Origin of the sequence: Streptomyces sp. GB4-14 (genome assembly GCF_022696125.1) — a bacterium.
Taxonomy (GTDB): domain Bacteria; phylum Actinomycetota; class Actinomycetes; order Streptomycetales; family Streptomycetaceae; genus Streptomyces; species Streptomyces werraensis.
Genome location: NZ_RZHO01000002.1, coordinates 4,661,371 through 4,718,302, shown reverse-complemented (window position 1 = coordinate 4,718,302; position 56,932 = coordinate 4,661,371). Strand labels below are relative to the sequence as shown.

The 56,932-nt window shown below is 74.3% G+C and carries 47 protein-coding genes, 1 other RNA gene, 1 pseudogene and 1 riboswitch (1 of these 50 cut by a window edge); of the genes and pseudogenes, 26 read left to right on the top strand and 23 right to left on the bottom strand.

Annotated elements, in window-relative coordinates:
• Positions 1-38 precede the first annotated feature (38 nt).
• The 8 genes from ELQ39_RS22810 to ELQ39_RS22775 form a co-directional block, all read right to left on the bottom strand.
• Positions 39-1,301 (bottom strand): FAD-dependent oxidoreductase, encoded by a 1,263-nt coding sequence (locus tag ELQ39_RS22810; protein WP_242593692.1) that lies wholly within the window; start codon positions 1,299-1,301, stop codon positions 39-41.
• Complete coding sequence (locus tag ELQ39_RS22805) at positions 1,298-2,746, bottom strand: FAD-dependent oxidoreductase (RefSeq protein WP_242593690.1); 1,449 nt, start codon at positions 2,744-2,746, stop codon at positions 1,298-1,300. The genes ELQ39_RS22810 and ELQ39_RS22805 overlap by 4 nt, the downstream gene beginning before the upstream one ends.
• A gap of 8 nt (positions 2,747-2,754) precedes the next feature.
• Complete coding sequence (locus tag ELQ39_RS22800) at positions 2,755-4,848, bottom strand: molybdopterin oxidoreductase family protein (RefSeq protein ID WP_242593688.1); 2,094 nt, start codon at positions 4,846-4,848, stop codon at positions 2,755-2,757.
• Positions 4,841-6,244 (bottom strand): nitrate/nitrite transporter, encoded by a 1,404-nt coding sequence (locus ELQ39_RS22795; protein WP_242593686.1) that lies wholly within the window; start codon positions 6,242-6,244, stop codon positions 4,841-4,843. Before ELQ39_RS22795 ends, ELQ39_RS22800 begins: the two co-directional genes overlap by 8 nt.
• A 138-nt stretch (positions 6,245-6,382) precedes the next feature.
• Complete coding sequence (locus tag ELQ39_RS22790; protein WP_190000375.1) at positions 6,383-7,951, bottom strand: class I adenylate-forming enzyme family protein; 1,569 nt, start codon at positions 7,949-7,951, stop codon at positions 6,383-6,385.
• An 89-nt stretch (positions 7,952-8,040) separates the two neighbouring features.
• Positions 8,041-8,583, bottom strand: coding sequence for an SRPBCC family protein (locus ELQ39_RS22785; protein ID WP_190000376.1), 543 nt, complete (start codon positions 8,581-8,583; stop codon positions 8,041-8,043).
• Between the two features lie 104 nt (positions 8,584-8,687).
• Complete coding sequence (locus ELQ39_RS22780) at positions 8,688-9,671, bottom strand: zinc-binding dehydrogenase (protein WP_190000938.1); 984 nt, start codon at positions 9,669-9,671, stop codon at positions 8,688-8,690.
• A 104-nt stretch (positions 9,672-9,775) separates the two neighbouring features.
• Complete coding sequence (locus ELQ39_RS22775) at positions 9,776-12,409, bottom strand: ATP-binding protein (RefSeq protein ID WP_225626758.1); 2,634 nt, start codon at positions 12,407-12,409, stop codon at positions 9,776-9,778.
• 133 nt (positions 12,410-12,542) lie between these two features.
• Here ELQ39_RS22775 and ELQ39_RS22770 point away from each other — a divergent pair, with 133 nt between their 5' ends.
• The 3 genes from ELQ39_RS22770 (at position 12,543) to ELQ39_RS22760 (ending at position 17,341) form a co-directional block, all read left to right on the top strand.
• A complete protein-coding gene (locus ELQ39_RS22770) occupies positions 12,543-13,628 on the top strand; it encodes an alkene reductase (protein ID WP_190000378.1) in 1,086 nt (361 codons plus the stop codon).
• Positions 13,629-13,803: 175 nt separating this feature from the next.
• Positions 13,804-15,057 carry an MFS transporter gene (locus ELQ39_RS22765; RefSeq protein WP_242593684.1) on the top strand — a complete coding sequence of 418 codons (1,254 nt, stop codon included), beginning with the start codon at positions 13,804-13,806 and terminating at the stop codon, positions 15,055-15,057.
• A 274-nt stretch (positions 15,058-15,331) separates the two neighbouring features.
• Positions 15,332-17,341 carry a helix-turn-helix domain-containing protein gene (locus tag ELQ39_RS22760; protein WP_242593682.1) on the top strand — a complete coding sequence of 670 codons (2,010 nt, stop codon included), beginning with the start codon at positions 15,332-15,334 and terminating at the stop codon, positions 17,339-17,341.
• On the opposite strand, the gene ELQ39_RS22755 is transcribed toward ELQ39_RS22760, so the two are convergent.
• A complete protein-coding gene (locus ELQ39_RS22755; protein ID WP_277994722.1) occupies positions 17,329-18,534 on the bottom strand; it encodes an IS701 family transposase in 1,206 nt (401 codons plus the stop codon). The genes ELQ39_RS22760 and ELQ39_RS22755 overlap by 13 nt on opposite strands.
• 356 nt (positions 18,535-18,890) lie before the next feature.
• Between ELQ39_RS22755 and ELQ39_RS22750 the strand changes: the two genes are divergently transcribed.
• Positions 18,891-19,598 (top strand): DsbA family oxidoreductase, encoded by a 708-nt coding sequence (locus ELQ39_RS22750; protein ID WP_242593678.1) that lies wholly within the window; start codon positions 18,891-18,893, stop codon positions 19,596-19,598.
• Positions 19,599-19,873: 275 nt separating this feature from the next.
• Here the strand turns inward: ELQ39_RS22750 and rnpB are convergent.
• The 3 genes and pseudogenes from rnpB to ELQ39_RS22730 all read right to left on the bottom strand — a co-directional run bounded on the left by rnpB (position 19,874) and on the right by ELQ39_RS22730 (position 22,024).
• An RNA gene (gene rnpB, locus ELQ39_RS22745) (RNase P RNA component class A) lies at positions 19,874-20,276 on the bottom strand.
• Positions 20,277-20,388: 112 nt separating this feature from the next.
• Positions 20,389-21,138 (bottom strand): annotated as a pseudogene (locus ELQ39_RS32725) (DMT family transporter); the annotation flags it as partial.
• A gap of 52 nt (positions 21,139-21,190) precedes the next feature.
• Positions 21,191-22,024: an AraC family transcriptional regulator gene (locus ELQ39_RS22730; RefSeq protein WP_242593674.1), complete on the bottom strand. Its 834-nt coding sequence runs from the start codon at positions 22,022-22,024 to the stop codon at positions 21,191-21,193.
• 236 nt (positions 22,025-22,260) lie between these two features.
• Here ELQ39_RS22730 and ELQ39_RS22720 point away from each other — a divergent pair, with 236 nt between their 5' ends.
• The 4 genes from ELQ39_RS22720 to eda all read left to right on the top strand — a co-directional run bounded on the left by ELQ39_RS22720 (position 22,261) and on the right by eda (position 25,190).
• Complete coding sequence (locus ELQ39_RS22720) at positions 22,261-23,016, top strand: MerR family transcriptional regulator (protein ID WP_242593673.1); 756 nt, start codon at positions 22,261-22,263, stop codon at positions 23,014-23,016.
• Positions 23,013-23,642, top strand: coding sequence for a hypothetical protein (locus ELQ39_RS22715; protein WP_242593672.1), 630 nt, complete (start codon positions 23,013-23,015; stop codon positions 23,640-23,642). The genes ELQ39_RS22720 and ELQ39_RS22715 overlap by 4 nt, the downstream gene beginning before the upstream one ends.
• A gap of 27 nt (positions 23,643-23,669) precedes the next feature.
• Entirely contained in the window at positions 23,670-24,452 is a 783-nt protein-coding gene (yaaA, locus tag ELQ39_RS22710) for a peroxide stress protein YaaA (protein ID WP_242593671.1), read from the top strand.
• An 84-nt stretch (positions 24,453-24,536) separates the two neighbouring features.
• Positions 24,537-25,190 (top strand): bifunctional 4-hydroxy-2-oxoglutarate aldolase/2-dehydro-3-deoxy-phosphogluconate aldolase, encoded by a 654-nt coding sequence (gene eda, locus ELQ39_RS22705; protein ID WP_242593670.1) that lies wholly within the window; start codon positions 24,537-24,539, stop codon positions 25,188-25,190.
• Positions 25,191-25,215: 25 nt separating this feature from the next.
• On the opposite strand, the gene ELQ39_RS22700 is transcribed toward eda, so the two are convergent.
• Genes ELQ39_RS22700 through ELQ39_RS22690 form a run of 3 tightly spaced genes read right to left on the bottom strand, consistent with a single transcriptional unit; the run spans position 25,216 to position 28,490 of the window.
• Positions 25,216-26,811 carry a bifunctional RNase H/acid phosphatase gene (locus ELQ39_RS22700; protein WP_242593669.1) on the bottom strand — a complete coding sequence of 532 codons (1,596 nt, stop codon included), beginning with the start codon at positions 26,809-26,811 and terminating at the stop codon, positions 25,216-25,218.
• 27 nt (positions 26,812-26,838) lie between these two features.
• Positions 26,839-27,582 (bottom strand): zinc ribbon domain-containing protein, encoded by a 744-nt coding sequence (locus ELQ39_RS22695; protein WP_033273145.1) that lies wholly within the window; start codon positions 27,580-27,582, stop codon positions 26,839-26,841.
• Positions 27,579-28,490: a Nif3-like dinuclear metal center hexameric protein gene (locus ELQ39_RS22690; protein ID WP_190000387.1), complete on the bottom strand. Its 912-nt coding sequence runs from the start codon at positions 28,488-28,490 to the stop codon at positions 27,579-27,581. Before ELQ39_RS22690 ends, ELQ39_RS22695 begins: the two co-directional genes overlap by 4 nt.
• 212 nt (positions 28,491-28,702) lie before the next feature.
• On the opposite strand from ELQ39_RS22690, the gene ELQ39_RS22685 reads away from it, so the two are divergent.
• On the top strand, positions 28,703-29,935 hold the full coding sequence (locus ELQ39_RS22685) for a serine protease (RefSeq protein WP_242593668.1): 1,233 nt from the start codon (positions 28,703-28,705) through the stop codon (positions 29,933-29,935).
• 96 nt (positions 29,936-30,031) lie between these two features.
• On the top strand, positions 30,032-30,199 hold the full coding sequence (locus ELQ39_RS22680; protein WP_190000389.1) for a hypothetical protein: 168 nt from the start codon (positions 30,032-30,034) through the stop codon (positions 30,197-30,199).
• Positions 30,200-30,284: 85 nt separating this feature from the next.
• On the opposite strand, the gene ELQ39_RS22675 is transcribed toward ELQ39_RS22680, so the two are convergent.
• Together ELQ39_RS22675 and ELQ39_RS22670 are read right to left on the bottom strand one after the other, a co-directional pair.
• Positions 30,285-31,148: a MaoC/PaaZ C-terminal domain-containing protein gene (locus ELQ39_RS22675; RefSeq protein ID WP_242593665.1), complete on the bottom strand. Its 864-nt coding sequence runs from the start codon at positions 31,146-31,148 to the stop codon at positions 30,285-30,287.
• A gap of 316 nt (positions 31,149-31,464) precedes the next feature.
• Positions 31,465-32,898: an MFS transporter gene (locus ELQ39_RS22670; RefSeq protein ID WP_225627552.1), complete on the bottom strand. Its 1,434-nt coding sequence runs from the start codon at positions 32,896-32,898 to the stop codon at positions 31,465-31,467.
• A 221-nt stretch (positions 32,899-33,119) separates the two neighbouring features.
• On the opposite strand from ELQ39_RS22670, the gene ELQ39_RS22665 reads away from it, so the two are divergent.
• The 5 genes from ELQ39_RS22665 to ELQ39_RS22645 all read left to right on the top strand — a co-directional run bounded on the left by ELQ39_RS22665 (position 33,120) and on the right by ELQ39_RS22645 (position 38,014).
• Positions 33,120-34,859 (top strand): MFS transporter, encoded by a 1,740-nt coding sequence (locus tag ELQ39_RS22665; protein ID WP_242593664.1) that lies wholly within the window; start codon positions 33,120-33,122, stop codon positions 34,857-34,859.
• A gap of 191 nt (positions 34,860-35,050) precedes the next feature.
• Complete coding sequence (locus ELQ39_RS22660; RefSeq protein WP_228755588.1) at positions 35,051-35,653, top strand: class I SAM-dependent methyltransferase; 603 nt, start codon at positions 35,051-35,053, stop codon at positions 35,651-35,653.
• A gap of 9 nt (positions 35,654-35,662) precedes the next feature.
• Positions 35,663-36,634 carry an N-acetylmuramoyl-L-alanine amidase gene (locus tag ELQ39_RS22655; protein WP_242593662.1) on the top strand — a complete coding sequence of 324 codons (972 nt, stop codon included), beginning with the start codon at positions 35,663-35,665 and terminating at the stop codon, positions 36,632-36,634.
• A 159-nt stretch (positions 36,635-36,793) separates the two neighbouring features.
• On the top strand, positions 36,794-37,609 hold the full coding sequence (locus ELQ39_RS22650; protein WP_190000394.1) for a DUF5336 domain-containing protein: 816 nt from the start codon (positions 36,794-36,796) through the stop codon (positions 37,607-37,609).
• A 111-nt stretch (positions 37,610-37,720) separates the two neighbouring features.
• Positions 37,721-38,014, top strand: coding sequence for a hypothetical protein (locus ELQ39_RS22645; RefSeq protein WP_242593660.1), 294 nt, complete (start codon positions 37,721-37,723; stop codon positions 38,012-38,014).
• Between the two features lie 25 nt (positions 38,015-38,039).
• Here the strand turns inward: ELQ39_RS22645 and ELQ39_RS22640 are convergent, their stop codons facing one another.
• The 3 genes from ELQ39_RS22640 to ELQ39_RS22630 are packed head-to-tail and all read right to left on the bottom strand — an operon-like array spanning position 38,040 to position 41,331.
• Positions 38,040-39,143, bottom strand: coding sequence for a prenyltransferase (locus ELQ39_RS22640; protein ID WP_242593658.1), 1,104 nt, complete (start codon positions 39,141-39,143; stop codon positions 38,040-38,042).
• Complete coding sequence (locus ELQ39_RS22635; RefSeq protein WP_190000397.1) at positions 39,140-39,880, bottom strand: class I SAM-dependent methyltransferase; 741 nt, start codon at positions 39,878-39,880, stop codon at positions 39,140-39,142. The genes ELQ39_RS22640 and ELQ39_RS22635 overlap by 4 nt, the downstream gene beginning before the upstream one ends.
• A complete protein-coding gene (locus ELQ39_RS22630; protein WP_190000398.1) occupies positions 39,874-41,331 on the bottom strand; it encodes a glycosyltransferase family 4 protein in 1,458 nt (485 codons plus the stop codon). The genes ELQ39_RS22635 and ELQ39_RS22630 overlap by 7 nt, the downstream gene beginning before the upstream one ends.
• 207 nt (positions 41,332-41,538) lie before the next feature.
• On the opposite strand from ELQ39_RS22630, the gene ELQ39_RS22625 reads away from it, so the two are divergent.
• The 7 genes from ELQ39_RS22625 to ELQ39_RS22595 all read left to right on the top strand — a co-directional run bounded on the left by ELQ39_RS22625 (position 41,539) and on the right by ELQ39_RS22595 (position 48,789).
• Positions 41,539-42,183, top strand: coding sequence for a TetR family transcriptional regulator (locus ELQ39_RS22625; RefSeq protein ID WP_190000399.1), 645 nt, complete (start codon positions 41,539-41,541; stop codon positions 42,181-42,183).
• Positions 42,184-42,287: 104 nt separating this feature from the next.
• Positions 42,288-42,359: riboswitch (cobalamin riboswitch) on the top strand.
• A gap of 130 nt (positions 42,360-42,489) precedes the next feature.
• Positions 42,490-43,707, top strand: a complete 1,218-nt coding sequence (locus ELQ39_RS22620) for a prenyltransferase/squalene oxidase repeat-containing protein (protein WP_242593656.1) — start codon at positions 42,490-42,492, stop codon at positions 43,705-43,707.
• Positions 43,704-44,375, top strand: coding sequence for an SCO2322 family protein (locus ELQ39_RS22615; RefSeq protein WP_242593654.1), 672 nt, complete (start codon positions 43,704-43,706; stop codon positions 44,373-44,375). Before ELQ39_RS22620 ends, ELQ39_RS22615 begins: the two co-directional genes overlap by 4 nt.
• Entirely contained in the window at positions 44,368-45,549 is a 1,182-nt protein-coding gene (locus ELQ39_RS22610) for an energy-coupling factor transporter transmembrane component T (RefSeq protein WP_391664844.1), read from the top strand. Before ELQ39_RS22615 ends, ELQ39_RS22610 begins: the two co-directional genes overlap by 8 nt.
• The gene (locus ELQ39_RS22605; RefSeq protein WP_242593652.1) at positions 45,546-47,210 is read left to right on the top strand and encodes an ABC transporter ATP-binding protein; all 1,665 of its coding nucleotides are present in this window, start codon (positions 45,546-45,548) and stop codon (positions 47,208-47,210) included. The genes ELQ39_RS22610 and ELQ39_RS22605 overlap by 4 nt, the downstream gene beginning before the upstream one ends.
• Positions 47,207-48,055, top strand: a complete 849-nt coding sequence (locus ELQ39_RS22600) for an ECF transporter S component (RefSeq protein WP_225627559.1) — start codon at positions 47,207-47,209, stop codon at positions 48,053-48,055. Before ELQ39_RS22605 ends, ELQ39_RS22600 begins: the two co-directional genes overlap by 4 nt.
• 308 nt (positions 48,056-48,363) lie before the next feature.
• The gene (locus ELQ39_RS22595; RefSeq protein WP_190000405.1) at positions 48,364-48,789 is read left to right on the top strand and encodes a transglycosylase SLT domain-containing protein; all 426 of its coding nucleotides are present in this window, start codon (positions 48,364-48,366) and stop codon (positions 48,787-48,789) included.
• A 69-nt stretch (positions 48,790-48,858) separates the two neighbouring features.
• On the opposite strand, the gene ELQ39_RS22590 is transcribed toward ELQ39_RS22595, so the two are convergent.
• Positions 48,859-49,530: a maleylpyruvate isomerase N-terminal domain-containing protein gene (locus ELQ39_RS22590; protein ID WP_242593650.1), complete on the bottom strand. Its 672-nt coding sequence runs from the start codon at positions 49,528-49,530 to the stop codon at positions 48,859-48,861.
• A 210-nt stretch (positions 49,531-49,740) separates the two neighbouring features.
• Between ELQ39_RS22590 and ELQ39_RS22585 the strand changes: the two genes are divergently transcribed.
• Complete coding sequence (locus tag ELQ39_RS22585; protein ID WP_242593648.1) at positions 49,741-51,390, top strand: hypothetical protein; 1,650 nt, start codon at positions 49,741-49,743, stop codon at positions 51,388-51,390.
• On the opposite strand, the gene ELQ39_RS22580 is transcribed toward ELQ39_RS22585, so the two are convergent.
• Positions 51,344-53,413: a bifunctional glycosyltransferase 87/phosphatase PAP2 family protein gene (locus tag ELQ39_RS22580; RefSeq protein WP_242593646.1), complete on the bottom strand. Its 2,070-nt coding sequence runs from the start codon at positions 53,411-53,413 to the stop codon at positions 51,344-51,346. The two genes, ELQ39_RS22585 and ELQ39_RS22580, sit on opposite strands and share 47 nt — an antisense overlap.
• A 390-nt stretch (positions 53,414-53,803) precedes the next feature.
• Here ELQ39_RS22580 and ELQ39_RS22575 point away from each other — a divergent pair, with 390 nt between their 5' ends.
• Together ELQ39_RS22575 and ELQ39_RS22570 are read left to right on the top strand one after the other, a co-directional pair.
• A complete protein-coding gene (locus ELQ39_RS22575; RefSeq protein WP_337663022.1) occupies positions 53,804-55,231 on the top strand; it encodes an MFS transporter in 1,428 nt (475 codons plus the stop codon).
• A 79-nt stretch (positions 55,232-55,310) separates the two neighbouring features.
• A complete protein-coding gene (locus ELQ39_RS22570) occupies positions 55,311-55,988 on the top strand; it encodes an O-methyltransferase (protein WP_190000410.1) in 678 nt (225 codons plus the stop codon).
• A 40-nt stretch (positions 55,989-56,028) separates the two neighbouring features.
• Here ELQ39_RS22570 and ELQ39_RS22565 read toward each other — a convergent pair whose 3' ends face one another.
• Positions 56,029-56,421 (bottom strand): FHA domain-containing protein, encoded by a 393-nt coding sequence (locus ELQ39_RS22565; RefSeq protein ID WP_225627564.1) that lies wholly within the window; start codon positions 56,419-56,421, stop codon positions 56,029-56,031.
• Between the two features lie 102 nt (positions 56,422-56,523).
• On the opposite strand from ELQ39_RS22565, the gene ELQ39_RS22560 reads away from it, so the two are divergent.
• Positions 56,524-56,932 carry the 5' portion of a J-domain-containing protein gene (locus ELQ39_RS22560; RefSeq protein ID WP_242593645.1) on the top strand. Its footprint extends 41 nt past the window's final position, so 409 of the gene's 450 nt are visible here — the first part of the coding sequence; the start codon lies at positions 56,524-56,526; the stop codon falls past the right edge of the window.

Sequence of the window (56,932 nt, the reverse complement as noted above, 5' to 3'; positions counted from 1 at the left end):
CGGGCCGGCCGCCAACCGCCGGTCACTACTCCGTCAAGTCAGGCCGCGTCCGCCGCGCGGCGCGGGGGCGGCGGGCCGCCGGGGCCCGGTGATGACAGCAACAGGTCGGGCGGGGCGGTCAGTTCGCGGCCGGTCAGGGCGCGCAGGGTGCGGTAGGCGCCGGCGTCGCCGGCGAGCACGCCGCCGCGCAGGACGCGCCCCTCGGGGTCGAGGACGAGCTTGGCGTAGGTGCCCGCCGTGTCGTCGCGCAGGACGTACTCCACGGCGCCCTCGGTCTCGGCGTGGGCGTCGCCGAAGCTGGCCACGCCGATGCCGAGGAGTTTGAGCTTGGCGGCCGTGTCGGGGTCGGCGAAGGGGGTCGTGGGGCGGTCGAGCAGCCGGTCGGCGACGAGTTCGGCCATGCGGTAGCCGGGGGCGACCAGCCCGTAGGTGCGGCCCCGGACGGCCGCGCACTCGCCGACGGCCCAGATGTGCGGGTCCTCGGTGCGGCACAGGTCGTCGACGAGGAAGCCGCCGCGTCCGCCCGTGGCGAGTCCGGCGGGTCCGGCCAGTTCGTCGCGGGGGCGCACGCCCGCGGAGAACACCACCAGCCGGGCGTCGAGCGCGGTGCCGTCGGTGAGGGTGACCCCGCCGACCCGGCCGTCGGCTGCCGGACGGATCTCCCGGACGGCGGTGCCGCAGTGCACCCGCAGTCCGAGGCCGGTGACGAGCCGGGTGAGCACACGCGCTCCCCCGTCGTCGAGCTGCACCGGCATCAGGCGCGGCGCCAGTTCCACGACATGGGGGCGGACGCCGAGCAGCCGCAGCGCGTTGGCGGCCTCCAGGCCGAGCAGGCCCCCGCCGACCACGACACCGGGAAGGCCCTCGCGTGCCGCCCCGCGGAGGGCGTCGAGGTCGTCGAAGGTGCGGTAGACGAAGCAGCCGGGCAGGTCGCGCCCCGGGACGGGCGGCACGAACGGCCGGGACCCGGTGGCCAGTACGAGGGCGTCGTAGCGGGTGACGGTGCCGTCGGCGGTGGTGACCGTGCGGGCCCGCCGGTCGATGCCGGTCACCGGGGCGGCCGTGCGCAGCTCCACCAGGGGGTCGGTGAGGAAGGCGCGGTCCGCGAGGGTGAGGTCGGCGGCGCTCCTGCCCTCCAGGTAGGACGACAGGGCGACCCGGTTGTAGGCGGGGCGGGACTCCTCGGCCAGGACGACGGCACGCCAGATGCCGTGCCGGTCGTGGGCCCTCAGGTGCTCGACGAGACGGTGGCCGGTCATGCCGTGTCCGACGACCACCAGGGTGCGCGGGGTGCGGGTCATGGGGCGCCGTTCCCTCCGGTCGCCGACGGTGCTGTGGTCACCGGTGCTCCGGTCGACGGTGTCGCGGGTGCTCCGGTCGCCGACGCGAGGACCAGGCGCACGTCGTCCGCGCAGCCTCCGCAGCCGGTGGTGGCGCGGGTCGCCGCGGCGATCCCCGTCAGGTCGCGTGCACCGGCGCGCCAGGCGCGCAGCAGGTCGGCCTTGGTGACGTGGTTGCAGTGGCAGAGCACCGCCGCGTCCGGCAGTTCGACGCGGGCGGGGTGTGCGCCGGCCGGGGTGCCCAGCAGGAGAGCGAACCGGTCGGACGGCACCGGCAGGCCGCGCGCGTACAGCTGGGCGAGCGCCGCGGCGGCGCGCGGCAGCCCGATGAGGACCGCGCCCGCGACGCGGTCCCCGTCGAGGGCGAGCGCCGCGTGGCGGCCCCGGGCCGGGTCGGACAGCGTGATGTGCCGGGTGGCGCCCGACGGTTCGGGCGGACCGAGGCAGGCCAGGTCCAGGCCGGGCGCCCGCAGCCGCAGCAGGGGCCGGCCGGCGCGATGGTGCGTGTCGTGACCGGCGAGGATCCGGGCGAGGCTCTCCGCCTGTTCCCAGGCGGTGCCGACGAGTCCGGGCACCTCGCCGTCGAACTCCGCGCAGTCGCCGAGGGCGTGGACGCGCGGGTCGGCGGTGCGCAGATGCCGGTCGACGACGATGCCCGTGCGGACGGCCAGTCCGGCGCGCCGGGCGAGCGTGGTCTCGGGTACGACGCCGGTGCACAGCGCGAGCGCGTCGGCCCGCAGAACCTCGCCGTCGTCCAGGACAAGCTTGCCGGGCCGGTACTCCACGGCGGCGCGCCCCGCGCGCAGGCGGGCGCCTGCGGAGCGCAGCCGGCTCGCGAGCAGGGCGCCGGCCGTGTCGTCGAGCCGGTCGTGCAGGGGGTGCGGCCCGGGGTGCACGAGGGTGACGTCGCGGCCGGCGCGCAGCAGCGCGAGGGTGGTCTCGATGCCGAGCGCACCGGCGCCGAGCACCACCACGGGCCCGTCCGCGAGCTGTTCGGCGTCGTCGGCGGTGCGCAGGGTGGTGGCGCCCTCGGTGAGCCGGCCGTCCGCGGTGAGCAGGCCGGGCAGCCGCGGGACCCTCGGCCGTGCGCCGGTGGCGAGCACCAGCCGGTCGTAGCGGTGGGTCTCGCCGGTGTCGGTGCGCACCAGGCGGCGGGCGCGGTCGACGTCGGTGGCGGTGACGCCGGTCCTGACACGCACGCCGTCGGGCGGGGCGGGCAGTTCCAGGTCCCCGGCGGTGAGGGTGCCGTCGAGGACGGAGGTGAGCAGCACCCGGTTGTAGGCCGGCCGCCGCTCCGCGCCGAGGACGGTGACCGGGCCACGGTGTCCGTGCGCCCGCAGCCGCTCGACGAGCCGGTGCGCCGCGGGTCCGTGGCCGACGACGAGGACGTGGTGCATGGCGCTCATGGCGGGCCTCACGGTGCGTCGGAGCCGGGTTCGATCCGCACGGCGCAGACCTTGAACTCGGGCATCTTGCTGCGGGGGTCGAGGGCGGTCGCGGTGATCAGGTTGGCCCGGCCGGCGCCGGGATGGTGGAACGGCAGGAACACCGTGTCCGTGCGCATGCTGCCCACCAGCCTGACCCGCGCGACCGTGGTGCCGCGGGCCGAGGTGACGCGGGCCGTGCCGCCCTCGCGCAGGCCCGCGCGTTCGGCGGTGTCGGGGTGGATCTCGACGTACGGCTCGGGAACGGCGTCGTTGAGTTCGGGCACCCGGCGGGTCTGCGCGCCGGACTGGTAGTGGGCGAGGACCCGTCCGGTGGTGGCGTACAGGGGGTGGTCGGCGTCGGGCGTCTCGGCCGGGTCGCGGTGGTCGACCTCGGCGAACCGGGCGCGGCCGTCCGGGGTGGCGAAGCCGTCGAGGAAGAGGCGGGGCGTGCCGGGGTGCGGTTGCCCTTCGGGGCGTTCGGGGCAGGGCCAGTGCAGGGCCTCCCCCGCGTCCAGCCGCTCGTAGGTGATGCCGGAGTAGTCGGCCGTGCCGCCCCGGGAGGCGCGCCGCAGTTCGTCGAAGACCTGGCGCGGCGCCGTCGGGAAGCGGTGGGCCGGTTCGCCGAGCCGGACCGCGAGGCCGTGCAGGACCTCCAGGTCGGTGCGCACGCCCTCCGGCGGGGGCAGCAGCCGGCGGCGGCGCAGCACCCTGCCCTCCAGGTTCGTCAGGGTGCCCTCCTCCTCGGCCCACTGCGCGACCGGCAGGACGACGTCGGCGGTCCGCGCGGTCTCCGAGGGCACGAAGTCGGCCACCACGAGCAGGTCGAGGGCGTCCAGCCGGCCGGCGACGTGGCCGGAGTGGGGCGCGGACACCAGGGGGTTGGAGCCGAACACCAGCAGGGCGCGCGGGCCGCCCTCGGTGCCGAGCGCGTCGAGCAGTTCGTAGGCGCTGCGGCCGGGGCCGGGCAGGGCGTCCGGTGCGGTGCCCCAGACCCGGGCGACGTGGGCCCGTGCCTCCGGGTCGGTGATCATGCGGTAGCCGGGGAGCTGGTCGGCCTTCTGCCCGTGCTCGCGGCCGCCCTGCCCGTTACCCTGGCCGGTCAGGCAGCCGTAGCCGCGGCCCGCGACGCCGGGCAGGCCCAGGGCGAGGGCGAGGTTGATGAAGGCCGCGGCGGTGTCGGCGCCCTTGCTGTGCTGCTCGGCGCCCCGTCCGGTGAGCACGTAGGCCCGGCGGGCCTCGCCCAGCAGTTCCACGGCGGCGCGCTGTTCGGCGACGGGGACGCCGGTGACCTGTTCGACGCGCTCGGGCCACCAGGTGACGGCGCGCCGCCAGGCCGCGTCGAAGCCGGTGGTGCGTTCCTGGACGTACTCCTTGTCGCACCAGCCGTCGCTCACGGCGATGTGCAGCAGCCCCAGCGCCAGCGCGAGGTCGGTGCCGGGCACCGGTTGCAGGTGCAGGGCAGCCCGTTCGGCGGTCTTGGTGCGGCGCGGGTCGATGACGATCAGGTCCGCCTTCCGCAGGTGCCGCATCAGCGGGGGCATGGTCTCGGCGGGGTTGGCGCCGGCGAGCAGGATCGTGTCCGCCGCGTCGAGGTCGGCGACGGGGAACGGCAGTCCGCGGTCCAGGCCGAAGGCGGCGTTCTGGGCCGCGGCGGCCGAGGACATGCAGAACCGGCCGTTGTAGTCGATCTGGCTGGTGCGGAGGGCGAGCCGGGCGAACTTGCCCAGCAGGTAGGCCTTCTCGTTGGTGAGGCCGCCCCCGCCGAACACGGCGAGCGCGTCCGGGCCGTGCTCGTCGCGGATGCGCCGCAGCCGCGTGGCGACCGTGTCCAGGGCGGTGTCCCAGTCGGCCGGGGCGAGACGGCCGTCCGGTCCGCGCAGCAGTGGCCGGCGCAGCCGGTCCGGGACGTCGAGCACCGCGGGCGCGGTCCAGCCCTTCTGGCAGAGGCTGCCGTCGTTGACGGGGAAGTCGGAGGGTTCCACCACGGTTCCCGAGGCGCCGTGGCCGAGGCGGGTGCCGCACTGCAGGGCGCAGTACGGGCAGTGCGTGGCCACGCTCGGGCGCGGCGCGCTGTCAGGCACGGGTGACCTCCGAGGACTCGGCGGCCCCGCGTCGGGCCGGCCGTGCCCGCCGCGCGGCGTCCGCCGGGGTGCCGTGCGGGGTGCGCAGGTAGACCAGCAGGGTGACGGCCACGCACACCGCGTAGAAGGCGAGGAAGAACCAGAAGGCCGGCTCGCCGGTGCCGCGGCTGCCGTAGGACGCCCGGAAGGCCAGGTTGACGACGACGCCGCCGAGCGCGCCGACCGCGCCCGCGATGCCGATGACCGCGCCGGTCAGGCGGCGGGCCCGGGCGAAGGCCTCGGTCGCGTCGTGTCCCGCGGTGACGGCGGTCTCCGCCTGCCCGGCGAAGACGACCGGGATCAGCTTGTACGTGGAGCCGTTGCCCAGGCCGCTGAGCACGAACAGCACCGTGAAGACGGCGACGAACAGCGCCTGCGACCGGTGGGCCGAGGCCACCAGCAGCAGGAGCGTGCCGGCGCCCATGGCGAGGAAGTTCCAGAAGGTGACCCGGGCGCCTCCCCAGCGGTCGGCGAGCCGTCCGCCCAGCGGGCGGGACAGCGAGCCGAGCAGCGGCCCGAGGAAGGTGAGTCCGGCGGCCTCCAGCGGTGTCGCGCCGAACTGGTTCTGCAGCACGAGCCCGAAGGCGAAGCCGTACCCGATGAACGAGCCGAACGTGCCCAGGTACAGCAGCGAGATCCACCAGGTGTGCGGGTTGCCCACCGCCTCGCGCAGCGCGCCAGTGGAGGCCGGGCCCGTGTCGATGTTGTCCATGCCGAGCGCCGCGAGCACGGCGGCCAGGGCGATCAGCGGCAGGTAGGCGGCGATCACGTAGGCGGGGTGGGTGTCGCCGGCGGTGGCGATGACCAGCAGGCCGACGAGCTGGATGACGGCGACGCCCAGATTGCCGCCGCCGGCGTTGAGGCCGAGCGCCCAGCCCTGGTGACGCCGGGGGAAGAAGTGGGCGATGTTGGTGGTCGAGGAGGCGAAGTTGCCGCCGCCGACGCCCGCGGTCGCGGCGATGAGCAGGAACACCCACAGGGGTGTGCCGGGCCGCTGGACGAAGTACAGCGCGGGCAGCGCGGGCACGAACAGCAGGACCGAGCTGAACACGGTCCAGTTCCGCCCGCCGAAGCGGGTCACGGCGTAGCTGTAGGGCAGTCGCAGCAGTGCCCCCACCAGGGTGGGGGTGACCACCAGCAGGAACTTCTCGCTCGGGGCGAAGCCCAGGCCGATGGCCGGGGACATGAACAGCACCAGGACCGACCACATGCTCCAGATCGAGAACCCGATGTGCTCGGAGAGGACGGACAGGACGAGGTTGCGTCGGGCGACGTGCTTGCCGGTGCGCTCCCAGAACTCCTCGTCCTCCGGATCCCAGTGCTCGATCCGGCGTCGGGAGGCGCGCAGTGCCGTCATCGGGGGCAACTCCTCGGCTGGGGACGGCGGCCCGGAGGGTGGCGCCGGGCCGCCGGGCGGGGGGTGACGGGGGCGCGGGCCCGCGTGGGGGGAGGGCGGGCCCGCGCCCCGCGGAGGCGGCGGTGCGGGATCCGGGCCCTACGCGTCCGTCCGCTCCGCCTTGAGCAGCCGGGCCAGCTCCAGCCGCTTGATCTTGGTGGTGGCGGTCTGCGGCAGGTCGTCGAGCTTCCACTGCACGGGCTCCGCCATCGCGGGCAGACCGGCCACCGCGGACTTCCAGGCCGCCAGGTCGAGCGGCTTGTCGTCACGGGTGCACACCACGGGCAGGGGCCTGCCGTCCTCGTCCGGGACGATGATGACCTCGACGAGCTCGGGTATCCGGGCGAAGAGGGTGTCCTCGATCTCCAGGGTGCTGTCGATGCCCTCGATCTCGTCGACCTCCCGGTCGAGCAGGTGCAGACAGCCCCACTTGGTGCGGTAGCCCAGGTCGCCCATCCGCCACCACTCGCCGTCGGCCTGCTTCTCCCAGCGCTGGTGCTCGCCCAGGTAGGTGACGATCCGTCCGTCGGAGCGCACCTCGATGTAGCCGGGGTTGGACTTGGTGGGCCGCTTGCCGTCCCGGCTGACCACCCGGACGCCCGTCATGCCGGGGAACGGGGAGCCCACACAGCGGCCGTCGGCGTCCGCGCCGCGCTTCTTGGAGTAGGTGCGCCCGGCGATCGGGCCGACCTCGCTCTGCCCGTACATCTGCACGAACTGCGGCGACTCGCGCCGTGACGCCTTGAGCATCAGGTGCACGGTGCGCGGGTGGATGGCGTCGAAGGTGCTGCTGAAGTACTTCACGTTGGCCAGCGGCCGGCGCGGGTCGTCGACCAGCACCTCCCAGCGCAGGAACGTGTTGGGGTGCGCCTCTATCAGGCCGGGCGGGGCCTGGCGGAACACCTCGGCCACGACCTCCGGGTCGTCGTCCCGGAGGATGATCATGGGGTGTCCCTGGAGGATCGTGATGGGCATCGCGGTGAACATCCGCGAGTGCACGAACGACACGTGGATGGCCACCGGTTCGCTGCGGCCCACCAGGGAGGCCACCGTGCCCTGCGGGCGGTAGCGGGCCTGGAAGGTGCGCCCGGTGTGCACCGCCAGCTTGGGCGTTCCGGTGGTGCCGGAGGTGTGGGTGACCAGCGTCGGGTGGTCCGGGGGCATGGTCACCGGCTCGACCCGGGCCGAACCGGCCAGCGAGGCGAGCGTGACGGCCTCGTCGTGGCTGCCGGAGGCCAGGAGCACCTGCCGGGCCAGACCGAAGATCTCGGCGGGCAGGTGGTGGTCCAGCTTGTCCTGGTCGGTCACCAGGTAGGGCCGGTCCACGCGGCGCACCAGCTCGCACACGGTGGCGCCGTCGAGCTTCGGGGACAGCAGGACCGGGACGGCGCCGATCCTGGCCGTGGAGCAGGCCAGGAGCGTGATGTCGAACCCGTTGGTCTTGTGGACGACCACGCGCTCCCCGGGCCGGACGCCGGCCGCCCACAGCCGCGAGGCGAGGTCGTCCACGAGGTCGGCGACCTCCGTGAGCGTCATGCGGCGCCCGCGCTCCGGGGCGACGTCGAGATCATGGTCGAGAATCACGGGATTCGCCGGATGCCGGGCCGCGGCCCGGTCGAAGAGCGTGCCCAGCCGAATTCCCTTGTTTCCGATGCGCTGGAGAAACATCTGCCCACCCTCTCCTCCGCCGTGACTGTTCCGCAGCCGTGCGGCGGGCCGTTTGAATTCTGGCTCCCGTACGGATCAACGGGAATGTGTCACCGCTTTTCGATGACGTCCTTGATGCGCTTCAGCGTGGCGTCGAGGTCCTGCTCGAGCTTGGCGGTCCAGTCGGCCACGAAGCGCTTGCGGTCGTCCTCGTCGAGGTCTGCGACGATCTTGTGGATGCCGGCGGTGGCCCGGCCCATGCGGAAGTGGTGGGTGAGCACGCAGCCGTCCCCGGCGGGCTCCATGTCGAAGCCCCAGATGCTCTCCTGGTCCTCGCGGGCGTGGGTGAGCATCATCCACCGGAAGGTGCGGCCGGGCTCGGCGGCGGTGATGCGGCACTCGGTGTGCCAGACGCCGCGCACCAGGGGCGCCCAGGCGACGACGTCCTCGCTGCGGAGGTTCTCGCCGCGGAAGACGGCGCCGACGGTGGACGGTTCGCCGGAGACCCACGTGCCGCCCCGGCATTCGGGGCTCCATTCGGCACTGCGGGGCAGATCGCTGACGACGGAGTAGACCTCGAGCGGGGTCGCGGAAATGTGAATGTCGGCCTTGAGCTCGAAGAGCGGCGAGGTGTCGATGATTGACTGAGTCATGTGCAGAATTCTGTCGAGGCCGCCCGGCGCCGGTCAAAGAGCGGCTTTCTCATTTGTCAGGTCCGAATTCCCGCATTTCACCGGCGCCGTTCACCCCGCCCGGCTCAGGCCCCGTCGGTGACGCTCAGCACGAGTTTTCCGTGCACCTTGCCCTCCTCGAGCCGGCGGTGGGCCTCGGCGGCGTCGCTCAGATGCAGCCGCTCGACCGCCCGGGGCCTCAGACGGCCGTCGGCGACCAGCCGGTTGACGGCACTGGCGGCCTCGGCGAGCTCCTCGGCGGTGGCGTGCGAGATGGCGAAGCCGTGGATCGAACGGTCCCTCAGGTACAGCGGGCCCACCGGGAGCACGGGCCGGGAGCGCAGTCCGGCGAGCAGCACGATCCGCCCCCGCCCGGCGAGCAGGTCCACCGCGGTCTCCAGGTCGTTGGTGCCGGAGGCGTCGAGGTAGAGGTCGGCGCCCGCCGGGGCGGCGGCGCGGATGCGCCCGGGCACGTCGGGGTCCCGGTAGTCGACGACGTGGTCGGCGCCTAGTCCGCGGCAGTACGCGGCGTCCCGCGCGGAGGCGACGGCCACGACCCGGGCGCCCGCCGCGGCGGCCATCACCACCAGGGCGCTCCCGACGTTCCCGCCCGCGCCGACGACCACGACGGTCTCGCCGGAGCGGAGCCGCCCGTGGGTGAACAGGCCGAGGTAGGCGGTCGCGGCCGGATGGGCCAGCGCGACGGTCTCGTACGGGTCGGCGCTCTCCGGCAGGCGGTACAGCCGGTCGACGGGCACCACCACCCGCTCGGCGGCGGCCCCCTGACGGCCGTCGTGGCCGAGGCTGTTGCACCACACCCGGTCGCCGGGCCGGAACCGGTGGACTCCGGTGCCGACCGCGGCGACGGTGCCGGTGAGGTCCCGGCCTATGACGAAGGGGAAGGTGAGCGGGGTGCGCCAGGCGCCCGAGCGCACGAAGGTGTCGACGTGGTTGACCGAGACGGCCGTGACGTCCACCAGGACGTCGGTCGGCCCCGGTTCCGGCGTGGGCTGATCACCGTAACGGATGACGTCCGGAGATCCGAGCTGTTCAATGTAGGCAGCACGCATCATGGTCACGGATTCTGGCAAAGAGGCCCCGGCCTCGTCCGCGAGCGGCCCGGACGCCGCGACGGATCTGTCAGGTCGGAACCATCTCTGTCAGATCCGCCCCTTCAGACCAGGTTGAGACGGGCCAGTTCCCTCCGGGAGCCGACGCCCAGCTTGGGATAGGCCTTGTACAGATGGTGCTCGACGGTCCTGCGGCTGAGGAACAGCTGCGCGGCGATCTCCCGGCTGCTGTTGCCGTCGGCCGCCAGCCGGACCACCTGCAGCTCCTGCGGGGTCAGCCGGTCGAGGACGTTCTCCGCGGTGGCCTTCGCGCTCGTCGTCGCGTCACCCGCCGCCCGCAGCTCCGCACGCGCGCGCTCAGCCCAGGGCACGGCGCGCAGCCCTTCGAAGTCCTCCAGGGCGGACCGGAGCATGTCACGCGCCTCGGTGCGGCGCCTGGCCCTGCGCAGCCACTCCCCGTACAGCAGCGAGGTACGGGCCCGCTCGAAGGGCCGCCGGCCCTGTCCGTGCAGCCGGGCCGCCTCCCGGTAGTCCTCCTCGCGCCCGTCGACCAGCGCCCGGCACCGGTGGGCCACCGCCAGCGCCCACGGCTGCCGGCCGGCCCGCGCCCAGGCCTCGAAGGCGCGCATCGGCCGCTCGGCCCGCTCGGTCTGCCCGAGCCGTACCGCGGCCTCCACCTGATCGGCGACGGTGGCCATGGCCATCGCCATGTGGCGCTGCGGCCCCGGGCCGGCGGCGGTCTCCAGCCGGCCGAGGGCCGCCTCGTAGTCGCCGCGCGCCAGTTCCAGCAGGCTCAGGGCGCTCTCGCCGGCCACCCGGCCGGCGTCGGGGACGTCCCGCACGAGGTCGCGGCAGCGCTGCTCGTCGCCCTCGATCGCCGCGATCCGGGCGGGAACGCCGCCCAGCCAGGCGACGCGCTCGCGCAGCCCGGTGTCGCGGGCGATCTCCACGGCCTCGGCCACCGACGCCTCGGCGTCCCGGTGGGCCCCGGCCAGCACCTGGCGTTCCGCCAGCAGGTGCAGGGCCTGGGGCAGGGCGCCGATGAGGCCCTGCGCTCGGCAGCGGGACACCTCGGCCGCGGCCAGTTCCATGGCGGTGGCGTCGTCGCCGAGCAGGATCGCGCTGTGCAGGGCGCGCGTGCGGGCGGCGTCCGATCCGTCCTGGCCCGCGGCGACGGCGCGCTCCAGCAGGGGCAGTCCGCGGGCGTAGTCGTCGTCGACGAGGTGGGCCATGCCCTCCACCATCGGGTCGGCCTCCCCGAGGGACGCCAGCCGCTCGGCGGCCTCCCGCACGGAGTCCGCGTCGCCGGCGAACCAGCCGTACGTGGCACCGGTGCGGAGCATGGCGGGGCCGAGACCGGGACCGGCCGCGTGCGTCCGCCGCAGCAGCAGGCGGGCGGCCTCGCGCCGGTCCCCCGACTCGAACATCACGGCGGCTCGTACGGGCGCGAGCCGGGCCAGGTCCTCCGGCTCGGGGCTCGACCGCTCGGCCTGCTCGGCCAGGTCCCGGGCCTGGCCGGCGTGCCCGGCGTTCAGCGCGCAGGCCGCGGCGTCGGTGAGCCGGTGGGCCTGGGCGCGACGGTCGGGGGTGAGCCGGGCGGCCTGCTGGTGCAGGAGCGAGGCGGCGGCGTAGGCGCTGCGGTCGGCGGCCCGCTCGGCGGCGGCGACCAGTTCGGAGGCGACCTCGTCGTCGGGTGAGGTCGTGGCCAGGGGCAGGTGGCGGGCCCGGCAGTCCGGGTCCTCCGCGGCGTCGGCCAGCGCCTGGTGGGCGGCGATCCGCCGGGCCAGCACGGCTCCCTGGTAGGCGGCGGTCCCGATCAGCGGGTGGCGGAACACGACGGTGCTCTCGGTCACCTGGATCAGCCCCGCCCGCTCCGCGTCCTCCAGGTCCTCCAGACCCACGCCGAGCGTGCGGGCCGCCTTCATCTGCAGCGGCAGGTCGCCCCGCCCCTCGGCGGCGGCGAACAGCAGCGCCAGCCGCGTCTTCTCGGGGAGCGCGGCGATCTGGGTGCGGTACGACGACAGCACCCGGTCGGCGACGGTCACGGGCGTGAAGCTTCCGGGGTCGTCGCGGCGGGCGGCGCCGAACTCGATGAGCGCCAGCGGGTTCCCGGCGGACTCGGCGATGACCTGGTCCCGCAGGGCGGGGGGCAGTCCCAGGTCGGCGAGGAGACTCACCGCGTCGCCGGTGTCGAGCCGGGAGGGGCGCAGCTCGGTGAGCCCGGGGGCGGCGAACCCCTCGTCCCGGGTGGCGAACACCATGGCCACCTGCTCGGCGGCGAGCCGGCGGGCGGCGAAGAGGAGCGCGTCGGAGGTGGCCTGATCCAGCCACTGGGCGTCGTCCACCAGGCACAGCAGCGGCCCCTGCTCGGCCAGGTCCGCCAGGAGCGTGAGGACGGCCAGCCCGGTCAGGAACCTGTCCCGCGTCGGGGTGCGGCCCGCCCCGAGGACCGCCCGCAGGGCGTCCGCCTGGGGTTCGGGCAACCCGTCCAGCCGGTCCTGCACGGGCCACAGCAGCTGCACCAGCCCGCCGAAGGCCAGGTCCGCCTCCGGCTCGACCCCGGTGACCCGCAGGACCCGCATGCCCGCCGCCGACGCCGACTGCGCCGTCCGGTCGAGCAGGGCCGTCTTCCCGATGCCCGCCTCACCGCGCAGGACCAGGGCACCGCTGCGTCCCTCGCGGGCCCCGGCGGTCAGTTCTTCGAGCGCCGCAAGCTCGGCGGACCTGCCGTACAGCACGTAGGTGCCCCCACTCCCCTGATGCGGCCCGCCGGTAGGCAAGCCGTGCCGACGTACGTATCCGGTTTCAGAAATGTTACTGATTCGGCCTGACCTCCCCCCTTCCTACGGTGTGGAACAAGCCGGTTCCCCGATGGAGGAGATCGTGAGCCACTTCTTCGAACCGCTGCCCCTGGGCAAGCTGACGCTGCCCAACCGGCTCGTCATGGCGCCGATGACGCGCAGCCGGGCCAAGGGCGGCGTACAGACCCCGCTGGCCGCCGACTACTACGGACAGCGCGCCGGAGCGGGCCTCATCATCACCGAGGGCACGCAGCCCTGCGTGATCGGGCAGGGTTACATCGACACACCGGGCGTGCACACGCCCGAGCAGGTGGAGGCATGGCGTCGGGTGACCGACGCGGTGCACGAGCGGCAGGGCCGGATCTTCGTGCAGATCATGCACTCCGGCCGTATCGGGCACCCGAGCCTCTACCCCGACGGCGCACTGCCGCTGGCCCCCTCGGCGGTGGCCTCGGGCGGCCGGATGTACACGCCGGAGGGCATGCTGGACCACCCCACGCCCAGGGCCATGGACCTGGAGGACATCGCCCGGGCGGTGGAGGACCACATCTCGGCCGCCAAGTGCGCGATGGACGCCGGGTTCGACGGTGTGGAGCTGCACGGAGCCAACGGCTACCTGATCCACCAGTTCCTCGCCGACAACACCAACCTGCGCACCGACGCCTACGGCGGCAGCGTCGACAACCGCATCCGCTTCGCCGTCGAGGTCGCCCAGGCGGTCAGCGACGCGATCGGTCCTGAGCGGGTCGGCATCCGCCTCTCCCCCGCCAACACCACCAACGGCATCGAGGAGAGCGACTCCGCCGCGCTGTACGAGGCCCTGATCCGCGCCCTGGCACCGCTCAACCTGGCCTACGTCCACCTGATGGAGTTCGGCGGCCGTGACATCACGAAGCTGATCCGGCGCGAGTGGCCGGGCGTCCTGATCCTCAACCCGCACGCCACGGGCGAGGAGGCGGCGGTGACGCCCGAGGCCGCCGAGGAGGTCCTGGCGGAGGGCCTGTGCGACGCGGTGAGCATCGGCTCGCTGTGGCTCGCCAACCCCGACCTGCCCGCGCGGATCAAGGCCGGCGGCCCGTACAACACGCCCGACCCGGAGACCTTCTACGGAGGCGACCACCGGGGCTACACCGACTACCCGACGCTGGACGGCTGATCCCCCGGGCAGGGACGGCAGCGGGGCTCCCGGCCGGCGCCCGGCCCGGCCGCCCCGCTCGCCTCCTGCCCCGATCCCCGACTCCCTGGCCCGGCCGGCGCCTTCTCCCCCGAAGGGCTGCACGCCGGACCGGGCCAGGGTGATCCAGCGACGACCGACCGCTCAGGGAGCACCGATGAGCAACTCACTCGCCGAGTCCGGCGCCCAGGGTCCCGCCGCGCCGGGCAGGAAACCTCACGCAACCGACACCCGCGGCCCGTTCCACGGACCCGCGGCCCTCTGGCTGGCCCTGATGGCCGGCCCGCTGTCCTTCGGCATCGCGGGCCCCGCCCTGGTGCTGGACGACGCGGCGCGGGACCTCGACGTCTCCACCGGTGCCGTCACCTGGACGGTGACCGCGTTCGGCTGGGGCATAGCCGTCGGGACGCCGCTGCTGGCCGGGCTGCTCGACCGCCGGGGAGCTCGCGCCGCGCTCACCACGTGCGGTCTGCTCGTCCTGCTGGGGGCGGGCCTGGTGGCCGGGATACCCGTCCTGCCGGTGCTCGTCCTGGGCACCGCCCTGATGGGCCTCGGCACGGCCGGCCTCACGGCGACGGCCATGAGCCTGGCCGGCTCGCCCCGCGCCATGGGACTGGTCACCGCCTCGCTCGCCGTGGTGGGTTCGACGGCCCCGCTGGCCGGTTCCCTCGTCAACGACCTGCTGTCCTGGCAGGCCACCCTGGCGCTGCCCGTGCTGAGCGCCGTGGCCGTGCCGTTCGCCGTGGCCCGGTGCGCGCCCGGCGCCCCGGTCACCCGGGAGCCGTTCGACCCGCTGGGCGCGGTGCTGCTGACCGCGCTGGTCACCGCGCTGGTGTTCGTGCCCCACCAGCCCCTGGCCGCCGGGGTCTGCTCCGTCCTCGCCGCGGCGCTGCTGGCGGCCCAGGTGCGCGCACGGCCGCGGGGTTTCGTCCCCGCCGTCCTCCTGCGCAACCCGGGCTTCCTGGTCGCGGCGGGTCTCGCGCTGTGCCTGGCGGTGGTCAACTTCGGCATGATGTACGCGATTCCGGAGCGGCTGGAGGACCACACGTCGTGGTCCACCAGCGAGATCGGCGTCGCCATGGTGTGGCCGCTGCTGCTGGGCGGCGCCCTGTCCTGGTTCGTCGTGGCGGTCTCGGCGGCACGGGCGGGCCGCCGGTTCGTGATCACCGCGCTGGTGGGTCTCGCCCTCGCGGGAACGGTGCTGGCGGCCGTCGGCACCTCCCCCGCGGTCCTGCTGGCCGCTCAGGCCCTGACGTCGATCGCGGCCGCCTCGGGCCAGGGCGCGTTCGCGGTGCACGCCACCTCGGCCGTCCCCGACGCCGAACGCCCCACGGCCATCGGCCTGTTCAACCTCGCGTATCTCCTCGGTGCCGCCTTCGGCCCTGCCATCGTCTCGCTCCTGTCGCTCTGACCGCCGGCGGACTCGATCCGGGCGTGCCGTCACACCCCACGGGTGTGACGGCACGCACCCGTTTTGCGGAGTCTCACCGCATACGGCAACTGGCATACTCTCGGGGGGAGTTCGTGGGGGTCAGCGAGCCGTCAGCCTGCTCGGCCGGCAGGGTGGCGGTCCGCAGGCCCCCCAGGCCGCCACACGGGGGAGTGGCTGTGGTTCTCGGTGCGCGGGCGCGGCTCAGCGGAATGCACGCGGGTGTCGTCCTGTTGCACCGGTGGAGCCGCGGCCCGTGCGACTCGCCCTCGTGCACCGTCACTGCCAGCGCTGGGGAATCGAGACACCGGAGGACCTCGTGTCGGGGACGAAGGACGAAGCGGTGGCGGCTGTGCTGGCCCTGCTGGACCTCCTGGCCGGTGAAGGGCAGGCGAACCGGTTCGACGCCGTGGTCGAGGAGGCGCGAAGACAGGGCGTGACCGGCGCCGACCTGCGCACGGTGGAACGGATCAAGCGGCTGGCCCTGAGCATCCAGGCCCGGCTCGAGCGCCGGCAGCAGCGGAGCGCCGCCCTCGCCACGCTCGTCGACACCGCCTCCGATCTGGCGAGCCCGCACACGGTCGAGGACACCCTCAAGATCATCACCCGCCGGGCGCGGCTGCTGCTCGGCGTCGACGTCTCGTGGGTCACCCTGCCCGCCGCCGACGACGACGGGGCGTTACGGCTGCACTCGCTCGACGGTCACGTCACGATGCTCAACACGCAGCTCCGATTACCGGAGGGAGCCGGTCTCGCGGCCGCGGTACTGGCACACCGCGCGCCGCTGTGGACCTCCGACTATCTGACGGACGACAGCTTCCGGCACGCCGCCGAACTCGATCAGTGGATCGACGCCGAGGGTCTGCACGCCGTGCTCGCCGTGCCGTTGAGCCGCGGCACCGCCTTCGCCGGATCGCTGCACGTGGCGGACCGCAGCGTGCGCCACTTCTCCGCGGACGAGATAGCGCTCGCGAACATGCTCGCCGAGATCGGCGGGGTGGCGCTGTCACGGGCCGTGTACCTGGACGAGACGCTCGCGGAGATGTCGGCGCTGCGGGACCGGCTGTCGCGCGCCGAGGCGGACCTGGCCGACGCGCGCGGGCTCACCGAGGCCCAAGGGGCGTTGCTCGCCCTGGTGCTCGACGGCTGTGCCCCGCAGCTGCTGGTGGAGGAGTGCCACATCAGACTGAGGGCTCCGGTGCTGCTGTGCGGCCCGCACGGTACGACGATCGCCGTGTCCGGTGATCTGTCCGGGCGCGGCGAGGAGTTCACTCCCGCCGAGAAGGCCACCGGTGTCCTGCTGGATCCCGCCCCCGTCCTGCTCCAGGACGGCATCTGGTCCGTGCCGGTCCTCGCCGGCGGTCACCACCTGGGCGCCTTGTACGTCCAGGCCGGTCCGGCCCTGACCGCCGGCACCGCGGCACTGCTGCGGTACGCGGCGCGCGTCGTCGCGGTGCTGCTGTCCCTGCAGGAGGGCCAGGCTCCTGTGGACGGGCGCGTCCGGGACGAACTGCTCGAAGACCTGCTGCTCAGTGTGTCCCGCCCGCAGGATCTGCTGGAGCGGCGCGCCCGCCGGCTGGGCATCGGACTCGACCAGCCGCACGTCGTCGTGATCGCCCGCGTCGAAGGGGGTGCGCAGGCACATGCGGTGAGCCGGGCATCGGCCTGCGCACGCCGTCTGAACGGGCTCCAGACGACACACGAGAGCGACATCGTGCTGCTGCTGCCGGGCACCGACCCGGGCGCGGCCGCCCGGACGGTGCACGACGAGCTGTCGTCCCTGCCCGGCGGTCCGCCCACGGTCAGCGCTTCCGGACCCGTGTCGGACCCCGGAGCGGTCCTCCACGGGTACCGGGAAGCGTCACGCTGCATGGACGCGATGACCGCCCTGGGCGCCGCGGGAACCTGCGCCTCGGCTCAGCAGCTGGGGTTCCTGGGGCTGCTGCTGTCGGACCACGGGGACGCGGACGGATTCATCCAGAGCACCATAGGAGCCGTGCTCGACTACGACGAGCAGCGGCTGACGGAACTGATCCGCACTCTGGACGCCTACTTCGACACCGGCGGGAGTCCCACGTACGCGGCCGAGCAACTCCACGTGCACCCCAACACCGTGGCCCGCCGGCTGGAGCGCATCGGTGAGCTGATCGGCCCGGACTGGCAGAAGCCCGAACGCGCCCTGGAGATCCAGCTCGCGCTCCGCATGTCACGGATACGGCGTGTGCTGCGGGAACGCGACGAGCCGGCCGGCGATCAGGACGCATAACCCAGTTCGGCGTCGCCGGTGTCGCCCAGGGCCGCCAGGACGTGCGCGGCGGACGCGAGGGTGACGTGACGGTGCCAGCCGCGGTAGGAGCGTCCGGCGAAGTCGCGGATCCCCACCTGGTCGGCCCCGTGGACGAGGTCCTGGTCGACCCGGGAGATCATCCCCCGCAACCGCATCAGGAACGCGGGCGGAACCGACGTCAGGTCGGTCAGCCACACCTCCCGCGGCCGGCGCCGGTCGTTGTTCCCCAGCCCCAGCAGCAGCAGGTCGCCGTCCCCGCGGCCGGCCCGCCGGCCCGCGGGGGCGGGCAGCGCCACCCGTACGGCGGTGACGAGCCCGGAGCACCTGACCCCGTCGCCCGGCCACACCACCGGCCGCTGCAGGCCGCCGCTCGCGCTCATGATCTGGTGCACCGGCCTGGGGGTGGTGTCGAAGCCCTTCAACGCGGGGTCCCTCACCGACAGCCGCAGGGAGTCGTTCACCCTGAGCATCATCTGTGTCCCCCGGCCGAGGAGTTGCGACACCGTCGAGGTGATGTCACCGCCGCGGGCGTCCATCACCAGCGGGCGGGACGGCAGCCGCCAGGCCGCCGTCTCGAGAAAGGCCCGCAGTGAGCACTCACCGAGGGTCTCCGCCGACGCGTCGTCCGGTATGGACGCGCGGCGCCGACGGTCCTCGGCCAGCCAGGCCGGGGAGAGCTGGAGCCGCCAGTTGACCGGCACGCTCGCCTCCTCTCCGACCGCCCATACGCCCACGGCCTGCTGGGCGTTGAGCATCTGCCCGTGCTCCGGGAAGAAGCGCCGCTCCACTCCGACGGAGTGCCGCCCGGCCTTGGGGATGACCATGGGCCGCACCACCCACGCCTGTGGCGGGACCACGCTCACCGTGTACCAGGCCAGCGCCCGGCGCACCGGACCCCATTCCCAGCTCGAGTCGCTGATGAAGTGGTGCAGACTCTGCTCCGTCGCCTGTCCCCCGGCAAGCGCGGCGATGTTGCGTATCGATTTGCGTCCCCTCACCTCCAGCAAACCACGTATGTAGTCCATGCCCTTGCGACGTTGGTCGCTGCGGGGCAGGGAGGCGAACAGCCGTGAGCACATCTCCGGCAGCGATACGTTGCACGGAGGCGCGTACGGCAGCTCGTGCCTGGTCGGACTCTGCGCTTGGTCAGGGCTCAGTGCGACCACACTCATGGAACGGACTCTCCATCGGGAGTAGACGATGACGGTCCGAAGGGCTGCCCGTTCACTGTGCGGCAGGCGGGGTTCCCGTCCCAGGTACAGCGAGCACAGGACTTGTGACGGACCGCGGTGGCCGGGCCACCACCGCCTTCCTCTCCTGCGCGCGTCCCTGTCCGGAGCGTACGGTTCGGACGGTGTCCGGACCACCGTCCTGGCCGGCCGGCGGCTCCGCGCGGCCCGGTGCGGGGCGACCTGACGAAGTAGCACCGGCATCGGGCGCGGGGCGCCGCACGCGCGTCACCATGGGATTCCACGACGCGGCACACCCCCGGGGACCCCGGTGTGGTCCCGCTACCAAGGAGGACACCATGTGCGCTGCCCCTGAACCACGGCCCGTCACCGTCTGGTCGGACCTGGGGTGCCCCTGGGCCACCCTCGCCCTGCACACGCTGCGCACCGCGGCCCGGGCACGGGAGCAGGACCTCCTGATCGACCACCGGGCCTTCCCGCTGGAGTTGTTCAACCACCAGCCCACGCCCAAGTACATCGTGGAGCCGGAGATCGTGGTCATCTCCGCGCACCGTCCCGACCTCGGCTGGCGTCCGTGGGCCGGGAAGGAGTACGACTACCCCTCGACGATGCTGCCCGCGATGGAAGCCGTGCAGGCCGCGAAGGACCCGTCCGTGGGCGGCCTGCGCGGCAGCGACGAACTGGACGCCGGCCTGCGGCACGCGTTCTACGTCGAGAGCCGGTGCGTCAGCGTTCCCTCCGAGATCCTCGACGTCGCCGCGGGGTGTGAGCACGTCGACGAAGAGGCCCTGGCGCGCGCTCTCGAACGCGGCGCCGGCCGCGCGGAGATCTACGAGCAGTTCCGCGTCGCCCAGGGGCCCGACATCCAGGGCAGCCCTCATCTGTTCGCGCCCGGCGGGTACGCGGTCCACAACCCCGGCGCGCACGTCCGATGGACGGGCGACCCCGACAAGGGGGGCCTGCCCCGCCTCGACGGCTACGACCCGTCGTGGGCGGAGGAACTGCTCGACCTGCTGGCCGGGGGAAGGCAGCCGGCCGATGCCTGAGAGGGAGCCGCGTGCCTCGAGCGCCACGTACGACCGCCTGGCGGCGGCGGCCGCGGCAGAGGGCGTGACGGTGCGGGCCTACCTCGGAAGGCTGACGGAGTGGATCGCGCCGGGACGGCCCGGACACCCTGTTTCCGTGGCGAGGCCCGAAGCCGACCTGCGGTTGGTGTCGCTGGGCATCGACGCACCCGGTTCGGACGGACGTGGATCCTCCGGGAGCACGGCGCCCGGCTCCCCTTGAATGCCGCTCGGACGGCATGCGGCATGGAGAGCGGCAGACGAGTCGGGCTGTACGCCGGGTTCTGTTCCCCGGCCCCCTCGCGGGTGCCGGGGCGACGGCCATCCATCTAGGACCGGTGTTGCCACCGGCCTCGTGCGGTCCACCCGCGGACTCGGGCGGGCAGCCCTCGATCGTCCGCGCAGAAGCACCGGGGTGCTTCCTTTTGACCTTGCTCCGGGTGGGGTTTACCTAGCCGCCTGAGTCACCTCAGGCGCTGGTGGTCTCTTACACCACCGTTTCACCCTTACCCGGCGCCGGAGCGCCGGGCGGTCTGTTCTCTGTGGCACTGTCCCGCGGGTCACCCCGGGTGGCCGTTGGCCACCACCCTGCCCTGTGGAGCCCGGACGTTCCTCGGGAAGCCCCCTAGGGGGACTCCACGCGGCCGTCCGCCCGGCTCGTCTGCCGTGCCGACCATGGTACCCGCCGGCCGGCCGCTTTCCGTTCCCGCGCGTTGGCCAGCACCGATCCGGTGAGGATCAGGACGAAGGCGGCCACCACCGTCGCGGTGAGGGCCTCGTCGAGGAAGAGCGCGCCGGCGGCCACCGCGATCGCCGGATTGACGTACGTGATCACGGACGCGCGGATCGGACCCGCCTCCTTGATCAGTTCCAGGAAGGCGACGAACGCCACCGCCGTGCAGACGACGCCGAGGGCGGCCAGCGCGACCAGGGTCTGCGGGGTGGGGAGGACCGCGGGACGCGAGGCGATCGCCGCGGGGGCGTAGACCAGGGCGGCCAGGGCCAGGCAGGGCGTGATCAGGTGCAGCGTGGGGACGTCCTTGAGGTGGCGGTCCGCGATCAGCGGGGCCGTCGCGTAGCCGACGACCGTGACCAGGACCTCCGCGAGGGAGAGGGCGTCACCGCCGGTCAGGTGGGGGACGGTGAGGACGCCCACGCCGCCGAGCCCGAGCGCCAGGCCCGCGATCCGTCGGGGGCCGAGGGACTCCGCCCGCCCGAAGGCGCGGGACAGCAGGACGCCGACGATCGGGACGCCCGCGATCAGCAGGCCGGCCGTGGAGCTGGAGAGGTGGCGTTCGGCGTCGGTCAGCGTGTACCAGGGGCCGACGATCTCGATGACCGCGAACGCGAGCATCGGCTTCCAGTGCGCCCGCAGGTTCCGGGCGAGACCCGCCTGGCGCAGGGCGAAGGGCAGCAGGAGGAGCGCGCCGACGGCGCAGCGGGCGAACACCACGCCCGACGGGGACACCTCGTCCACCGCCACTTTGATCAACAGATAGGGGATGCCCCAGACCACTCCCATCAGGGAGAACAGGAACCAGCCGCGTGCAGTCATGGGAGGAGTGTCCGCCCGCTCAGCGCCCCGCGTCTTGAACGCTGTTGCGGTACGCCGCCGGGGTCACCCCGAGGACGCGGCGGAACCAGCGGGTGAGGTGCGCCTGGTCGGCGAACCCCACGAGGGCGGCCGCCTCCGCCGGCCGCACCCCGGCGTCCAGCAGGGCGCGGGCCCGGGCCACCCGGTACTGGGCGAGCCACGCGTACGGCGGCACGCCCATCGTCGTACGGAACGCGCGGAGCAGCTGGTAGCGGGAGAGGCCGAGGTCGGCGGCGAGGTCGGCCAGGGAGGGCGGGGCGAGGAGTTCGTCGGCGAGGCGGTCGCGGACGGTGAGCGCGACGGTCCGGGCGCCGGGGAGGGCGCCGTCCTCGGCGCGGGACGTGGAGTGGCGACGGGCGAGCGCGGCGAGCAGCCAGGGCAGGCGCGACTCCGCCTCCAGCGGGTCCGGGTGGGCGCTGAGGTCGGTGTGCGTACGGCGCAGGGCGGCGGCCAGCTCCGGGTCGTGCAGGACGGGGTCGGGGAAGTACGGGAGGGCGGTGCCGAGGGTGCCGTCGCCGAGCAGGGCGGGGGCGGCGTACAGCGCCTGGTAGGCGTAGCCCTCGGGGGCGGCGGGGCCTCCGGTGTGCATCTCGCCGGGCTCCAGGACGACGATCGAGCCGGGCCCGGACACGATGCGTCCGCCGCGGTACGCGATCACCTCGAGGCCGCCGACGGTGACCCCGACCGTGTACTCGTCGTGCGCGTGCGGCGCGTACTCGTGCCGGGCGAACCGGGCGGTGAGCAGATCCAGCACGGGCCCGCACCGCCCCAGCCGCGCCCTGGTCCATCTGGCCTGTTCCCGCGCGTTCCCCACGATGTCGCACCCCCGGCCTTCAGGGGATCAGACGAAGTCGGCGGTGTCCAGGTCGAAGGCGAAGGGTGCGGGAAGGGTGAGGGGCTTGCCCAGGGGCCGGGTGCGGTGCTCCCGGTACTCGTCGCCCTCCGCGAGTTCGGGAACCGGTTCCCCGATCGGGGCGGAACAGCGCGCCCCCGTCGGACGCCGCAGCGTTCGCTTGACCCTGCCGCGACGTCAACGTTTCTACTGGGGGCATGCGGATCGGAGAGCTGGCCGCGGCGGTCGGGGTGACCACGCGGGCCGTGCGGCATTATCACCATCTCGGGCTGTTGCCGGAGCCGGAGCGGCTCGGGAACGGGTACCGGGACTACACCCTGCGGCACGCCGTCGTGCTGGCGCGGATCCGGCGGCTGACCGAGCTGGGGCTCGGGCTCGCCGAGGTGCGGGACGTGCTCGCGGACGACGCGGGCAAGGATCTCGCCGAGGTGCTGGCGGAGCTGGACGAGGACCTGGCCCGGCAGGAGGAGGCGATCCGGGAGCGGCGGGCGCGGCTGCGGACCCTGCTGGAGTCGGAGGGCGGGACGGCCGCCGAGGGGCCGGTCTCGCCGGAGCTGGCCGCGCTGTTCCGGGACACCGCTCACCTCACCGACTCCCCCATGGCCGCGAAGGACCGCGAGATCCTCGCGCTGATCGAGACGTCCGCCCCGCCGGAGGAGCGCAAGCGGCTGATGGGCCTGATGAGCGGGGTGGTCGGGGCGCCGGGCGGGACGGAACGGGCCATGACCGTGTACCGGCTGCTCGACGAGCTCGAAGGGATCGGCACGGACGACCCGCGGGTCGACGAGGCCGCCCGTGCGCTCGCGGAGTGCGTGCCCGCCGGGCTGCTGCCGGAGGACGCCGTCCTCGACGAGAGCAACAGCTTCCTGGCCGCCCTGTACGCGGACTTCGCCCCCGCCCAGGCGGAGGCCTTCCGGAGGGCGCTGCGGATCGTCGCGGAGGGGCGGGCATGAGCCGGGGACAGGGTGTGACGGGAAGGACGGTGCGCGTGGGGTGGGCGCTGGTGCGGCACGAGGCGCGCCTGATGGCGAGCCTCGTGCTGTGGCTGGCGCGGCGTACGCACGGCACGGGCGGAGGCACGGCGTTCGGGTACGCGCGCGGCGAGGCGGCCATGATGTTCGGCTTCGCGTTCGTGTGCGTCGTGGAGACGGTCGCGATGTCCGCGCTGCTGGCCGGCCGGCCGACGCTGCACGCGGTGGTGCTGTTCCTGGACGTCTACACGGTCGTCCTCGTCGTCGCCCTGTACGCCGCCTCCGTCGTGCGGCCGCACGTCGTCACCGCCGACGGGCTGCGGGTGCGCCGGGCCGTCCACGTCGACCTGCGGATACCGCGGGAGCGGATCGCGTCCGTCCGGCGTGAGCTGCGGATGACGCACGCCGAGGCGGACGGCGAGCTGAACCTCGCCGTCGGCTCGCGGACGACCGTGACGGTGGAGCTCACGGAGCCGGTCGCGCACCGGTCGTTCCTCGGGCGCACCCGGGACGTGCGCGTGGTCCGTTTCCACGCCGACGACGCCGACGGCCTGGTACGGGTGCTCACCGCCGCCCGGCAGGGGCCCGCGGGTCACGCCGTACCCTGACAGGCGAGCTCGATCGAAGGAGTACCTGTGCTTGTCCTGCTGCCGCCGTCCGAAGGCAAGGCCTCTTCCGGCCGCGGTGCCCCGCTGCGGACGGAGTCCCTGTCGTTGCCGGGGCTGGCCGCCGCGCGGGAGGAGGTCCTCACCGAACTGGTCGACCTCTGCTCCGGCGACGAGGACAAGGCGCGCGAGGTGCTCGGCCTGAGCGAGGGCCTGCGGGGCGAGGTCGCGAAGAACCGCGAGCTGCGCACCGCCGGTGCCCGCCCGGCCGGGGAGATCTACACCGGTGTGCTGTACGACGCCCTCGATCTGGCCTCGCTCGACGCGGCGGCGAAGCGGCGGGCGGCGCGGTCGCTGCTGGTGTTCTCCGGGCTGTGGGGCGCGGTCCGGGTGACCGACCGCATCCCCTCCTACCGCTGCTCGATGGGGGTGAAGCTGCCCGGTACGGGCGCGCTGGGCGCGTACTGGCGGGCGCCGATGGCCCAGGTGATGCCGGAGGCGGCGGGGTCGGGGCTGGTCCTCGACCTGCGCTCGGCCGCGTACGCGGCGGCGTGGAAGCCGAAGGGCGAGGTGGCCGGGCGGACGGCGACGGTCCGGGTGCTGCACGCGCCGACCCGGAAGGTGGTCAGCCACTTCAACAAGGCGACCAAGGGCCGGATCGTACGGAGTCTGCTGACGGCCGGGGCCGTGCCGAAGGACCCGGCGGAGCTGGTGGAGGCGCTGCGTGACCTCGGGTACGTGGTGGAGTCCACGGCGCCGGCCCGGACGGGGGCGGCGTGGTCGCTGGACGTGCTGGTGGACGAAGTGCACTGACCCCTTCCGTCACACCCCGAGGCTCCGTTGCATCGTGCGCAACGACCTTTGCGCGGGATGCGTGCCGACGGCAGGATGAGCGGCATGAACGCTCCCCTGCCGTCGTCCGGCGCGCCCGATGTCCCCTTCTCGGTGCTCGGGCTCGCTCCCGTGGTGCCCGTGGTCGTGGTCGAGGACGCCGCCGACGCCGTGCCGCTGGCGCGGGCGCTGGTGGCGGGCGGGCTGCCCGCGATCGAGGTGACGCTGCGGACCCCGGCCGCGCCGGACGCCATCCGGGCGATCGCCGCCGAGGTGCCGGGTGCCGTGGTCGGCGCGGGGACGGTGCTCACGCCGGAGCAGGTGACGGACGCGGTGGCGGCCGGTGCGCGGTTCCTGGTCAGCCCGGGGTGCACGGACGCGCTGCTGGCGGCGATGCGGGCGGCCGGGGTGCCGTTCCTGCCGGGGGTGTCGACGGCGTCGGAGGTGATGGCGCTGCTGGAGCGCGGGGTACGGGAGATGAAGTTCTTCCCGGCGCGGGCGGCAGGCGGCACGGCGTATCTGAAGTCCCTGGCGGGTCCGCTGCCGCAGGCCCGCTTCTGCCCCACCGGGGGGATCGGTCCCGACACCGCCCCGGAGTATCTGGCGCTGCCCAACGTGGGGTGTGTCGGCGGCAGTTGGATGCTGCCTGAGGACGCGGTGGCCGCCCGCGACTGGGACCGCGTGGAGCGGCTGGCGCGGCAGGCGGCGGCGCTGCGGTGACCCGGCGGGCGGGGCCCGCGGGGCGCTACCGCAGGTGGGACGTGTCGTTGAACAGCCGGACGCTGGCGTTGCCGTCGGCGTAGTACGCCACGGCGGACAGCGAGGCGGCGGACAACTCCATGCGGAACAGTGCCTCGGGCGGGGCGCCCAGGGCGAGCCGGACCAGGGTCTTGATCGGCGTCACGTGTGTCACCAGCAGGACCGTGCGGCCCCGGTACTCCACGGCCAGCTTGTCGCGGGCCTCCGCGACCCTGGCCGCGGTCGCCGCGAAACTCTCGCCGCCGCCGGTGGGTTCGGCCTCCGGGGACGCCAGCCAGGCGTCCAGGTCCTCGGGGTACCGCTCGCGCACCTCGCCGAAGGTGAGGCCCTCCCAGGCGCCGAAGTCGGTCTCCCGCAGCCCGTCCTCGACGGCCACGTCGAGCCCGAGCCTGGCGGCGACGATGCGCGCGGTCTCGCGGGTACGGGCGAGGGGCGAGGCGACGACCGCCTGAACGGTGCCGCGCCGCGCGAGCGCGGCGGCGACCTTCTCGGCCTGCTCGCGCCCGATGCCGGAGAGGGAGGGATCGCTGCCCCCGCTGCCGGAGAACCGCTTCTGCGGGGTGAGCGGCGTCTCGCCGTGCCGCAGCAGCACGAAGGTGGCCGGCGCCCCCATGTCGGCGGGCGCCCACCCGGAGGAAGGGGTGGCCACGGCTTGCGCGGCCCGGCGGTCGGCGTCGGCGGGGGCGCCCCCTGCCGGCCTGTCCGGCCCTCCGGCCGCGGGACCCTCGCCGGGTGCGCCCGCGGCTCGGACCTCCGTGGCGCGGGGCTCCGCCGCCCGTCGGCCCCGAGCCCGGTCCGTGGGTGCCGGACCGCCCGCCGCGCCACCGCTTCCTTCGGCGGCGCGCCCGCCGTGAACGTCCGCCGCTCCCGAATCGGCCGCCCTGGCGCCGTGTTCCGCGTCCGGCCCTTCGCCGGAGGCGTCCTCGGCGCCGCGCCCCGGGGCCGTCCTCGCCGGGTCCGCACCGCCGGCCGCGGCGACACCCTCGGCCGCGGGGTGCTGTCGCGGCCCCGGCTCACCGGGCCCGGCAGCGCCGCCCGCCGACGCCAGGGCCGCCCGCACCCGTGCCGCCCCCGCCGTCGCGTCGCCGGGCGGCCCCTCCGGGGCCGGTACGGCCGGGGTGGCCGGTGGGGTGTCCAGGCCGGCGCGGCTCGCCTCCGCCGACCACTGCTCGCCCCGCTTGCCGGCGTCCATCGCCTCGTTGGCGAGCCGGTCGGCGTGAGCGTTGCGTTCGCGGGGGATCCACTCGTAGGTGACACGGTCCGGCGGGAAGACCGTCGCGGCCTCGGCCGCGAGCGGCTTCATCGCCGGGTGCTTGATCTTCCAGCGGCCCGACATCTGCTCGATGACGAGCTTGGAGTCCATCCGCACGTGGACCCGGGCGTCCGGGTCCAGCTCCCGGGCGGCGCGCAGCCCGGCCAGCAGGCCCCGGTACTCGGCGACGTTGTTGGTGGCGACGCCGATGTACTCGGCCGCCTCCGCCAGGGTCTCCCCCGTCGCCGCGTCGCTCACCACGGCCCCGTAACCGGCGGGTCCCGGGTTGCCCCGTGACCCGCCGTCCGCCTCGACGACGAACTCCCGCATCGGACTCGATCCCCTGCCGGTAGGTCCCTACAGTCCCGACTCCGCCGTGCGGACCAGGATGCGGCGGCAGTTCTCGCAGCGCACCACGGTGTCCGGGGCGGCGGCGCGGATCTCGTTCAGCTCGGTGATGGCGAGCTCCTGACGGCATCCCTGGCAGGTGCGGGCGTACAGCTTGGCCGCGCCGATGCCGCCCTGCTGCTCGCGCAGCTTGTCGTACAGGCTGAGCAGCGCGGCCGGCACGGAGGCGGCGACGACCTCACGCTCCTTGGTCACGGACGCGGTCTCGCCGTCGATCTGCTCCAGCGCCGCGTCCCGGCGGGCGGTCGCGTCGTCGATCCTGCCCTGGACGGAGCCGACGCGCTCGGTCAGTTCGGCGACCCGCTCCTGGGCGGACTCCCGGCGCTCCATGACCTCGAGGACGACGTCCTCCAGGTCGCCCTGGCGCTTGGCGAGGGAGGCGATCTCGCGCTGGAGGTTCTCCAGGTCCTTGGGCGAGGAGACGGCGCCGGAGTCGAGCCGCTTCTGGTCGCGGGCGGCGCGCTGGCGCACCTGGTCGACGTCCTGCTCGGCCTTGGTCTGCTCGCGCGTGCAGTCGCTCTCCTCGGTCTGCGCGGCGACGAGCAGGTCGCGCAGCTGGGCGAGGTCCCGGTTCAGTGACTCGATCTCGGCGTGCTCCGGGAGCGACTTCCGCTTGTGCGCGAGCTGCTGGAGGCGGACGTCGAGGTCCTGGACGTCGAGAAGTCGGATCTGGTCGGCGGGCTCGGCGTTCAGTTGGGGGCTCCAGATGATTCGGGGTCGAGCGGGGCGCGCGCAGCGCTCCCCGGAAGGGTGGCGGTGGGTGACGGGTGGGCTCGGGACGACGCCGCGTGGGCGGTCCAGGGGTCGGTGACCGTACGCGAGACGTGGACCCGGAGGTCCCAGCCGTGACGGTCGGAGATCTCGTCGAGCTGGGCGGCGGCCAGCTCGCACCAGGGCCACTCGGTGGCCCAGTGCGCCGCGTCGAGCAGCGCGAGAGGACTGTGGGCGCGGGCTTCGGACGCCGGGTGGTGGCGCAGGTCCGCGGTGAGGAAGGCGTCCACGCCGGCCGCCCGGACGTGGTCGAAGAGGCTGTCGCCGGAGCCGCCGCTGACGGCGACCGTCCGCACCGGTGCGTCGGGGTCGCCGGCGACGCGGATGCCCTGCGCGGTGGCGGGCAGCCGCTCGGCGGCGCGGGCGGCGAACTCACGCACGGTGAGCGGGGCGTCGGCCTCGCACACGCGGCCCAGTCCACGCCGTCCCCCGGGGTCGGACGGGTCCGGCACCAGCGGCCGTACGACCCTGAGGCCGAGCGCGCCGGCGAGAGCGTCGGAGACTCCCGGGTCGGCGGTGTCGGCGTTGGTGTGGGCGACGTGCAGCGCGATGTCGTTCTTGATGAGCGTGTGCACCGCGCGGCCCTTGAAGGTGGAGGCCGCGACGGTGGTCGTGCCGCGCAGGTAGAGCGGGTGGTGGGTGACCAGCAGGCCGGCGCCGAGCTTCACCGCCTCGTCGACGATCTCCTGGACCGGGTCGACGGCGAACAGGACGCGCGTGACCTCCTGGTCCGGGTCGCCCACGACGGTGCCGACCGCGTCCCAGGACTCGGCCCGCTCGGCGGGCCACAGGTCGTCCAGCGCGGCGATGACTTCTGACAGACGGGGCACGCCGCCAAGGCTACCTGCCCCTTTCGCACGGCAGTACCGGATCCGGTCCCCGCCGCGGTCCCCACCCGGTCGCACGGCGCACCCGTGGAGCACACTCCTCGCGCTTCCTCAGCAGAATCGTTCCTGGAGCACCCTTACGTGTGAAGCGCGTCCCTCCGCTCCGCCGCCTCCGTCCGCGAAAACTACCGTTCGTCACCGGAGGTGACCGAAAGATGACGGTCTGCGCCATCGAACCTGCGGCGGCACACGAGAACGGAGCGGGACGGGCGGGCTGCACCATCACCGCGGACGGCTGCTACGCCGCCCGCCTGGCCCTCGCCGGCGACTCCCTGTTCCCGGAGCGCTGGACCCTGGACGGCCCCGAGCCGTACGCGGTGCCGCTCCCCGGCAACCAGCCCGAGGAGCCCGGCACCGAGGTACAGCCCCTCGCCGACGGCCGGGTCCTCATCCACCGGCTGGTGGACGGGCGGCACGCTTTCTCCCTGCTCTACCCGACCGGCCCCGGCACGGGCGAGCTGCCGCTCGGCACGGTCGACCGCCCCGACGGGGGGACCCGGCTGCGGCTGCTGCCCCCGGCCCCGGACGGCCGCCGGGCGTACGCCCTCGCCGCCGGCCGGCACAGCGCCGCGGTGTGGCTGGTGGCGGGCGGGGCGTCCGGGCCCGAGCTGGTCGCGGAGATCCCCGGCGGCTGCTCGGGCGGGGCGTGGCTGGACCGTGAGGGGCGGATGCTCGCCCTGGACCAGGAGTCGGGCGGACGCGTCAAGGCGGTGGTGGTCGACCTCGGACGCGGCGGCGAGGTGTCGCCGCTGCTGCAGATCGCCCCCGGCAGCGACGACCGGGTGCTGCTCGCCGACCCGGACAGCGGTCTGCTGCTGCTCCGCTCGGACGCGCCCTCCCCTGGGGAGCCGCGGCTGGGCTGGGGCGTGCTGGGCAGCACCCTGCCCGTGCGGTTCCCCGAGTGCCTGCGGCTGCCGGGCCGCACGGTGACGCCGTTCGCGGTGCAGCCGGGGCAGATGCTGACCCCGGAGGGGTGCGCGGTGGCGCTGCGCGTCGAGGGGGCGGACGGCGCCGGCTGGATCGGGCTGTGGCGGCCCGCCGAGCGGCGCGTCCACCATGTCCCGGCCCCGGCGGGCTGGCTGAGGGGCACGGGGCTGTGGACGGCGGACGGGGTGCTGCGGCTCCCGTACTCCACCGGCGCGGTGCCGTGCGGGGTGGCCTCGCTGACGATGCCCGGCGAGGAACGGCGGACGGAGGACGGCTCCCGGGACGACGGCGCCTCGGACCCGGGGGGCGCGGAACCGCCGTCTCCGCACGTCGAGCGGTACAGCAGTCAACTACCCACCCGAGAAACGGAGATGACCGTTCATCACCTTGACTCCCTGGCCGACGTGCCGCGCCCCGTGCCTCTTCAGCAAGCACCCCTCGGACGGCTTGTAACGAACTAGTGGCGGTTGGCGTGGCCGCCTGGATCTGGGGTGCGGTGGGCCGGTTAGACTCGCCCGGCTGTAGGAAAGATCATGTTTACGGGGTGAAATCTTCCGATGAGCGACGTCATCACGCACGAGCCGCGGCCCGTCGAGCACGAGCAGGTGGCCGCGGGTCACGGCAGGCACCGGGGACCGGTCTCCACGCAGGAGGCGGAGACGTCCCCGCGCGGCCGGCACCGCAAGCCGGCCCAGGAGGACGACCGCGGGGAGCAGGCCGCCTGACCCTGGTCGGCCGGTCTCGCCCTCCGCGGGCGGAACGGACAGCACGGCCCCGATCGTCCTCCGACGGTCGGGGCCGTCCTCGTACTCAGTCCCGGGTGAACTCCACCGTCGCGCCCGCCAGTACGGGCGCGTCCCCGCGTTCCACCGCGCCCACGGCCACCCGTACCGTCCCGTCCCCGCGCCACATCCGGATCCGCAGCGTCTCGCCCGGGTACGTCACCCCGGTGAACCGGGCGGTCCAGGAGCGGACGCGGGTGACGTCACCGTCGAGGAGCGTGTCGACGACCGCCTTGAGGGTCATGCCGTAGGTGCACAGCCCGTGCAGCACCGGGCGGTCGAACCCGGCGCGGCGCGCGAACCCGGGGTCGGCGTGCAGGGGGTTGAGGTCGCCGGTGAGGCGGTAGAGCAGCGCCTGGTCCTCCCGTACGGGGCGTTCGACGGTGCGGTCGGGGGCGCCCTGTTCCTCCCGCGCGTCCGCCGACGGCCCCCGGTCGCCGCCCCAGCCGCCCTCGCCGCGTACGTACACCTGCGCCTCGGCCGTCCACAGCGGGCCGTCCCCGTCGGCGGCGTCGCTGCGCAGGACCAGCACCGCCGCCTTGCCCTTGTCGTGCACGGCGGTGATCCGGTCGGTGCGGGTGGCGGCGGCCCGCACGGGCAGGGGGCGGTGCACGCGGAGCGACTGGCCGCCGTGCAGCACGCCGGCGAGGTCCACGTCGACGCCGGGCATGGACAGGGCCGCGATCACCCCGGGCGCTCCGCCGCCGGCGACGGTGGCGAAGCTCGGCAGGACGTGGAGGCGGGACTCCAGGGTGTAGCGCAGTTCGCGGGGGTCGGTGGCGGGGACGCCGGCGCCGATGCCGAGGTGGTAGAGCTGGACGTCCTCGGGGGTCCAGGTGATCTCGGTGGTGCGGGGCGCGGCGGCGAGCGCGCGGGCGGTGTCGACGGGCATGTCGCTCCTGATCGCCGGGGGTGGTCCGGATCCTGTATAGCCCGACGCCCGCGCGGGTCGGCCATGGGCCCGGGGACATCCGTACCGGCGCGGACCGTACGGACGGTTCTGCAGGGGGGTGCCGGGCCGGGTCCGCCGTCGAGGGGGACCGCACCCGGCCGGATGCGGCGGACCGGACGTACGACGGCGGCCGGACACCGGCGGCGGCCCCGGCCGTGGCCCGGTGCCCGGGGCGGGATCCGGCACCACGCCCACGACCGTGCCGTCGAACGCGCGAGGCGCGGCGCCGCGCAGCGCCCCCGCCCCGGCCGCGGGTTCAGCCCGACTGCCTCGCGGGCGTCCGCGGCAGCCACGCCCACATCAGGAGGGAGCCCAGTGCCAGAACGGCCGTGCCGGTGGTGAAGACGAGGGCGTAGCCCTCGGTCAGCGCCTCCGGGGTGTCCACGCCGTTCGTGCGGGCCGCCGCGATCGTGGCCATGACCGCGAGGCCGAGGGAGCCGCCCATCGTGCGGGAGGTGTTGACCAGGCCGGACACCAGGCCGGCCTCCTCGGGGGCCGCGCCCGACGTGGCGAGGGAGGCCAGCGGGGTGCCGGCGAGGCCCGCGCCGAGCATCATCAGGACGCCCGGGACCATGATCGCGGTGAGGTAGTCGCCGTCCGCCGTCATCGTGGACTGCCAGGCGAAGCCGGCCGTCGCGACGAGGGTGCCGAGCACCGCCACCGCGCGCGGTCCCGTCGCCCGCATCAGGCGCGGGGCGACCTTGGAGCCGACGATCACGGCGACCGAGCTGGGCACCAGGGCGAGTCCGGCCTCCAGCGGGGTGTAGCCGAGGACGTTCTGCGCGTACAGGGTCATGAAGAACCACATGCAGAACATCGCGGAGCCGCTGAGGAACATGGCGACGTTCGCGGACGCCACCGACCGCAGTCTCAGCAGTCCGAGCGGCATCAGGGGGGCCTTGGCGCGGGCCTCGGCGAACAGGAACAGGGCGACGAGGGCGAGCCCGGCGCACAGCGGCACCACGGTGGACGCCGCCGTCCAGCCGGCCGCCTCCGTCTGGGACACGCCGTACGCCAGGGTGGCGAGGCCCGCCGTGACGAGGACGGCGCCGGGCAGGTCGAGGCGGCGGCCGTCCCCGGCGCGGCTCTCGGGGAGCCGGCGGGCGGCTGCGGCCAGCACGACCGCGCCGACGGGCACGTTGATCAGCAGCACCCAGCGCCAGGACAGCGCCTCGACGAGCACCCCGCCGACGAAGCCGCCCGCCGCGCCGCCGCCCGCGCCGACGGCGGTCCAGGTGGCGATGGCGCGGGCGCGGGCCGCGCCCTCGGGCACCGCCGAGGTGACCAGGGTGAGCGTGGAGGGCGCGAGGACGGCCGCCCCGAGCCCCTGCACGGCCCGCGCCACCAGCAGCTGCCAGCCCTCCTGGGCGAGCCCGCCGGCCAGCGAGGCCAGGGTGAACAGCCCGAGCCCGACGAGGAACATGCGCTTGCGCCCGTAGAGGTCGCCGGCCCGGCCGCCGAGCAGCATGAAGCCCGCGAACGCGATGGAGTACGCGTTGACCACCCACTGCAGGCCCTGCTCGTCCAGCCCGAGGCCGCCGCGTACGGACGGCAGCGCCACGTTCACCACGGAGATGTCGAGGACGACGAGGAACTGGCCGGCGCAGGCGAGCGCGACCACCATCCATACGGGCGGTGCGGTGCGGGCGGGGGCGCTGGTGGTGTCGGGGGCTTCGAGCATGAGGGTCATGGTCTCAATCCCCGCGCGCGGGCCGCATCGGCATTTCGTCCGACCTCCGTCTCCTCCTCCGGACCGAGAGACGGGGAGCCGCCGCGGCCGGGCGACCGGTCCGCGGACGCTCAAGGAACGGTCAAGAAATCGTTAGCGGGCCAAAACAACGGAATAGTTGCCTCGGCGCACGGGGTTCATGGTCCACGTACCTTGCCGTTCGCCGCCTGGAGGCACCCTTCATGACACAGACGACGCCCGTCCGTCCCTCCGGCAGAGCGGGCGCGGCGGTGGTCCCCGTCCTGGCCTTCGCGGGCATCGTCGTCGCGGTGATGCAGACCCTGCTGGTCCCGGTCGTCAAGGACCTGCCGCGCCTGCTGGACACCGCGCCCGCGGACGCCACCTGGGTCCTGACCTCGACGCTGCTGTCGGGCGCCGTGGCCACCCCGATCATGGGGCGGCTCGGCGACCTCTTCGGCAAGCGGCGGATGCTGGTCGCCAGCCTCGCGGTGATGGTGGTGGGCGCGCTGGTCAGCGCGTTCACCAGCGATCTGCTGGTGATGATCGCCGGCCGTACGCTCCAGGGCTTCGCGATGGGCGCGATACCGCTCGGCATCGGCCTGATGCGGGACATGCTGCCGCGCGAACGCCTGGGCTCCGCGATGGCGCTGATGAGCTCCTCCATCGGCGTCGGCGGCGGCCTGGCGCTGCCCGCCGCCGCGCTGGTCGCCCAGCACACCGACTGGCACACCCTCTACCTCGGCGCGGCCGGACTCGGCGTCCTCGCCATCGCCCTCACCCTGGCCGTCGTGCCCGAGTCGCCGCTGCGGGCCGAGGGCTCGTTCGACCTGCCGGGCGCGCTGGGGCTGACCGCCGGACTGGTGCTGTTCCTGCTGCCCGTCTCCAAGGGCAGCGACTGGGGCTGGACGTCCGGCACCACCCTGGGCCTGTTCGGCGCGGCGGCCGTGGTGCTGCTGCTGTGGGGGCTGATGGAACTGCGGGTCGCCGCGCCGCTGGTGGACCTGCGCACCACGGCACGCCGTGAGGTGCTGCTCACCAACCTCGCCTCGATCATGGTCGGCGTCTCCTTCTTCGTCGTCTCCCTGGTCCTCCCCCAGCTGCTCCAGCTGCCCGCGGGAACGGGGCACGGGCTCGGGCAGTCGATGGTGGTCGCGGGGCTGTGCGTGGCGCCGCTGGGCCTGACCATGATGTTCACGGCGCCGGTGTACGCACGGCTGTCCTCCCGGTACGGCCCGAAGACCACGCTGATCATCGGCCTGCTGGTGATCGCGGCCGGGTACGGCGGCGGGCTCGGGCTGATGAGCGCCGCCTGGCAGACCGTGGTCACCTCGGTCGTCCTCGGCGCGGGCATCGGTCTCGCCTACTCCTCGCTGCCCGCGCTGATCGTCGGCGCGGTCCCGGCCTCCGAGACCGGCGCGGCGAACGGCCTGAACACGCTCATGCGCTCCATCGGCACGTCGGTGTCCAGCGCCGTGATCGGCATGGTGCTGGCCAACACCTCGGACATGGTGGGCGGGGTCGCGGTGCCGACGCTGCACGGGTTCCGCGTGTCGTTCGGTATCGCGACGGCGGCGGTGGCCGTGGGCCTGGTGCTGGCGCTGTTCCTGCCCGGCCGGCGCCCGTCGGAGCACCCGCAGCTGCGGGCGAGCAGCGAGGAGGAGGCGAACCTGGAGCGGGCGCGGGAGGCGCTGCGCGGCTTCCGCGGCCGGGTGCTGGACGCGACCGGCGCGCCGGTCGCCCGCGCCCGGGTCACCCTCATCGACCGGCACGGCCGCCGCGCGGGCGCCACGGTCTCCGCGACCGACGGCACCTACGCCCTCGCGGTCCCGGCCCAGGGCCCCTACGTCCTCGCCGCCCGCGCCCCCGGCCACGGCCCCCTCGCCTCCCCGGCGACCCACACGGGCGCGGGCGGCGGCGTCGACGTGGACCTGCCGCTGCCTCCGGAGACGGTCACGGCGTGACGGCCGGGGGCCGCCCGTGACGCGTCACGGGCGGCCCCCCGGTCACCTCCCGGCACCCCCCTCCCCCGCCCCCGTCGGCACTACGGCAGCATGGCCCCGTGGAGACTTCTGTGACCTGCGGAAAGGCGGAGCTCGTGGTGAAGGCGCCGGAGGCGGCCGTGCTCGCCGCGTTCGAGGCGGCGAAGGGGTTCATGCCGCTGGACGAGGGGCTGGCCCTGTACGCGGCCGCGGTCGAGGCCGGGCGGCTGGGACTGCCGTTGCTGGAGATCGGGACGTACTGCGGCCGCTCCACGATCCTGCTCGCCGACGCGGCCCGCGCGGCCGGTGTCACCGCGCTCACCGTGGACCACCACCGGGGCAGCGAGGAGCAGCAGCCGGGCTGGGAGTACCACGACCCGGAGACGGTCGACCCGGAGCTGGGTGTGATGGACACCCTGCCCACGTTCCGGCGGACCCTGCGCCGGGCCGGTCTCGAGGAGCACGTGGTGGCGCTGGTGGGGCGCTCCCCGCAGATCGCCGCCCTGTGGGGGCGCCCGCTGGGCCTGGTGTTCGTCGACGGCGGCCACACCGACGAACACGCGAGCGCCGACTACGAGGGCTGGGCCCCGCATGTCGCCGAGGGCGGGCTGCTCGTCATCCACGACGTCTTCCCCGACCCGGTGGACGAGTTCACCGGGCAGGCCCCGTACCGCGTGCACCAGCGGGCGCTGAGGTCCGGGGAGTTCACGGAGGTCTCCGCCACGGGTTCGCTGCGCGTCCTGCGCCGTACGGGTGCGGCCGCCGCGCACCGTTAGGGTGGCTGCGTGTCGTACACAGGTCCCGACTTCGATCCGCCCCCGCAGCGGCGCTCCCGCCGTGGTCCGCTGACCGTGGCCCTCGCCGCGCTGGTCTGCGGCGGGCTGCTCGGCTGGGGCGTGTACGCGGCCACGGGCGGCACGGACGACAAGGGCGAGGGGGCCGGGGGTTCCCCGTCGGCCGCGCCCCGCACGCCGTCCCCCGCCGTCTCCTCCCCCGCCTCCGCCGGCAGCGCCTCGCCGTCCGCGGAGGGCGGGGAACCCCCCGCCTCGCGGACGCCCTCCGCGTCCGCGCCCGCCGCGGCCGGCCCGCTCAAGGGCAAGGTCGTCGTCATCGATCCGGGCCACAACCCGACGAACGTCAGGCACACGGCGGAGATCAACCGTCAGGTGGACGTCGGCACGCACCGCAAGGAGTGCGACACCACCGGCACGTCCACCAACGTCGGTTACGCGGAGGCCGAGTTCACCCTGGACGTCGCCCACCGGATGCGCGCCCTGCTGGAGCAGCAGGGCGCGACGGTGAAGCTGACGCAGGACCGCGACCGCCCGTACGGGCCGTGCGTGGACGAGCGGGCCCGGATCGGCAACGCGGCCAAGGCCGACGCGGTCGTGTCGATCCACGCCGACGGCTCCGGCGCGGGCAACCGCGGCTTCCATGTGATCCTGCCGGGCTCCGTGAACGAGGGCGAGGCGGACACCCGCGCCATCGTGGGCCCTTCGCGCGCGCTCGGGGAGCGCATCGCGGGCAACTTCGTCCGCGTCACCGGCACCGCGCCGTCCAACTACGTCGGCGGCGGCACCGGACTCGTCACGCGGAAGGACCTGGGCGGTCTCAATCTGTCAACGGTTCCGAAGGTGTTCATCGAGTGCGGGAACATGCGCGATAGCAAGGACGCGGCGCTGCTGACCAGCGGCGCCTGGCGGCAGAAAGCGGCGCAAGGGATTTCCGAGGGAATCGTGAGTTTCCTGCGCGGGTAGGGATCAGTGCGCTGATCCGGGCGGACAGCCCGATCCGGCGGACGATAGTGTCGTCCGTACGATCAGGGGCCACCCCCGCGCTTCGCACCGGACCCTACGGGGCGACCTGGTGACAGCGACGCCTCTTCCGACGACGAGACGACCTACGAAGGACCTGAAGTGAATATCCGCTCCCTCACTCGAGGCGACGGCGTGGTGATCGGAGCAGCCGTACTGCTGTTCATCGCGTCGTTCCTCGATCTGTACTCGATCGAAGGCGCCTCGGACAGCGTGGACATCCCCAGCCTGTGGGCGAGCGGTCCGGTGCTGCTGAGCGTGGTGCTGGCGGGCCTCATCGCCGCGGCCCTGATCGTCGTCGCCCGGGGTCTGCCGCAGGCGCCGAAGGTCGCGGGTCTGGACCTGGCGCCGTTCGGCGTCGCCTTCGCGGTGTTCGCCGCCTGGAGCGCGCTGGGCAACGTCTTCGACCCGGCCGGCGGCGCCGACAACTTCGGGGGCGGCGGCGACGGCCCCGACGCGGGCCTCGGCCTGATCCTCGCGCTCGTCGCCACGCTGGTGATGGCGGCGGCGGCCGTGGCCACGCCGATGGTGCCGGCGCTCAAGGGCGCACTGCTCCCGGCCGCCCGCCCCGCCGCCCCGCAGCAGCCGTACGGCGCGCAGCCGCCCGGCGGTTACGGCTACCCGGGCGCCCAGCAGGCGGCCTTCGGCGGCCAGCCGGGGCAGCCCGGCCAGCCGTACGGCCAGCCGCAGCAGGGCCAGCCGGCCGCGCCGCCCGCCGCGGACTTCTCGCCGTTCTGGTTCGCCGTGCCGGTGCCGCGTCCGCTGTTCGCCGAGGACGGCTCGCCCACGCCGATCGCCGAACTCGCCCCGGGCACCTGGTACCTGGCGGTGGAGCAGCGTGGTCAGGCGCTGGTCGCCCAGACGCAGGACGGCCGCCGCGGCGTCCTGCAGGACACCTCGGGCATCCAGCGCGGCTGAGCCCTCGGCCCCGTCGTCGACGGCCCCTCGCCCTGCCGGGCGGGGGGCCGTTCGCGTGCGCCCCGCGAACGGGGCTGGTTTCAAGCGGGCGTTCGGGGCCAGACGGACACCATGTCCCCTCGATATCGCTCTGGTTCCACCTCCGCGGGGACGGTCATCGCGGTGATCGCGGACGTCATGGCCGTCATCCTCGGACTGTGGATTCTGATGTATCTGCTGGACGCCAACCGGGCCAACGACCTGGTGCAGTTCGTCCATGACGCGGCCAACTGGCTGGCAGCCTGGTCGCGTGACCTGTTCACCTTCGACGAGGAGTGGGCGCGGGTCGTCTTCGGCTACGGACTCGCCGCCGTGATCTACCTGTTCGTCGGCCACGCCGTCGCCGGCCGGCTGCGCCGCCACTGACCCGGGCGGACCCGGGCCGGGCGGCTCAGGCGTCCGGGCAGCAGTCCGGGTCCATGCCCTTCGGCAGCTGCTCGCCGCCGAAGACCGCGCAGGTCGGCTCGTGACCGCCGAGGGCGGCGACGGCCAGCAGCAGCGACCCCGCCGTCCAGGTGGTCAGCTCGCGCGGCCATATGGCGTCGTCGTCGAAGACGTAGCCCGTCCAGTACAGGCCGCTCTCCGGATCGCGCAGGTGCTGGATCGACTGGAGCACCTCCAGCGCGCGGTCGGACTCGCCCGTCGCCCAGAGCGCCAGGGCGAGTTCGGCCGACTCGCCGCCCGTCACCCAGGGGTTGGGCACCACGCAGCGCACCCCGAGGCCGGGCACGACGAACCGCTCCCAGCCCTCGTCGATGCGCTCCCGCGCCTCGGCGCCGGTCAGCGCGCCGCCGAGCACCGGGTAGTACCAGTCCATGGAGTAGCGGTCCTTGTCCAGGAACCGCTCCGGATGGCGCCGGATGGCGTGCCGCAGCGCACCCACGGCCAGCTCCCAGTCGGGCTGGGGCTCCTCGCGCTGCTCGGCGATGGCGAGGGCGCAGCGCAGGGCGTGGTGGACGGAGGAGGAGCCGGTGAGGAGCGCGTCCGTGGCGGGCGTGCCGTCGTCGTCGCGCCGCCAGCCGATCTGCCCGCCGGGCTGCTGGAGCCTCAGCACGAACTCCACGGCCGCGCACACGGTGGGCCACATGCGGTCCAGGAACGTGTCGTCGCCGGTGGCGAGGTAGTGGTGCCACACGCCGACGGCGATGTAGGCGACGAAGTTGGTCTCCCGGCCCCGGTCGGTGACGTCGTCCGGGTCCCCGTCGGCGTAGGCCGCGTACCAGGAGCCGTCGTCGAGCTGGTGCCGGGCCAGCCACAGGTAGGCCCGCTCGGCCGCCTCGTGCTCGCCCGCCGTGTCCAGCGCCATCGCGGCCTCGACGTGATCCCACGGGTCGAGGTGGTGACCGCGGAACCACGGGATGGCGCCGTCCTCCCGCTGCACCGCGAGGATGCCGGCGACGGTCTGCGCCGCCTCCTCGGGCGTCAGCACGCCCGTGAGGACGAGGTGTTCGGCGCTGGGGGTGCGGGGGTCGCCGGCCGACCGGGAGGTCGTCACGTGGCGTCCGCCTCGGCGCGCGGCAGGTGCGGCTTGGTCGCGTAGGCCACGAAGCTCTTGCCGATCACCGGGTTCAGGGCCCGCTCGGCGACCCGGGTGGCCAGCGGCTTCTTCATGATGTCCCAGACCAGCAGCTTGTGGTAGGCGCGTACCGGCAGCGCCTTGTCGTTGTCGACGCCGAACGCGCACTTCAGCCACCAGTACGGCGAGTGCAGGGCGTGGGCGTGGTGGGTGCCGTAGGGGCGCAGGCCGGCCTCGCGGATCTTGGCGAGGAGTTCGTCCGCCTTGTAGATGCGGATGTGGCCGCCCTCGACCTCGTGGTAGGCGTCGGACAGGGTCCAGCAGACCTTCTCCGGGCCGTAGCGCGGGACGGTGACGGCGATGCGGCCGCCCGGCTTGAGGACGCGCACCATCTCGGCGAGCACGCCCTTGTCGTCGGGGATGTGCTCCATCACCTCGGAGATGATGACGACGTCGAAGGACTCGTCGGGGAAGGGCAGGGCGAGGGCGTCGCCCTCCATGGCCGTGGCGGTGGCCCCGGCGGGCGCCTCACCGGCCTCCTTCATCGCCGCGAACCACTTGGCGACCTCGCGGATCTCCTCGGCGTTCCGGTCCAGTGCGACGACCTGGGCGCCGCGCCGGTAGCACTCGAAGGCGTGCCGTCCGGCGCCGCAGCCGAGATCCAGGACGCGGTCGCCCGGGGCGAGCGGGAACCGGGAGAAGTCGACGGTCAGCACGTGGCCCTGCTTTCACGGTCGGAGGTGTCGGCCGCGGGCACGGGTACGCCGCCCGTGTCCGCGAGAGCGTCGGGGACGAGGTCGAGGTCCGCGTGCGCCGGGTCCCGCGGGGCCGGGCCCGGCGCACGGACGGCCGTGTCCCGGCCGGCGCGGGCGGTCTCGATGGCCTCGCGGTAGCGGGCGACGGTGCCCTCGGCGGCGCGCGCCCAGGTGAAGTTGGCCAGCACGCGGTCGCGTCCGGCGGCGCCGAGGCGGGCACGCAGTTCGCCGTCGCCGAGGAGCCGGGTGAGCGCGGCGGCCAGGGCGCCCGCGTCGCCGGGCGGCACGGCCAGACAGGTCTCCCCGTCGCGTCCGGCGACCTCGGGGATGGCGCCGCCGGTGGTGGCGACCAGCGGGGTGCCGGTGGCCATGGCCTCGGCGGCCGGGAGGGAGAAGCCCTCGTAGAGCGACGGCACGCAGGCGACCTGCGCGGAGCGCACCAGGTCGACGAGTTCGGCGTCGGAGATTCCCTTGACGAACTCGACGGCGCCCTCGAGGCCGTAGCGCTCCATCGCCTGGGCGACGGGGCCCTCGGTGGGGCGCTTGCCGACCACGACGAGGTGGGCGTCGGGCTGTTCGGCGCGCACCTTGGCGAGCGCCTCGACGAGGAAGACCAGGCCCTTCAGCGGCACGTCGGCGCTGGAGGTGGTGACGATCCGGCCCGGGACGACCGCGACGGACGGGTCCGGGGAGAACAGGTCGGTGTCGGCGCCGATGTGGACGACGTGGATGCGGTCGGGCCGGACGCCGAGGTCCTCGACGATCTCGGCGCGGGAGCTGCCGGAGACGGTGAGCACGGACGGCAGCCGGCGCGCGACGCGCTTCTGCATGCGGGTGAACGCGTACCAGCGGCGCACCGACATCCGGCGCTTCCAGTCCTCGGCGGCGTCCAGTTCGAGGCGGCGGTCGACGGTGATGGGGTGGTGGACGGTGGTCACCAGGGGCGCGCCGAGGTCGCCGAGCAGGCCGTAGCCGAGGGTCTGGTTGTCGTGGACGACGTCGAAGTCGCCGCGGCGGGCACGCAGATGGCGGCGGGCGCGCAGCGAGAAGGTCAGCGGCTCGGGGAAGCCGCCGGTCCACATGGTGCCGACCTCGAGGGCGTCGACCCAGTCGCGGAACTCGTCGCGCTTCGGGGTGCGGAAGGGGTCCGGCTGCCGGTAGAGGTCGAGGCTGGGCAGCTCGGTGAGGCTCAGCCCGTCGTACCCCTCGTCGAGCACCGGGTAGGGCTGGGCGCCGATGACCTCGACGCGGTGCCCCAGCCGGGCCAGTTCACGGGAGAGATGGCGCACGTAGACGCCCTGGCCGCCGCAGAACGGGTTTCCCTTGTAGGTGAGGAGCGCGATGCGGAGCGGTCGCGAGCCGTCGGATGCGGGGCCTGCCGAGGGCCCGGCCTGACTGGCCTCAGCGGTCACTCTGGGACCCCCTTCTGCCTGCACTGTCCCGCGACAGTACGACGGGACGCCGATCTAGAACAAGTTTCAGAGTTGATCGTTCGGAGGATCCGAATCTACCGGCAGGTAAGAACGCCGGCAGCGGTGGATCAGGTGATTCACGCCACGGCGGACGCCGTGCCATGCTGTCCGATCATCGATCCTCACCGACTGTCACGGACGGGACCCATGCCCGCGGATGCCCACAGGACCAAGGCGGCGCCGGACGCCGGGCGCGCCGAGCCGGCCTCCCCGCTCACGGAGCGGCAGGAGGCGCGGCGCCGGCGCATTCTCGAGGCGTGCGCGCGGCTGGCCTCGAGGGGCGGTTTCGACGCGGTGCAGATGCGTGAGGTCGCGGAGTCCTCGCAGGTGGCGCTGGGCACGCTGTACCGCTACTTCCCGTCGAAGATCCATCTGCTGGTGGCGACGATGCAGGACCAGCTGGAGCATCTGCACGCGACGCTGCGCAAGAAGCCCCCGGCCGGCGAGACGGCGGCGGAGCGGGCCGCCGGGACGCTGATGCGCGCGTTCCGCGCGCTGCAGCGGGACCCGCTGCTGGCGGACGCGATGGTGCGGGCGCTGACGTTCGCGGACCGCAGTGTGAGCGCGGAGGTGGAGCAGGTCTTCCGGCGGACGACGGCGATCGTCCTGGACGCGACGGACCTGACCGACCCGACGCCCGAGCAGTTGTCGGCGGTGCGGGTGATCGGGCACACCTGGCACTCGACGCTGATCACCTGGCTGTCGGGGCGGGCCTCCATCGAGCAGGTGGCCGTGGACATCGAAACGGTGTGCCGGCTGATCGACCTGACCGCTGCGCCGCGGGTGCCGTGACCCCCGTCACCTCGCGCCTGTGCGCCTCTCCTCACGCCCGCGGCCGCCCCGGACACCCGTTCTACGGGCGGGTAGAGTGGCCGCGTCGTTTCACACCCGTACGGGGGGAAGCCGGTGCGAATCCGGCGCTGACCCGCAACCGTGAGCCGTCGTGGAGACGGTGAGCCGGAATGCCCCGCACGGATCGTGACCGGCTCACGTGCCCGGCGTCCCGCCGGCGCACGGGCACCGTCGAGGTTTACGGAGCCGAGCCGCCGGGGTGTCCCGCGCTGCCCGGCCCTCTGCAGGGAGAGGCACCCGCCCGTCATGAACGTCCGCCGCAGCGCAGCGGTGCTGGCCGCCGTCGCCGTCCTCGGCGCCGCCGCACCGGCCGCAGCCGACTCGTCCCCGTCGCCGACCCCGCAGGCGCTGCCGTCCGCGCTGTACGGCGACACCGACCCGCAGTACGACGGGGTGTGGCGCCAGTCGCTCGCCCTGCTCGCCCAGCACGCCGCGGGCGTCGAGCCGCCGAAGGCCGCCGTCGGCTGGCTGACCGGCCAGCAGTGCGCCGACGGCTCCTTCGCGCCGTTCCGCGCCGACCCGTCCGCCGCCTGTGACGCGAAGACCATGGTCGACACCAACCAGACCGCCGCCGCCGTGCAGGCGCTCGCCGCGCTCGGCGGCCACGACGCGGTCACGGACAAGGCCGTCGGCTGGCTGAAGTCCGTGCAGAACAAGGACGGCGGCTGGGGCTACACCGCGGGCAGCCCCAGCGACACCAACTCCACCTCCGTCGTCGTCGGCGCGCTCGCCGCCGCCGGCGAGAAGCCGGGCGAGGTGAGGAAGGGCGGCAGGTCCCCCTACGACGCGCTGCTCGGCCTGGAGCTGCCCTGCACCGGCAAGGGCGCGGGCGCGTTCGCGTACCAGCCGGAGAAGGACGGCTCGCTGACCGCCAACGCGGACGCGACGGCGGCGGGCGTGCTCGGCGCGCTCGGCCGGGGTCTGCTGGTCGAGCCCGGCAAGGGCGACGGCGCCGCCGGCTCCTGCGTGAAGGCGGCCACCCCTGAGCAGGCCGCCGCGAACGGCGCCGCGCACCTGGCCGGCGCGCTCGCCGCCAAGGGGTATCTGCTCGCCGCGACGCCCGGCGCCGAGGACCAGCCCGACGTCGGCAACACCGCCGACGCGGTGGTCGCCCTCGCCGCCCAGGGGGAGACGGCGCAGGCGGAGAAGTCGTACGCCTGGCTGGAGGAGAACGCCGCCGGCTGGGCAGCGCAGAGCGGGCCCGCCGCCTACGCGCAGCTGATCCTCGCCGCGCACGCGACCGGCGCGGACCCGCGCGACTTCGGCGGCACGGACCTGGTGAAGCAGCTCCAGGCCGCCGGCCCCGACGCACCCGGGAAGACCACGAAGGCGGGGGACGAGGCCGAGGACGAGAAAGACTCGGACTCCCCGTTCGGCGTGTGGTGGTTCGTCGGCGTCTGCCTGGTCGCGGGCATCGGCATCGGTTTCCTGATCAGCAACCGCACCAAGAGGCAGCAGCCGTGATCCGCCGCTTCGCCGTGCTGTTCCTGGCCGCGCTCCTGCCGCTGTCGGCGGGCGCCGGCCAGGCCCACGCAGCCGGGTACCGCTACTGGTCCTTCTGGGAGCGGGACGGCTCGGCGTGGACGTACGCCACCGTGGGCCCGTCGCTGGCGCGTCCCGCGGACGGCGACGTCCAGGGCTTCCGCTTCTCGGTCAGCGAGGACTCGGGCGACGCGGCGAAGCCGCGCGGCGCCGCCGGCTTCGACACGATCTGCGCGAGGACGCCCGCGAAGGACGGCACCAAGCGGGTGGCGCTGGTGATCGACTTCGGCACGCCCGCCGACGCCCCGTCCGGGGAGAAGCCGCCGGCCGGCCGCACGGCCTGCGCGCAGGTGGCGGAGGACGCCACGACGGCGGAGGCACTGGCCTCGGTCGCCGAGCCGCTGCGCTACGACAGCAACGCGCTGCTGTGCGCGATCGCCGGCTATCCGGCGAAGGGCTGCGGCGAGCAGGTCGCCACGGGCGGGAAGGAGTCGTCGCCCGCGGAGAGCGCCGAGACCACCGGGACCGCCGAAGAGGCCTCCCCGCAGGACGACGGCGGCTCCGGTCCCTCCGTGGGGCTGATCGCGGGCGCGGCGGTGGTGGCCGTGCTGGGCGCCGCCGCCGTCTGGCAGGTCCGTCGCCGTGCGTGAGGCACGCGGCTCCGGGCGTCCGGGTCTCGCCCGGCCGCGCCCGGAGCGGGGGACGCCGCCCGCCGGCGTCCCCGTCCCGCGCTCGCGCCGCGCGCTGCACCCCGGCGCGTGGTGGCTGTGGGCCCTGGCGCTGGGCACCGCGGCCACCCGCACCACCAATCCGCTCCTGCTCGCCCTGCTGATCACCGTCTCCGGATACGTCGTGGCCGTCCGCCGCCCGCACACGCCGTGGGCCCGCTCCTACGGCGCCTTCGTCAAGCTCGCCGCCGCCGTGCTGCTGCTGCGGCTCGCCTTCGCGGTCGTCCTGGGCTCGCCGATCCCCGGCACCCACACCCTGTTCACGCTGCCCGAGGTGCCGCTGCCCGACTGGGCGCAGGGCATCCGCCTGGGCGGCCGGGTCACCGCGGAGGGCCTCACCTTCGCCCTCTACGACGCGCTGCGCCTGGCCGCGCTGCTGATCTGCGTGGGCGCCGCGAACGCCCTGGCCAGCCCGTCCCGCCTGCTGAAGTCGCTGCCCGGCGCCCTGTACGAGCTGGGCGTGGCCGTGGTGGTGGCGCTGACCTTCGCGCCGAACCTGATCGCCGACGTACGGCGGCTGCGGGCGGCCCGCCGGCTGCGGGGCCGCCCCGACAAGGGCGTGCGCGGTCTGGTGCAGGTGGGCCTGCCGGTCCTCGAGGGCGCGCTGGAGCGGTCGGTGTCCCTGGCCGCCGCGATGGACGCGCGCGGGTACGGCCGTACCGCCGAGGTGCCGCCCGCCGTGCGGCGCACCACCGCCGCCCTCACGCTCGGCGGTCTGCTGGGCGTGTGCGCGGGGACGTACGGGCTGCTCACCGCCGCGGGCGGCAGTTACGGGCTGCCCGTGCTGCTGGCGGGTCTGGCGTCGGCGCTCGCGGGCCTCCGGCTCGGCGGGCGGCGCACCCTGCGCACCCGCTACCGTCCGGACCCGTGGGACGCCCGCGCCTGGCTGGTCTCCGCGTCCGGCGCCGCCGTGGCGGCCCTCCTGATCCTGGCCGGCTCGCTGGACCCCGGGGCGCTCAGGCCCGGTGTGGTCCCGCTGGAGCCGCCCACCCTGCCCCTGTGGCCGGCGGCGGCCGTGCTGCTCGGACTGCTGCCCGCCTTCGTCACCCCCGCCCCCGAGGCGGCCCGCGACCCCCGCAAGGAGCCGACGACGTGATCCGCTTCGAGAACGTGTCGGTGACCTACGACGGCGCGGCGCGGCCCGCCGTGCGGGACGTCGACCTGGAGGTGCCCGAGGGCGAACTGGTGCTGCTGGTCGGCCCGTCCGGCGTCGGCAAGTCGACGGTGCTGGGCGCGGTCGGCGGACTGGTGCCGCACTTCACCGGCGGCACCCTGCACGGCCGGGTGACGGTCGCCGGCCGCGACACCCGCACCCACAAGCCGCGCGAACTCGCCGACGTGGTGGGCACGGTGGGCCAGGACCCGCTGTCCCACTTCGTGACGGACACCGTGGAGGACGAACTCGCCTACGGCATGGAGTCGCTGGGCCTGCCCCCGGACGTGATGCGCCGCCGCGTCGAGGAGACCCTCGACCTGCTGGGCCTGGCCGACCTGCGGGACCGGCACATCTCCACGCTGTCCGGCGGCCAGCGGCAGCGGGTGGCCATCGGCTCGGTCCTCACCCCGCACCCGAAGGTGCTGGTCCTGGACGAGCCGACGTCCGCCCTGGACCCGGCGGCCGCCGAGGAGGTCCTCGCGGTCCTCCAGCGCCTGGTGCACGACCTGGGCACCACGGTCCTGATGGCCGAGCACCGTCTGGAGCGGGTCGTGCAGTACGCCGATCAGGTCGTGCTGATGCCGGGCCCCGGCGAGCGGCCCTGGACGGGCGCCCCGGCGGAGGTCATGGCGGTGTCACCGGTGTGCCCACCGGTGGTCGAGCTGGGCCGCCTGGCCGGCTGGTCCCCGCTGCCCCTGACGGTCCGCGACGCCCGCCGCAGGGCGGCCCCGCTGCGGGACCGCCTGGAGGGCAGGGGACCCGGGCGGGACACCGCCGCTCCCCGGACGGCTCCCCCGGCGAAGCGTCTCCTCGGACGGGCGAGGAAGCAGACCGACGGCGCTCCCGGGCCGGTGGCCGAGGTGCGGTCCCTCGCGGTCCGCCGGGACCGGGTGCAGGCGCTGACCCGGGTGGACCTCACGGTGTCGCCCGGTGAGACGGTCGCGCTCATGGGCCGTAACGGCGCCGGCAAGTCGACGCTGCTCGGCGCGCTGGTGGGGCTGGTCGCCCCGTCGTCCGGGTCGGTCCGCACCGGCGGCGCGGTCCCGCACCGCACCCGCCCCCGCGACCTGGTCCGCAGGGTCGGCCTGGTCCCGCAGGAGCCGCGTGACCTGCTGTACGCGGACACGGTGGCGGCGGAGTGCGCGGCCGCCGACCGGGACGCGGAGGCGGAGCCCGGCACCTGCCGTGCGCTGCTCGCCGAGCTGCTGCCGTCGGTGGCGGACGACATGCACCCCCGCGACCTGTCCGAGGGGCAGCGGCTCACGCTCGCCCTCGCGGTGGTGCTCACGGCCCGGCCGCCCCTGCTGCTGCTCGACGAGCCGACGCGCGGCCTGGACTACGCGGCGAAGGCACGGCTGACGGCGATTCTGCGCCGGCTGGCCGCCGAGGGCCACGCCATCGTCCTCGCCACGCACGACGTGGAACTGGCGGCGGAGCTGGCGCACCGGGTGGTGCTGCTCGCCGAGGGCGAGGTGATCGCGGACGGCCCGTCGGCGGAGGTGGTCGTGGCGTCCCCGGCGTTCGCGCCGCAGGTGGCGAAGATCCTGGCGCCGCAGCCCTGGCTCACGGTCGCCCAGGTGAAGGAGGCGCTGGAGCGATGAGCGCGCCGGCCTCCCCCGCACCGCCCGTGGACCGCCAGGCCCGCGCCCTGCGTCTCGGCCCCCGCACCTGGCTGGCGCTGGCGCTGGTGAGCGCGGTGGGCGTGGCCGGCTTCGGCTGGCCGTTCCTCGCCCCGCCCGATTCGGCGGTGAACGCGCACGAGGGCGACGCGCCGTGGCTCTTCGCCGGGCTGCTCGTCCTGCTGGTGGCCGTGGTGGCGGCGGCCCTGTCGGAGTCGGACCTGGGCGCGAAGGCGGTGGCGATGCTCGGCGTCCTCGCGGCGGCGGGCGCGGCCCTGCGCCCCGTCGGCGCGGGCACGGCCGGTCTGGAGCCCATGTTCTTCCTGATGGTGCTCAGCGGCCGGGTCCTCGGGCCGGGGTTCGGCTTCGCCCTGGGCTCGGTCACGATGTTCGCGTCGGCGCTGCTCACCGGCGGGGTGGGTCCCTGGCTGCCGTTCCAGATGCTGGCGATGGGCTGGTTCACCATGGGAGCGGGCTTCCTGCCGGGCCCCGACCGGCTGCGGGGCCGCCCGGAGGTGTGGATGCTCGCCGTCTACGGCTTCCTGGCCGCCTTCGCCTACGGCACGGTGATGAACCTGGCGGGCTGGACCTTCATGTCCTCGCTCGCCTCGAACATCGCCTTCGACGGCGCCGATCCGGTGGCCGCCAACCTGGCCCGCTTCGTCGCGTACTGCCTGGCCACCTCCCTCGGCTGGGATCTGGGGCGGGCCGTGATCACGGTGGTGCTGACGCTGACCGTCGGCGCCACGGTGCTGCGGGCGCTGCGCCGCGCCACACGCAGGGCCGCCTTCGAGGCGCCGGTCACATTCGACGACGCCCCTCGGTGAGGGCGTGTGCGCGCCCTGTGGGCGAGGTGGTGAAGCACCCCACATGACCGGCGTCACATACGAAGGAGGGCCGTAGACCGGCCGCGCGCCCACTCAAGGCCATCGCGCACCAAAACGGACTTTACGGAGAGAAGGTTACGAACGCCTCCGACGGTCGGTAGTAAAAGGGACCTTTGCGGGCGATCCGGGGATTTGTTTCTGTGGAGCGGTCGCCGGGCGCCGACGAACCCCACGGGTCGCGGCGCCGACGTATGCCCCCGCCGCACGGTGAGGCAGCGACTCCCCTGCATCCGACCGAAAGGCCGCCTGTGTCCGCCGTTTCCCTCCTCCGCTCCGTCGCCACCCCGAAGAAGGCCGTTGTCGGCGCCGCCCTGACGGCCGCCACGTGCGGCACGCTGATCGCCGCCGCGCCGGCCCAGGCCGCGACCACGGCGGCCCCCACCGCCGCCTCGGCCCAGGCGACCGCGAAGAAGCTGATCGGCAACTCGGCCGAGTTCCAGTGCTTCTCGAACATCGTGTCGCACGAGAGCGGCTGGAACCCGCAGGCCACCAACGCATCCAGCGGCGCCTACGGCCTGGTCCAGGCGCTCCCGGCCTCGAAGATGGCCTCGGCCGGCTCGGACTGGAAGACCAACCCGGCCACCCAGATCAAGTGGGGCCTGGACTACATGAAGGACCGCTACGGCAGCGCCTGCGACGCCTGGTCCTTCTGGCAGGCCAACAACTGGTACTGACGAGCGAGCGTCACCCTGATACCGAAGGCGGCGGCCCCCTGATCCCCGGGGCCGCCGCCTTCGCCCGTCTCAGCCCAGGACCAGCGGCAGCCGCGCGGCGAGACCGCCCAGCGCGGCGGTCTCGTCGGCGGTGGGCGCACGGCGGCCCGTGCCGACCAGCAGCGCGTCGGTGTCGGACAGTTCCGCGGGGAACGACGCCCCCGCGATCCGCTCCAGCCCGGTGCGGGCGGCCGCCAGCGTCTGCACCGGGGGTCTCGGGGCGGACGGCAGGCGGGCGACGAGGTCCAGGTGGTGCAGGGTCCACTCCAGGACGTACGCGCGTAGGTAGTCGCCGGCGGTCAGCACCTTGTCCTTGGTGCTCACCAGGGCGGCGGGGTCGGCCAGTTCCGCGGCCCGCCCGGCCGCGGAACCTACGTCGTCCAGATGGAACCTCAGCAGCGCGGGATCACCGTACGCGGCGGCAAGACGCGGGATCAGCGCGTCCAGCGGGTCGTCGCCGGAGGGCGGCTCCACGAGGTCCCAGTACGTCGTCGCGTCCGCCGTGGGCGCGGAGTCGGCCGGGGTGACGAGCGTGATGAGCACGTCCTGCGCATCGATGACGAGATGGCAGACGAGATCCCGCACCAGCCAGCCCCGGCAGCCGGACGGCTGGTCGAAGTCCTCGTCGGCGACCTCGCCGACGGCAGCGAGAAGCGCGCTCCAACTGCGGGAGAAGTCACCGGTCACCATGTCGTGCGCCATGCTCCGGATCCTAGGGGCTTCAGATCTCCCCCACCGCCCGCGGCCACGCTCCGAAGTCCTCGGTCAGCTCGGGCGGGTTGGCGGCCTCGGCGGCGTGTACCTCCCGGCCGGAGCGGGCCAGGTCGATCACGGCGTCGCCGAAGTGCCGTCAACGACGGCGGACGGCACCCCCCTTGAGGAGTGAACGCGGGGGCCGAGTATGACGTCCTCATGATCGTGCCCTCTGCCGACCTCACCCTGCTCCGGCGGCCTGATCCGGCCACGGAGCGGAGCCAGCCCTTCCGTTCGTTCTGCCGACGTCGTCGCACACCGCTCCTGGCCACCCTGGCGGTGCTGCCGCTGTACGCGCTGTGGTGGGCGGTGCTGGCGACCGGCGGCGGCGACCTCGCCGCCCAGGACGCGTGGGCGGGGTTCGCGGGGCGGCACGGGTCGTCGGCGTACAACCTGTTCTGGTACGGCGGCATGCACACCGCCAACTACAGCCTGATATCGCCGTACCTGATGGCGGCCGTCGGGGTGCGAGCGCTCACCGTGGCGTCCGGGCTGGCCGCCACCTGGATCGCGGCGGTGCTGGTGGAGCGGGTGCTGCCGCGCCGGCCGCTCGCGCCCGCGCTGCTCGCCGCGCTCGGCCTGTGGGGCAACGTGGCCTCGGGGCGCACCACGTTCGCCCTCGGGGTCGCCCTCGGGCTGGCCGCATGTCTGTACCTCACGGAGCACACGGCCCAGCAGAAACGTCTCGCCCTCACCGGCGCCTACGCCGCGCTCGCCACCATGGCGTCCCCGGTCGCGGGGCTGTTCCTCGCCGTCGTCGGGGCGGGCCTCGTCCTGGTACGGCGGCCGGGCCCCGCCGTCGCCCTGCTCCTGCCGCCCGCTCTGGTGGTGGCCGCGACCAGCGTGCTCTTCCCCTTCCAGGGCGAGCAGTTGATGCCCGCCGGCCGCATATGGATACCCGCGTCACTCGGCCTCGCGGTCGCCGTGCTGTCCCCGCCGTCCTGGCGGGCCGCGCGGTGGAGCGGCGCCGTCTACGCGGCCGGGACCGTGCTGGTGTATCTGATCCCCTCCCCCATCGGCACGAACGTCGAGCGGTTCGCCGAGTACGCCGCCCCTGTCGCGCTGCTGGTGGCCCTCCTCGCGCAGCCCCGGCTGCGGCCGGTGCGCCGCGCCCTGCTCGTGGCGGCGCTGGTGTTCTCCGCCGGGTGGACCGTCAAGAAGACCGTCGACGACCTGAAGGTGTCCACGGACGTCCCCGCCTGGGCGGCGCAGACGGACGGCGTGGTGCGCGCCCTGGAGTCGCTCGGCGCCGACCGGACGCGGGTGGAGGCGGTGCCCGCCCGCAACCACCGGGAGGCGGTGGCGCTCGCCCCGCACGTCCACCTCGCGCGGGGCTGGAACCGGCAGCTCGACATGGAACGGGCCCGGCTGTTCTACGACGGCTCGTTCTCCGCCCGGACGTACCGGGCGTGGCTGGACCGGTGGGCGGTCGGGTTCGTGGTGCTGCACGACGGCAAGCCCGACGGGTACGCCGAGGAGGAGGCGCGGCTGCTGCGGGAGCGGCGGCCCGACTGGCTGGTGCCGGTCTGGCGGGACGCGCACTGGGAGGTGTTCCGGGTCCGGGACGCGGTGCCGCTGGTGTCCGCGCCGGGGTCGGTGGTGCGGACCTCCGGCGCGGAACTGGTGCTGCGGGCGGCGCGGCCCGGCACGATGACCGTGCGGATCGCGTACTCGCCGTGGCTGCGGGTGGACGGCGGCGGCTGCCTGTCCGCCGCGGGCGAGTTCACCCGGCTCACCGTGCCCGCGCCCGGCGAGTACCGGATCAGCTCGGAGTACGGTCCTTCTCCGGCACCGGCGGCCCGCTGCTGACCTCCTTCGCCCCGTCCTCCTCGGCCGCCGCCGTGACCGTGCGGGCCCGGGGTCCCTGGAACAGGTAGGTCAGGGCGAACCCGCCGCCGACGACCACCGCGCCGCCGGCCGCGTCCAGGATCCAGTGGTTGCCGGTGGCGACGATCGCGGCGGCCGTGAACAGCGGGTGCAGCAGTCCGAGGGCCTTCATCCACACCCTGGGCGCGATGACCGCGATCACCAGGCCGCACCACAGCGACCAGCCGAAGTGCAGCGAGGGCATCGCCGCGTACTGGTTGGTGAGCGCGGTGAGCGTGCCGTAGTCGGGCTTGGAGAAGTCCTGGACGCCGTGGACCGTGTCGATGATGCCGAGGTCCGGCATCAGGCGCGGCGGGGCCAGCGGGTACAGCCAGAAGCCGACCAGGGCGAGCAGGGTGGCGAAGCCGAGGGCGGAGCGCGCCCAGCGGTAGTGGACGGGGCGGCGCCAGTAGAGCAGGCCGAGCACGGTCAGCGGCACGACGAAGTGGAACGACGTGTAGTAGAAGTCGAAGAAGTTCCGCAGCCAGCCGACCTTCACCACGGCGTGGTTGACCGCGTGCTCGATGTCCAGGTGGAGCACGCGCTCCAGGTCGAGGATCTGCCGGCCGTGCTCCTCGGCGCGGGCGCGGCCCGCCTCGTTGCTGCCGCCGGTCGCGGCGAGGCGCACCTTGGCGTACCCGGCGTAGGTGACGCGGATGAGCAGCAGTTCCAGCAGCAGGTTGGGCCGGATCAGCACCCGCCGCAGGAACGGCAGCAGCGGCACGAACGCGAACCGGGCCGGCACGGGCGGGGCGTACGGCGTGGGCACCGGGTCGCGGAAGTACGGCGAGGTGCGGGCGAGGAACGGCACGGCGGTGGCGGCGGCCAGCGCGGCGAGCAGCACCACGTTGTCCCGCAGCGGGTGCAGGAACGCCATGTTCGGCAGCATCATCTTGGCCGGCAGCGTCATCACCAGCACGACGGCGACGGGCCACACCAGACGGTCGCGGGCGCGCGTGCCGACCCGGCCGACGACGGTGAGCAGCACCCACAGCAGCTGGTGCTGCCACGCGGTCGGGGACACCGCTATGGCGGCGCACCCGGTGATGCCGACGGCGAGGAGCAACTGGCCGTCGCGGGCGTAGTGGACGGCGCGCCTGAGGCCGAGGGTGACGACGGCGGCGCCCAGCAGCAGGAAGAGGGCGATCTCCAGCGGGCCCTCGAGGCCGAGGCGGAGCAGCGCGCCGTGCAGGGACTGGTTGGCGAGGGCGTCGGCGGGGCCGCCGAGCCCGACGCCCGCCAGGTGGTGCACCCAGTAGGCGGCGGAGTCCTGCGGCATCGCGGCCCAGGCGAGCGCGGTGGCCGAGGCGAAGGTGACGGCGGTCACGGTGGCGGCCTTGCGGCGGCCGGTGAGCCACAGCAGCGGCGCGAAGAGCAGCAGGGTCGGCTGGAGGGCCGCCGCGACGCCGACGAGCACGCCGCCGGCCCGCTGTCCGCGGGCGACGAAGCAGCCGAGCAGGACGAGCAACACCGGGATGATGCTGGTCTGGCCGAGCCAGAGGGTGTTGCGCACCGGCAGGGACACCATGAGCAGGCTGACCGCGACGGGCGCGGCGAGCAGCGCGGTGCGCCGGCCGACGGGCTGCGGCAGCGCGCGGGCGGCGATCAGCGCCAGCGCCACCACCAGCAGCAGGGTGCCGAAGGTCCAGCCCCAGCCGAGGGTCTGCTCGGCGGATCTGGTGAGCGGTTTGAGGACCAGCCCGCCGAACGGTGTGCCGGTGAACTCGGTGGAGTCGTAGAGGGAGCCGCTGACGTGCAGCACGCCGTCGGGGCCCACCCAGGTCTCCAGGTCGGTCAGGCGTTCACCGCTCGGGGTGGTGAGGACGAGGGCGACCTGGCGCACCGCGAGGACGGCTGCGAGCAGCCACAGTCCGAGGCGCGCCGCCCGCAGCCGCGCCCGGGTGCCGCCCACGGCCGTCGCGCCGAACGCCTCGGCCGCTCGCCCACTGTGTTCCGCATTCGCCACGCCTCGTCGGCCTCCCGCCCCGTTGTCGCCCCGCGCGTCCCGTGCGGGGGTGGTGCCGTGCGCGGCCCGCAGGGCGCGCACCCCTCGACAAGGACGCCGGACACCGCCGCTTCACCTGACGGCCCTCTCTCTTTTGTCCGGATGACGATAGTCCGCACGGGATGCGGTTGCCTCGGGGCGACGCGAGAAGGATCACAACCGGCCACCCACCGCGGAGATCGCCGGGGCGGAGGAGTGCCTGCACACGGCACATTTCCGTGCAGTATGCATCGATCTCCGTACCGTACGTAACGGGGGAAACGCCGCCTATCGTCGCTGGCTTCGGCCCGCCCGACAGTGCCGCCGCGCGGACCCGTCCCTGTTCCCGACGAAAGGCAGGCGAGCGAAGTCTTGTCGACTGCTCAGGTCGCCCATCACTCCGTCGCCCCCGGTCCCGCCGGCTCTCCCCGGGCCGGTGCGGCACAGGCACCCGACCTCTCCGCCGGTTCCCCGACGGTCACCGACCCCGCGCTGGTCAGGCGCGCCGTCAAGGCGGCCGCGCTCGGCAACGCCATGGAATGGTTCGACTTCGGTGTCTACAGCTACATCGCCGTCACCCTCGGCAAGGTCTTCTTCCCCACGGGGAACGCCACCGCCCAGCTGCTGTCCACGTTCGGCGCCTTCGCCGCGGCCTTCCTGGTCCGCCCGCTCGGCGGCATGGTCTTCGGCCCGCTCGGCGACCGCGTGGGCCGGCAGAAGATCCTCGCCCTCACGATGATCATGATGGCCGCGGGCACCTTCGCCATCGGCCTGATCCCGTCCTACGCCGCGATCGGCGTGGGCGCCCCGATCCTGCTGCTGGCCGCCCGCCTGGTGCAGGGCTTCTCCACCGGCGGCGAGTACGCCGGCGCCTCCACCTTCATCGCCGAGTACGCCCCCGACAAACGGCGCGGCTTCCTCGGCAGCTGGCTGGAGTTCGGCACGCTCGCCGGATACATCGGCGGCGCGGGCCTGGTCACCCTGATGACGGCCCTGCTGTCCACCGACGACCTGCTCTCCTGGGGCTGGCGCGTCCCGTTCCTGATCGCGGGCCCGATGGGCATCATCGGCCTCTACCTGCGCATGCGGCTGGAGGAGACCCCCGCCTTCGCGGCCGAGGTCGCCAAGGCCGAGACCGAGCGCCCCAAGGTGCCGCTGCGTGAGATGGTCACGGGCCAGTGGCGCGCGCTGCTGCTGTGCGTGGGCCTGGTGCTGGTCTTCAACGTCACCGATTACATGCTGCTGTCGTACATGCCGAGCTACCTCACCAGCGAGCTGGGCTACGACGCCACGCACGGCCTGGTCGTCGTCCTCGGCGTGATGGTGCTGATGATGGCCGTGCAGCCGTTCGTCGGCGCGCTGACCGACCGGGTCGGCCGCCGCCCGGTGATGGCGGCCGGCTGCGCGGGCTTCCTCGTGCTGTCCGTTCCCGCGCTGCTGCTGATCCGCGACGGCGGGCTGCTCGCGGTCGCCGCCGGCCTGGGCGCGCTCGGCCTGCTGCTGGTCTGCTTCACGGCCGCGATGCCGTCCGCGCTGCCCGCGCTGTTCCCCACCCGGGTCCGCTACGGCTCGCTGTCGATCGGCTTCAACGTCTCGGTGTCCCTGTTCGGCGGCACGACCCCGCTGGTGGTCACCGCGCTGATCGGCGCGACCGGCGACGTGATGATGCCCGCCTACTACATGATGGCGGCCGCCGTGGTCGGCGGGTTCGCGGTCTGGCGCATGGCCGAGTCGGCGGGCCGCCCGCTGCCCGGCTCGCCCCCGTCGCTCGAGCCCGGGACACACCCGGAAAAGGTCTGACAGCCCGGCACCGCGCCCCGTATCTTCGACAGCCGGTCCGGCCGGGCGGGTCCGGCCGGCGCGACGGAAGGCACCCTGTATGAGCGAGGCGCGGCTCTGGAACGCGGTGGACGACTACTTCACCGGGCGGCTGCTGGACGACGACCCGGACGAGGCCCTGGCGGCGGCACTGCGCGAGAGCGACGCCGCCGGCCTTCCGCCCATCGCCGTCTCACCCCTCCAGGGCAAGCTGCTGCGGCTCCTCGCCCGGCTGCAGGGCGCGCGGCGCGTCCTGGAGATCGGCACGCTCGGCGGCTACAGCACCATCTGGCTGGGCCGCGCGCTGCCCGCCGACGGGCGGCTGGTCACCCTGGAGTACGACCCCAGGCACGCCGAGGTCGCGCTCCGCAACATCGCCCGCGCCGGTCTCGCCGAACAGGTGGAGGTGCGCGTCGGCCCGGCGCTGGAGTCGCTGCCGAAGCTCGCGGACGAACAGCCGCCGCCGTTCGACCTGGTGTTCATCGACGCCGACAAGGCGAACAACGCGCACTACGTCGAGTGGGCGCTGCGCCTGACGGCCGCGGGCAGCCTGATCGTCCTCGACAACGTGGTGCGCGGCGGCCGGGTCGCCGACCCGGACAACACCGACCCGGACGTGGTGGGCACCCGCGCCGCCCTGGAGATGTTCGGCACCCATCCGCGGCTCGACGCCACGGCGGTCCAGACGGTCGGGGCCAAGGGCCACGACGGGTTCGCGCTGGCGCGCGTGGTGTCCTGAGCGGACGGGCGGCCGCGGGCGCCGGAAGGTCCCGACGGGCTCACACCTCGTGGTAGAAGCCCACGTTGACGCTGCGCGGGGCGGTGCGGTCCAGGATCACGACCTCGCCGCTGCCGCCCCGGGGCAGCGGCACGGTCCCGCCGTACGCGACCGGCCGGGCGTGCTCCCCGACGGTCAGCCGCACCTCCGAGGACGGCTCGGGCAGCGAGCCGCGCAGCCAGGTCAGCTGCCAGCTGCCGTCCTGCGCGCACTGGAACTCCAGGTGCACCCGGGACACGAACAGCCAGTCGTCCGGCGTCGCCAGCCGGCACACGGACGTGTCCCGCCCCACCCGCAGCACGGTGCCCGGCTCGCTGGGCGCGTCGGCCATCAGCATCCCGGCCGTGGCGCCCGATTCCGCCGCTGACACCGCGGCCATGGTGAGTTCGAGCACGTGCGCTCCTCCTGAGAGGTCCTGGGGCCGGGGCGGCCGGATCGGCTGCCCGCCGCCAGATGATAAAACGCCCGGCCGTACCGCGTCCGGCACAATGGGGTCATGACCGAGCGGAAGCCACCGGGCGTCGACTTCGAGAGCTGGGTCGACAAGCAGATCCGCGACGCCGACGCGCGCGGGGAGTTCGAGCGGCTCGAGGGCGCCGGCCGGCCGCTGCCGCCCGAGGTCGAGAGCACCTACGACGAACTGTGGTGGGTCAAGCGGAAGATGGCCCGCGAGGGCATGTCGGTGCTGCCGCCGACGCTGGCCCTGCGCAAGGAGGCCGAGGACGCGCTGGAGGCGGCCCTCGCGGCCCCCTCCGAGCGGATCGTGCGGAAGATCCTCGCGGAGATCAACGCGAAGATCAGCGACATGATGTTCAAGCCGCCGCCCGGCCCCCCGCTGGGCAAGAAGCCGTACGACGTCGAGGACGTCGTACGCCGGTGGCGGGAGCGCCGGGCGGCGTCGGACG

Excerpts from the sequence above, each read along its gene's own strand:
- ELQ39_RS22810 (WP_242593692.1), bottom strand. The coding sequence starts at position 1,301 with ATGACCCGCACCCCGCGCACCCTGGTGGTCGTCGGACACGGCATGACC.
- ELQ39_RS22805 (WP_242593690.1), bottom strand. The coding sequence starts at position 2,746 with ATGAGCGCCATGCACCACGTCCTCGTCGTCGGCCACGGACCCGCGGCG.
- ELQ39_RS22795 (WP_242593686.1), bottom strand. The coding sequence starts at position 6,244 with ATGACGGCACTGCGCGCCTCCCGACGCCGGATCGAGCACTGGGATCCG.
- ELQ39_RS22790 (WP_190000375.1), bottom strand. The coding sequence starts at position 7,951 with ATGTTTCTCCAGCGCATCGGAAACAAGGGAATTCGGCTGGGCACGCTC.
- ELQ39_RS22785 (WP_190000376.1), bottom strand. The coding sequence starts at position 8,583 with ATGACTCAGTCAATCATCGACACCTCGCCGCTCTTCGAGCTCAAGGCC.
- ELQ39_RS22780 (WP_190000938.1), bottom strand. The coding sequence starts at position 9,671 with ATGCGTGCTGCCTACATTGAACAGCTCGGATCTCCGGACGTCATCCGT.
- ELQ39_RS22770 (WP_190000378.1), top strand. The coding sequence starts at position 12,543 with ATGGAGGAGATCGTGAGCCACTTCTTCGAACCGCTGCCCCTGGGCAAG.
- ELQ39_RS22765 (WP_242593684.1), top strand. The coding sequence starts at position 13,804 with ATGAGCAACTCACTCGCCGAGTCCGGCGCCCAGGGTCCCGCCGCGCCG.
- ELQ39_RS22755 (WP_277994722.1), bottom strand. The coding sequence starts at position 18,534 with ATGAGTGTGGTCGCACTGAGCCCTGACCAAGCGCAGAGTCCGACCAGG.
- ELQ39_RS22750 (WP_242593678.1), top strand. The coding sequence starts at position 18,891 with ATGTGCGCTGCCCCTGAACCACGGCCCGTCACCGTCTGGTCGGACCTG.
- ELQ39_RS22720 (WP_242593673.1), top strand. The coding sequence starts at position 22,261 with ATGCGGATCGGAGAGCTGGCCGCGGCGGTCGGGGTGACCACGCGGGCC.
- ELQ39_RS22715 (WP_242593672.1), top strand. The coding sequence starts at position 23,013 with ATGAGCCGGGGACAGGGTGTGACGGGAAGGACGGTGCGCGTGGGGTGG.
- eda (WP_242593670.1), top strand. The coding sequence starts at position 24,537 with ATGAACGCTCCCCTGCCGTCGTCCGGCGCGCCCGATGTCCCCTTCTCG.
- ELQ39_RS22700 (WP_242593669.1), bottom strand. The coding sequence starts at position 26,811 with ATGCGGGAGTTCGTCGTCGAGGCGGACGGCGGGTCACGGGGCAACCCG.
- ELQ39_RS22685 (WP_242593668.1), top strand. The coding sequence starts at position 28,703 with ATGACGGTCTGCGCCATCGAACCTGCGGCGGCACACGAGAACGGAGCG.
- ELQ39_RS22680 (WP_190000389.1), top strand. The coding sequence starts at position 30,032 with ATGAGCGACGTCATCACGCACGAGCCGCGGCCCGTCGAGCACGAGCAG.
- ELQ39_RS22675 (WP_242593665.1), bottom strand. The coding sequence starts at position 31,148 with ATGCCCGTCGACACCGCCCGCGCGCTCGCCGCCGCGCCCCGCACCACC.
- ELQ39_RS22670 (WP_225627552.1), bottom strand. The coding sequence starts at position 32,898 with ATGACCCTCATGCTCGAAGCCCCCGACACCACCAGCGCCCCCGCCCGC.
- ELQ39_RS22665 (WP_242593664.1), top strand. The coding sequence starts at position 33,120 with ATGACACAGACGACGCCCGTCCGTCCCTCCGGCAGAGCGGGCGCGGCG.
- ELQ39_RS22660 (WP_228755588.1), top strand. The coding sequence starts at position 35,051 with ATGCCGCTGGACGAGGGGCTGGCCCTGTACGCGGCCGCGGTCGAGGCC.
- ELQ39_RS22645 (WP_242593660.1), top strand. The coding sequence starts at position 37,721 with ATGTCCCCTCGATATCGCTCTGGTTCCACCTCCGCGGGGACGGTCATC.
- ELQ39_RS22625 (WP_190000399.1), top strand. The coding sequence starts at position 41,539 with ATGCCCGCGGATGCCCACAGGACCAAGGCGGCGCCGGACGCCGGGCGC.
- ELQ39_RS22620 (WP_242593656.1), top strand. The coding sequence starts at position 42,490 with ATGAACGTCCGCCGCAGCGCAGCGGTGCTGGCCGCCGTCGCCGTCCTC.
- ELQ39_RS22600 (WP_225627559.1), top strand. The coding sequence starts at position 47,207 with ATGAGCGCGCCGGCCTCCCCCGCACCGCCCGTGGACCGCCAGGCCCGC.
- ELQ39_RS22590 (WP_242593650.1), bottom strand. The coding sequence starts at position 49,530 with ATGGCGCACGACATGGTGACCGGTGACTTCTCCCGCAGTTGGAGCGCG.
- ELQ39_RS22585 (WP_242593648.1), top strand. The coding sequence starts at position 49,741 with ATGATCGTGCCCTCTGCCGACCTCACCCTGCTCCGGCGGCCTGATCCG.
- ELQ39_RS22570 (WP_190000410.1), top strand. The coding sequence starts at position 55,311 with ATGAGCGAGGCGCGGCTCTGGAACGCGGTGGACGACTACTTCACCGGG.